This is a genomic window from Sphingomonas sp. URJC2 (genome assembly GCF_059803575.1).
In genome coordinates this window covers 1-54,806 of sequence record NZ_JAPFGX010000020.1, presented here as the reverse complement: position 1 = coordinate 54,806, position 54,806 = coordinate 1, and the positions used below count along the sequence as shown (strand labels likewise).

The 54,806-nt window shown below is 68.9% G+C and carries 54 protein-coding genes and 2 tRNA genes; 43 read left to right on the top strand and 13 right to left on the bottom strand.

Annotated features, from left to right (window positions below; translation table 11 throughout):
• The 9 genes from OPU66_RS09225 to OPU66_RS09185 all read left to right on the top strand — a co-directional run.
• Positions 1 to 2,110: intermembrane phospholipid transport protein YdbH family protein (locus tag OPU66_RS09225; RefSeq protein ID WP_498553329.1), on the top strand; the 2,110-nt coding region annotated here is incomplete at its 5' end.
• A 47-nt stretch (positions 2,111 to 2,157) separates the two neighbouring features.
• Complete coding sequence (locus OPU66_RS09220) at positions 2,158 to 2,337, top strand: YnbE family lipoprotein (protein ID WP_498553328.1); 180 nt, start codon at positions 2,158 to 2,160, stop codon at positions 2,335 to 2,337.
• Positions 2,334 to 2,702, top strand: coding sequence for a YdbL family probable chaperone protein (locus OPU66_RS09215; RefSeq protein WP_498553327.1), 369 nt, complete (start codon positions 2,334 to 2,336; stop codon positions 2,700 to 2,702). Before OPU66_RS09220 ends, OPU66_RS09215 begins: the two co-directional genes overlap by 4 nt.
• A gap of 202 nt (positions 2,703 to 2,904) precedes the next feature.
• On the top strand, positions 2,905 to 3,225 hold the full coding sequence (locus OPU66_RS09210; RefSeq protein ID WP_498553326.1) for an AtpZ/AtpI family protein: 321 nt from the start codon (positions 2,905 to 2,907) through the stop codon (positions 3,223 to 3,225).
• 20 nt (positions 3,226 to 3,245) lie between these two features.
• Entirely contained in the window at positions 3,246 to 4,049 is an 804-nt protein-coding gene (locus OPU66_RS09205) for a F0F1 ATP synthase subunit A (RefSeq protein ID WP_498553325.1), read from the top strand.
• Between the two features lie 43 nt (positions 4,050 to 4,092).
• Positions 4,093 to 4,320, top strand: coding sequence for a F0F1 ATP synthase subunit C (locus OPU66_RS09200; protein WP_498553324.1), 228 nt, complete (start codon positions 4,093 to 4,095; stop codon positions 4,318 to 4,320).
• Positions 4,321 to 4,378: 58 nt separating this feature from the next.
• Positions 4,379 to 4,870, top strand: coding sequence for a F0F1 ATP synthase subunit B family protein (locus OPU66_RS09195; protein WP_498553323.1), 492 nt, complete (start codon positions 4,379 to 4,381; stop codon positions 4,868 to 4,870).
• Positions 4,863 to 5,420, top strand: coding sequence for a F0F1 ATP synthase subunit B family protein (locus OPU66_RS09190; protein ID WP_498553322.1), 558 nt, complete (start codon positions 4,863 to 4,865; stop codon positions 5,418 to 5,420). Before OPU66_RS09195 ends, OPU66_RS09190 begins: the two co-directional genes overlap by 8 nt.
• Before the next feature lie 46 nt (positions 5,421 to 5,466).
• A complete protein-coding gene (locus OPU66_RS09185; RefSeq protein ID WP_498553321.1) occupies positions 5,467 to 5,781 on the top strand; it encodes a hypothetical protein in 315 nt (104 codons plus the stop codon).
• A gap of 263 nt (positions 5,782 to 6,044) precedes the next feature.
• On the opposite strand, the gene OPU66_RS09180 is transcribed toward OPU66_RS09185, so the two are convergent.
• Positions 6,045 to 6,764 (bottom strand): SDR family oxidoreductase, encoded by a 720-nt coding sequence (locus tag OPU66_RS09180; RefSeq protein ID WP_498553320.1) that lies wholly within the window; start codon positions 6,762 to 6,764, stop codon positions 6,045 to 6,047.
• 83 nt (positions 6,765 to 6,847) lie between these two features.
• Here OPU66_RS09180 and uvrC point away from each other — a divergent pair, with 83 nt between their 5' ends.
• From uvrC to OPU66_RS09145, 7 genes are all read left to right on the top strand, one after another.
• Positions 6,848 to 8,767, top strand: coding sequence for an excinuclease ABC subunit UvrC (gene uvrC / locus OPU66_RS09175; RefSeq protein ID WP_498553319.1), 1,920 nt, complete (start codon positions 6,848 to 6,850; stop codon positions 8,765 to 8,767).
• A 42-nt stretch (positions 8,768 to 8,809) separates the two neighbouring features.
• A complete protein-coding gene (gene recO, locus OPU66_RS09170) occupies positions 8,810 to 9,415 on the top strand; it encodes a DNA repair protein RecO (RefSeq protein WP_498553318.1) in 606 nt (201 codons plus the stop codon).
• Between the two features lie 110 nt (positions 9,416 to 9,525).
• Positions 9,526 to 10,575, top strand: coding sequence for a 3-isopropylmalate dehydrogenase (gene leuB, locus OPU66_RS09165; protein WP_498553333.1), 1,050 nt, complete (start codon positions 9,526 to 9,528; stop codon positions 10,573 to 10,575).
• Positions 10,576 to 10,696: 121 nt separating this feature from the next.
• Positions 10,697 to 11,902, top strand: coding sequence for an O-succinylhomoserine sulfhydrylase (gene metZ / locus OPU66_RS09160; RefSeq protein WP_498553317.1), 1,206 nt, complete (start codon positions 10,697 to 10,699; stop codon positions 11,900 to 11,902).
• Entirely contained in the window at positions 11,899 to 12,297 is a 399-nt protein-coding gene (gene apaG / locus OPU66_RS09155) for a Co2+/Mg2+ efflux facilitator ApaG/CorD (RefSeq protein ID WP_498553316.1), read from the top strand. The genes metZ and apaG overlap by 4 nt, the downstream gene beginning before the upstream one ends.
• Positions 12,294 to 13,082, top strand: a complete 789-nt coding sequence (locus OPU66_RS09150; RefSeq protein WP_498553315.1) for a LysR family transcriptional regulator — start codon at positions 12,294 to 12,296, stop codon at positions 13,080 to 13,082. Before apaG ends, OPU66_RS09150 begins: the two co-directional genes overlap by 4 nt.
• A gap of 304 nt (positions 13,083 to 13,386) precedes the next feature.
• On the top strand, positions 13,387 to 14,031 hold the full coding sequence (locus OPU66_RS09145; RefSeq protein WP_498553314.1) for a PEPxxWA-CTERM sorting domain-containing protein: 645 nt from the start codon (positions 13,387 to 13,389) through the stop codon (positions 14,029 to 14,031).
• Positions 14,032 to 14,235: 204 nt separating this feature from the next.
• Here the strand turns inward: OPU66_RS09145 and OPU66_RS09140 are convergent, their stop codons facing one another.
• The gene (locus tag OPU66_RS09140; protein WP_498553332.1) at positions 14,236 to 14,856 is read right to left on the bottom strand and encodes a prolyl hydroxylase family protein; all 621 of its coding nucleotides are present in this window, start codon (positions 14,854 to 14,856) and stop codon (positions 14,236 to 14,238) included.
• Positions 14,857 to 15,070: 214 nt separating this feature from the next.
• Between OPU66_RS09140 and OPU66_RS09135 the strand changes: the two genes are divergently transcribed.
• The 22 genes from OPU66_RS09135 (at position 15,071) to OPU66_RS09030 (ending at position 32,873) form a co-directional block, all read left to right on the top strand.
• The gene (locus tag OPU66_RS09135) at positions 15,071 to 15,634 is read left to right on the top strand and encodes a type II secretion system protein N (protein ID WP_498553313.1); all 564 of its coding nucleotides are present in this window, start codon (positions 15,071 to 15,073) and stop codon (positions 15,632 to 15,634) included.
• Positions 15,634 to 17,808, top strand: a complete 2,175-nt coding sequence (gene gspD / locus OPU66_RS09130) for a type II secretion system secretin GspD (RefSeq protein ID WP_498553312.1) — start codon at positions 15,634 to 15,636, stop codon at positions 17,806 to 17,808. Before OPU66_RS09135 ends, gspD begins: the two co-directional genes overlap by 1 nt.
• Entirely contained in the window at positions 17,805 to 19,331 is a 1,527-nt protein-coding gene (locus OPU66_RS09125) for a GspE/PulE family protein (protein WP_498553311.1), read from the top strand. Before gspD ends, OPU66_RS09125 begins: the two co-directional genes overlap by 4 nt.
• On the top strand, positions 19,324 to 20,544 hold the full coding sequence (gene gspF, locus OPU66_RS09120; RefSeq protein WP_498553310.1) for a type II secretion system inner membrane protein GspF: 1,221 nt from the start codon (positions 19,324 to 19,326) through the stop codon (positions 20,542 to 20,544). The genes OPU66_RS09125 and gspF overlap by 8 nt, the downstream gene beginning before the upstream one ends.
• Before the next feature lie 21 nt (positions 20,545 to 20,565).
• Positions 20,566 to 21,120 (top strand): type II secretion system major pseudopilin GspG, encoded by a 555-nt coding sequence (gene gspG, locus OPU66_RS09115; RefSeq protein WP_498553309.1) that lies wholly within the window; start codon positions 20,566 to 20,568, stop codon positions 21,118 to 21,120.
• Positions 21,121 to 21,148: 28 nt separating this feature from the next.
• Entirely contained in the window at positions 21,149 to 21,640 is a 492-nt protein-coding gene (locus OPU66_RS09110) for a GspH/FimT family pseudopilin (RefSeq protein ID WP_498553331.1), read from the top strand.
• 1 nt (position 21,641) lies between these two features.
• Complete coding sequence (gspI, locus tag OPU66_RS09105) at positions 21,642 to 21,998, top strand: type II secretion system minor pseudopilin GspI (protein WP_498553308.1); 357 nt, start codon at positions 21,642 to 21,644, stop codon at positions 21,996 to 21,998.
• Positions 21,995 to 22,594, top strand: a complete 600-nt coding sequence (gspJ, locus tag OPU66_RS09100; RefSeq protein WP_498553307.1) for a type II secretion system minor pseudopilin GspJ — start codon at positions 21,995 to 21,997, stop codon at positions 22,592 to 22,594. Before gspI ends, gspJ begins: the two co-directional genes overlap by 4 nt.
• A gap of 29 nt (positions 22,595 to 22,623) precedes the next feature.
• Positions 22,624 to 23,613 carry a type II secretion system minor pseudopilin GspK gene (gene gspK / locus OPU66_RS09095; RefSeq protein ID WP_498553306.1) on the top strand — a complete coding sequence of 330 codons (990 nt, stop codon included), beginning with the start codon at positions 22,624 to 22,626 and terminating at the stop codon, positions 23,611 to 23,613.
• Positions 23,610 to 24,698, top strand: coding sequence for a type II secretion system protein GspL (gspL, locus tag OPU66_RS09090; protein ID WP_498553305.1), 1,089 nt, complete (start codon positions 23,610 to 23,612; stop codon positions 24,696 to 24,698). The genes gspK and gspL overlap by 4 nt, the downstream gene beginning before the upstream one ends.
• Entirely contained in the window at positions 24,695 to 25,207 is a 513-nt protein-coding gene (locus OPU66_RS09085) for a type II secretion system protein M (protein ID WP_498553304.1), read from the top strand. The genes gspL and OPU66_RS09085 overlap by 4 nt, the downstream gene beginning before the upstream one ends.
• Positions 25,204 to 25,845 carry a type II secretion system protein N gene (gspN, locus tag OPU66_RS09080; RefSeq protein WP_498553303.1) on the top strand — a complete coding sequence of 214 codons (642 nt, stop codon included), beginning with the start codon at positions 25,204 to 25,206 and terminating at the stop codon, positions 25,843 to 25,845. The genes OPU66_RS09085 and gspN overlap by 4 nt, the downstream gene beginning before the upstream one ends.
• A 76-nt stretch (positions 25,846 to 25,921) precedes the next feature.
• Positions 25,922 to 25,998: transfer RNA gene (locus OPU66_RS09075), tRNA-His, on the top strand.
• A 26-nt stretch (positions 25,999 to 26,024) separates the two neighbouring features.
• The gene (locus OPU66_RS09070) at positions 26,025 to 27,071 is read left to right on the top strand and encodes a Glu/Leu/Phe/Val family dehydrogenase (protein ID WP_498553302.1); all 1,047 of its coding nucleotides are present in this window, start codon (positions 26,025 to 26,027) and stop codon (positions 27,069 to 27,071) included.
• 126 nt (positions 27,072 to 27,197) lie between these two features.
• The gene (gene ccmC / locus OPU66_RS09065; protein ID WP_498553301.1) at positions 27,198 to 27,914 is read left to right on the top strand and encodes a heme ABC transporter permease CcmC; all 717 of its coding nucleotides are present in this window, start codon (positions 27,198 to 27,200) and stop codon (positions 27,912 to 27,914) included.
• Complete coding sequence (gene ccmD, locus OPU66_RS09060; RefSeq protein ID WP_498553300.1) at positions 27,911 to 28,039, top strand: heme exporter protein CcmD; 129 nt, start codon at positions 27,911 to 27,913, stop codon at positions 28,037 to 28,039. The genes ccmC and ccmD overlap by 4 nt, the downstream gene beginning before the upstream one ends.
• A complete protein-coding gene (ccmE, locus tag OPU66_RS09055; protein ID WP_498553299.1) occupies positions 28,036 to 28,482 on the top strand; it encodes a cytochrome c maturation protein CcmE in 447 nt (148 codons plus the stop codon). The genes ccmD and ccmE overlap by 4 nt, the downstream gene beginning before the upstream one ends.
• Positions 28,479 to 30,413 carry a heme lyase CcmF/NrfE family subunit gene (locus OPU66_RS09050; protein WP_498553298.1) on the top strand — a complete coding sequence of 645 codons (1,935 nt, stop codon included), beginning with the start codon at positions 28,479 to 28,481 and terminating at the stop codon, positions 30,411 to 30,413. The genes ccmE and OPU66_RS09050 overlap by 4 nt, the downstream gene beginning before the upstream one ends.
• Complete coding sequence (locus OPU66_RS09045; RefSeq protein ID WP_498553297.1) at positions 30,410 to 30,943, top strand: DsbE family thiol:disulfide interchange protein; 534 nt, start codon at positions 30,410 to 30,412, stop codon at positions 30,941 to 30,943. Before OPU66_RS09050 ends, OPU66_RS09045 begins: the two co-directional genes overlap by 4 nt.
• Positions 30,940 to 31,374: a cytochrome c-type biogenesis protein gene (locus OPU66_RS09040; RefSeq protein WP_498553296.1), complete on the top strand. Its 435-nt coding sequence runs from the start codon at positions 30,940 to 30,942 to the stop codon at positions 31,372 to 31,374. The genes OPU66_RS09045 and OPU66_RS09040 overlap by 4 nt, the downstream gene beginning before the upstream one ends.
• Positions 31,371 to 31,982: a tetratricopeptide repeat protein gene (locus tag OPU66_RS09035; RefSeq protein ID WP_498553295.1), complete on the top strand. Its 612-nt coding sequence runs from the start codon at positions 31,371 to 31,373 to the stop codon at positions 31,980 to 31,982. The genes OPU66_RS09040 and OPU66_RS09035 overlap by 4 nt, the downstream gene beginning before the upstream one ends.
• Positions 31,983 to 32,096: 114 nt before the next feature.
• A complete protein-coding gene (locus tag OPU66_RS09030; protein ID WP_498553294.1) occupies positions 32,097 to 32,873 on the top strand; it encodes an APH(3') family aminoglycoside O-phosphotransferase in 777 nt (258 codons plus the stop codon).
• A 47-nt stretch (positions 32,874 to 32,920) separates the two neighbouring features.
• On the opposite strand, the gene ald is transcribed toward OPU66_RS09030, so the two are convergent.
• Complete coding sequence (gene ald, locus OPU66_RS09025) at positions 32,921 to 34,021, bottom strand: alanine dehydrogenase (protein WP_498553293.1); 1,101 nt, start codon at positions 34,019 to 34,021, stop codon at positions 32,921 to 32,923.
• Between the two features lie 141 nt (positions 34,022 to 34,162).
• On the opposite strand from ald, the gene OPU66_RS09020 reads away from it, so the two are divergent.
• Both OPU66_RS09020 and OPU66_RS09015 read left to right on the top strand, forming a co-directional pair.
• Complete coding sequence (locus OPU66_RS09020) at positions 34,163 to 34,669, top strand: Lrp/AsnC family transcriptional regulator (RefSeq protein WP_498553292.1); 507 nt, start codon at positions 34,163 to 34,165, stop codon at positions 34,667 to 34,669.
• A gap of 168 nt (positions 34,670 to 34,837) precedes the next feature.
• Positions 34,838 to 36,769, top strand: a complete 1,932-nt coding sequence (locus OPU66_RS09015) for a potassium transporter Kup (RefSeq protein WP_498553330.1) — start codon at positions 34,838 to 34,840, stop codon at positions 36,767 to 36,769.
• Between the two features lie 230 nt (positions 36,770 to 36,999).
• Here OPU66_RS09015 and OPU66_RS09010 read toward each other — a convergent pair whose 3' ends face one another.
• Positions 37,000 to 37,665 carry a glutathione S-transferase family protein gene (locus tag OPU66_RS09010; protein WP_498553291.1) on the bottom strand — a complete coding sequence of 222 codons (666 nt, stop codon included), beginning with the start codon at positions 37,663 to 37,665 and terminating at the stop codon, positions 37,000 to 37,002.
• A gap of 50 nt (positions 37,666 to 37,715) precedes the next feature.
• Between OPU66_RS09010 and OPU66_RS09005 the strand changes: the two genes are divergently transcribed.
• A complete protein-coding gene (locus tag OPU66_RS09005) occupies positions 37,716 to 38,243 on the top strand; it encodes a 2'-5' RNA ligase family protein (RefSeq protein WP_498553290.1) in 528 nt (175 codons plus the stop codon).
• A gap of 6 nt (positions 38,244 to 38,249) precedes the next feature.
• Here OPU66_RS09005 and OPU66_RS09000 read toward each other — a convergent pair whose 3' ends face one another.
• Positions 38,250 to 39,515: an NAD(P)/FAD-dependent oxidoreductase gene (locus OPU66_RS09000; RefSeq protein ID WP_498553289.1), complete on the bottom strand. Its 1,266-nt coding sequence runs from the start codon at positions 39,513 to 39,515 to the stop codon at positions 38,250 to 38,252.
• 162 nt (positions 39,516 to 39,677) lie between these two features.
• On the opposite strand from OPU66_RS09000, the gene OPU66_RS08995 reads away from it, so the two are divergent.
• Positions 39,678 to 39,754: transfer RNA gene (locus tag OPU66_RS08995), tRNA-Met, on the top strand.
• A gap of 137 nt (positions 39,755 to 39,891) precedes the next feature.
• Here the strand turns inward: OPU66_RS08995 and OPU66_RS08990 are convergent.
• Positions 39,892 to 40,545: a PEPxxWA-CTERM sorting domain-containing protein gene (locus tag OPU66_RS08990; RefSeq protein ID WP_498553288.1), complete on the bottom strand. Its 654-nt coding sequence runs from the start codon at positions 40,543 to 40,545 to the stop codon at positions 39,892 to 39,894.
• A gap of 672 nt (positions 40,546 to 41,217) precedes the next feature.
• On the opposite strand from OPU66_RS08990, the gene OPU66_RS08985 reads away from it, so the two are divergent.
• A complete protein-coding gene (locus tag OPU66_RS08985) occupies positions 41,218 to 41,691 on the top strand; it encodes a hypothetical protein (protein ID WP_498553287.1) in 474 nt (157 codons plus the stop codon).
• 571 nt (positions 41,692 to 42,262) lie between these two features.
• On the opposite strand, the gene OPU66_RS08980 is transcribed toward OPU66_RS08985, so the two are convergent.
• The 7 genes from OPU66_RS08980 to OPU66_RS08950 all read right to left on the bottom strand — a co-directional run bounded on the left by OPU66_RS08980 (position 42,263) and on the right by OPU66_RS08950 (position 54,738).
• Positions 42,263 to 43,192 (bottom strand): hypothetical protein, encoded by a 930-nt coding sequence (locus OPU66_RS08980; protein ID WP_498553286.1) that lies wholly within the window; start codon positions 43,190 to 43,192, stop codon positions 42,263 to 42,265.
• Positions 43,193 to 43,235: 43 nt separating this feature from the next.
• Complete coding sequence (locus tag OPU66_RS08975) at positions 43,236 to 45,281, bottom strand: hypothetical protein (protein WP_498553285.1); 2,046 nt, start codon at positions 45,279 to 45,281, stop codon at positions 43,236 to 43,238.
• 395 nt (positions 45,282 to 45,676) lie between these two features.
• Positions 45,677 to 47,131, bottom strand: coding sequence for an efflux transporter outer membrane subunit (locus tag OPU66_RS08970; RefSeq protein WP_498553284.1), 1,455 nt, complete (start codon positions 47,129 to 47,131; stop codon positions 45,677 to 45,679).
• Positions 47,128 to 50,307, bottom strand: coding sequence for an efflux RND transporter permease subunit (locus tag OPU66_RS08965; RefSeq protein WP_498553283.1), 3,180 nt, complete (start codon positions 50,305 to 50,307; stop codon positions 47,128 to 47,130). Before OPU66_RS08965 ends, OPU66_RS08970 begins: the two co-directional genes overlap by 4 nt.
• Before the next feature lie 12 nt (positions 50,308 to 50,319).
• Entirely contained in the window at positions 50,320 to 51,513 is a 1,194-nt protein-coding gene (locus tag OPU66_RS08960; protein WP_498553282.1) for an efflux RND transporter periplasmic adaptor subunit, read from the bottom strand.
• 236 nt (positions 51,514 to 51,749) lie between these two features.
• Entirely contained in the window at positions 51,750 to 52,805 is a 1,056-nt protein-coding gene (locus tag OPU66_RS08955) for a DUF2332 domain-containing protein (RefSeq protein ID WP_498553281.1), read from the bottom strand.
• A 73-nt stretch (positions 52,806 to 52,878) separates the two neighbouring features.
• Positions 52,879 to 54,738: a methyl-accepting chemotaxis protein gene (locus OPU66_RS08950; protein WP_498553280.1), complete on the bottom strand. Its 1,860-nt coding sequence runs from the start codon at positions 54,736 to 54,738 to the stop codon at positions 52,879 to 52,881.
• Between the last annotated feature and the right edge of the window lie 68 nt (positions 54,739 to 54,806).

The window sequence follows — 54,806 nt, the reverse complement described above, 5'->3', positions numbered from 1 at the left end:
CGGTCTGGCGGCGGCAGGCGCGGTGCCGCGCCTTCAGGCCCCCGGCACGCCGGTTGAGACGCTTATGGCCGGTGTCGACCGGCTGGTGCAGCAGGCGGCGCGCGGCACCGATGCGGCGGCGACGCTGGTGGCGGCAGGATCGGGCGGGCGCGGCGCGCTCACCATCGACACCGCCGAGGCACGGGCCGGGTCCGCGCGGCTGACCCTGGCCGGGGGCGAGGGGGTGCGGCTGGTGTGGCCGGGGCTCAAGGTGCAGACCGATGGCGCGATCGACCTGACCGCGCCCGGCCTGCCGCCGGTCAGCGTCCGGCTGGTGCAGCGCGCGCCGGGTACGGCGGTGTCGGGCTGGATCCGGATCGCACCCTATGCGACGCGCGATGCCAGCGTCGCCATCGCGCCGGTGCGGCTTGCCGGCGGCCGGTTCAGCACCCGCGTGACGATGACCGGGCCGATCCCCGGCGGGCGGATCGACGGGCTGGCATTCGATCTGGGCGGGCGGATCGCCGCCGCGCCGATGCTCAATCCCGGCTGCACGGAGATCGGCTTTGCGCGTGCGGCAATCGGCGATGTCAGGCTCGACCCCGCCCGCGCGCGGCTGTGCGCCACCGGGCGGTCGCTGCTCGACGGCGCGGCGGTGCGCGATCTGGCGCTGACCGGCCGTTCGGGCGATGCGCCGCTGCGGCTGGCCGCCACGCGGCTGACGGTCGATCGCGCCGGATTCGCCGCCGACGGCCTTTCGGCGCGGCTCGGCAGCGGCGATGCGGCGAGCCTGATCGATGTCGAGCGGCTGGCGGGCCGGTTCGCGGCCGCCGGTCCCGGCGGGCGGTTTGCCGGCCTGTCCGGGCGGATCGGCACGGTGCCGCTGGCGCTGTCCGGCGGGGCGGGGAGCTGGCGGCTGGCCGGGGGGACGCTGACCGTCAATGCCGGCGCGCGCGTTGCCGACCGGGCCGCCGCCGCCCGGTTCGAGCCGCTGGCCGTGCCCGATCTGGCGCTCACGCTGGCGGACGGCGTGGTCAGCGCCGGCGGGACGCTGCGTCATCCCGGCACCGGCACGGCGGTCGCCACGGTCGCCATCGACCATGATCTGGCGCGCGGGCGGGGGGCGGCGGATCTGCGTGTCGCCGGGCTGCGTTTCGGGCGCGATCTCCAGCCCGAGGCGCTGACCCCGCTCACCCTTGGCGTCGTCGCCTCGGTCGACGGCGTGATCGACGGCACGGCGCGCATCGGCTGGTCGGGCGGCACCGTCACGAGCAGCGGGGTGTTCGATTATGATGCCGCGTCGCTTGCCGCCGCGTTCGGCCCGGTCACCGGCCTCAAAGGTCGCATCCGCTTCACCGATCTGCTGGGTCTGGTCAGCGCGCCCGATCAGCGCGCGACCATCGCCAGCGTCAATCCGGGCGTGCTCGTTGAAAATGGCGATGTCGTCTACAGCCTGTTGCCCGGCCGGCAGGTCGCGCTCGGCAGCGCGACATGGCCGCTGGCCGGCGGGCGCATTTCGATCCGGCCGACCGTATGGAATTTCGCGGCCGAGCAGGCGCGCGAGATGAACGTCGATTTCGACGGCATCGATGCCGCGCAGTTCATCGGCCGTCTGGAGGTGCGCAACCTCGATGCGACCGGCATTTTCGACGGCGTGGTGCCGATGGTGTTCGACCGCGATGGCGGGCGCATCGTCGGCGGGATGCTGCGCGCGCGGCCGCCGGGCGGGCGCATCGCCTATGTCGGCGATGTGTCCAAGGCCGATCTCGGCATCTGGGGCGACATCGCCTTCGATGCGCTGCAATCGATCAGCTATCGCGATCTGACCATCGCGCTCGACGGCGCGGTGGACGGCGAGATGATCAGCCAGATCCGCTTCGAAGGCGTCAGCCGCGGCACCATCGCGCCGGTCGCGACCGGGCTGATCGCGCGGCTGGGCGGCCAGCTTGCGGCGCAGGTGCAGCGGCTGCCGTTCCGCTTCAACATCCGCATCAGCGCGCCGTTTCGCGGCCTGATGTCGAGCGCGCGCAGCTTTTACGACCCCGGCCTGCTGCTCCGCGATCAGCTGCCGGCAGGCGTGTCGCCGGTCGACGCGCCCGTTCAGGCCAGGGTCAGGCCCGAGCGGCGATGATGCAGGGAATGTTGACCGTGGGGCGAGGGGATGCGACGCAAGCGCTGATGCGTGTTCCCGTCCTTTTTCTCGTGCTGATCGGAACGGCCGGATGTGTGCAGGTCAATGCACCCGACCGGCCGATCGAGATCAACCTCAACGTCAACATCAAGCAGGAGGTGCTCGTCCGGCTGCAGCGCGATGCGCAGGAGCTGATCGAGCAGAATTCGGAGCTGTTTCCGCAATGACAAGGCTTGCCCTGATCCCGTTCGCGCTGCTGATCGCAGCCCCGGCCGCCGCCCAGACGGCAGGGGTGACGGCGGCGCTCGACTCCGGCGCGGTCGGGGAGCGGGCCGATGGTTATCTGGGCGTGCGCAGCGCGGTCGATGCCAGCGTCCGCCAGCAGATCGACCAGATCAACATCAAGCGGCGCGCCCTCTATACGCAAAAGGCCGCCGAACGCGGCGTGTCGGTTGAGGAGATTGCGGCGGCGACCGGGTGCCAGACGCTCAAGCGGGTCGCGCCCGGCCATGCCTATTCGCTCGACGGCACCAACTGGCGCGTGCGCGCGGCCGGTGAGCCGCCGCCGCGCGGCCTGAACTGTCCTGAGTGAACTGGCCCGACTGAACTGGCCGGACTGAACCGCGCCCGGCGATGACGACCGCGCCCGGCGGGCGCGGCCCGTCACATGCCAGACATGTTGACACCCCTCGACTCCCTTCCTAAACGGGCCGCGCCTTGGCGGGGTCGCTCGCCGTCGCGCATTTTGGCTCGCCAGATATGGTCGCAAGGCCGTGGCACGGGGAGACTTTGGCATGGCGGAGAACGAACCCGGCCTGGAGCCTTTGCCCGAGGACCGGCGGCTGGATGCGCTTGATGCGCGCCTGCGCCGCGCCCGCGGGGAAGAGGTGGACAGGACCGGCACGGCCGAGCGCGGTGAGGGGGACGGCTATCGTCTCGGCAACCGCGTGCTCGCCGAGCTGGTCGGGGGTATGGTCGGGGGTTCGCTGATCGGGTGGGTGCTTGATCGCCTATTCGGCACGACACCCTGGCTCCTGCTCGGCTTGCTGTTCCTCGGGACGGTGAGTGCGTTCAGGAACATCATCCGGATTTCGAAGAAGCGCTCGGGGCAGTGACCTTCGGGCGCTTTGGTTAAATGGGAATGGCTGTGGCGACCGAAAAGGCAGGCACGATCGATCCGATGCACCAGTTTGAGGTGCAGACGATTGCCGACATGTTCACGCTGGGCGGCCAGAAAATCGCCTTCACCAACAGCGCGGCGTTCATGGTCGCCGCGCTGATCGGGCTGTGGGCGTTCATGCTGCTGGGCATGAAGCGCGAGCTGGTGCCGGGGCGCGGGCAGATGATGGTCGAGGCGTTTGTCGGGTTCATCGACAAGCTGCTGGCGCAGAATATCGGCAAGGCCGGGCGCAAATATGTGCCCTATGTCTTCACCTTGTTCATGTTCATCCTGTTCGCCAATCTGCTCGGCCTGTTGCCGCTTGGCCTGTTCGGGCTGCACCCCTTCACCTTCACCAGCCATTTCACGGTGACGGGCGTTCTCGCGATCATGTCCTTCTCGATCGTGCTGATCGTCGGCTTTGCCCGTCACGGCCTGCATTTCTTCAGCCTGTTCGCGCCCAAGGGCACGCCCGCGCCGGTGCTGCTGGTCATCGCGCCGATCGAGTTCGTGTCGTTCATGGTGCGCCCGTTCAGCCTCGCGCTGCGATTGTTCGTGGCGATGACCGCTGGTCATATCCTGCTGAAGCTCCTGGCCTATTTCATCATTCAGGGCGCAGGCGCAGGTGTCGGCATCGGTTTGGTGGTGGGCATCCCCAGCTTTGCGCTGATGCTTGCTGTCTCGGCGCTCGAGGTGCTGGTCGCGGCCATTCAGGCCTATGTTTTCGCGCTGCTGACCTCGCTCTACATCAACGATGCCGAGCATCTTCACGCGCACTGATTTTCGCCCGTTTTCGTCAAACGCATTTCCCAAGGAGTGAACAATGGAAGCTGATTCGATCAAGCTGCTCGGTGCCGGTATCGCGGCGATCGGTGCGGGGCTCGCCGCGCTGGGCGTGGGCAATGTCTTCGCCGCCTTCCTGCAGGGCGCGCTGCGCAACCCGTCGGCGGCGTCCAGCCAGCAGAGCAACATGTTCATCGGCATGGCCGCCGCCGAACTGCTCGGCCTGCTCGCCTTCGTCGTCGCGGCGCTGCTGATGTTCGGCGTCTGAACCAGGCACGATCGGGGGCCGGCCACCCGCCGGCCCCGCGCAATGCAGGACAGCCAGAATGCCCCAGATCGATCAAGTCGCCGCAACCTATGCATCGCAGCTATTCTGGCTGCTGATCACGTTCGGCCTTGCCTTTTTCATCGTTGGCCGGGGAATGGTTCCCAAGATCCAGTCAACCATGGACGCCCGTGACGCGCAGGTCGCGGCGGATCTGGCGGCAGCCGAGGCGGCACGTGGTGCCGCCGACACGGCCGAGCAGGATTGGCGGGCGCGCGAAAACGCCGCCCGCGAATCCGCCCGCGCCAAGCTGACCGCTGCCCAGGCCGAAGCGGCGATCCGCGCCGAAAAGCTGCTGGCCGAAGCCGATGCCGCCCAGGCAACGCGGATTGCCGATGCCGAAGCGCGTATCGCTGCTGCCGCTGCCCAGGCAGCGGCTGAAATCGAGGCCGTGGCCGCCGATGCGGCGCGCGCCATCGTCGCCCGGGTGTCGGGTGCCGAGATCTCGGACGTCGAGGCGCAGGGCGCCGTCAAGGCGGTGTTGAATGGTTGAGCTGTATCTCCTTTCCGCTGACGCCGCCGCGCATGGCGAGGCGGCGGTCCATGCCGATCCGACCGCGCTTGCGCTCGATCCGACCGGCTGGGTGTCGCTGGCGATGGCGGTGTTCATCGCCATCCTGATCTGGCAGGGCGTGCCGCGCCTCATCGGGCGTCTGCTCGATGGCCAGATCGCCGCCATTCGCGGCCGGCTGGACGAGGCACGGACCCTCCGCGCCGAAGCCGAGGCGCTGCGCGACGAATATGCGCGCAAGCTTGCCGCCATCGAGGCCGATGCCCGCCAGATGGTCGCCCATGCCGAGGCCGAAGCAGAGGCGCTGCGTGCCCGTGCCGAGGCTGATGCGGCGGCTCTGGTCGAGCGCCGTGCGCGCATGGCCGAAGACAAGATCGCGGCGGCCGAGCGCGCGGCGATCGACGAACTGCGCGCCCGCACCGTCGATGCGGCGACCGAGGCGGCAACGCGGCTGATCGCGTCGCGCCACGATGCCAAGGCCGACAAGGCGCTGGTCGATTCGACGATTGCGGGCCTCGGCTCGGTTCACTGATCGTCGCGGCCGGCCTGACCGGCGGCGAGTGAGGGAGAGGATGTCCATGAATAAGTTCGTTGCCGCTGCGCTGATCGGCCTTGTCGCTGCCCCGGTGGCGGCCCAGAATCATGCCGGCCATGATGCTGCCGCTGCTACGACGGCGGCACCCCGGTTCACGCTCGACACCCCGATCGAACTGATCGTTGCCGATCCGGCGGGCAAGGCGGCGCTCGATACCGCGCTGCCCGGCATTTCGAGCCATCCGGCGTTTGACATGTTCAAATCGATGAGCCTCAATCAGGTGAAGCCCTTCTCCGAAGGGCAGCTGACCGACGAGACGCTGGCCAAGGCCGCAGCTGCGCTCGCCGCCGTCAAGTAAAGCGGGCGGGAACGCGCCGGACCCTTCAGCCCGGCGCGAAAATGCGTCGTCTTCTGGTTTGACGCATTTTCCGAGCCGCCGGACCGTCCGGCCCGGCGTGAAAATGCTTTTGCGATCCGACCGGCCCGGCCCTGCGCCGGTCGTGAACGGAACGGCGTCCTCCGGGTTTCGGAGGGCGCCGTTCTTGTTTGTGGCGGGTTTGCGACGGTTGATCCCGCCCATGTTCGGGGTCGCCAGGCGGTTTGCTCCGGCGCGAAAGTGCCTCAATAGCCGATCATGATCCGCCGCGCCGCTGCCGGAGCGATGTTGGCGACGATGCGCAGCAGCCGTGCCGCGCCCACCGGCACTTCCAGCCGGTCGGCGCGGATCGCGGCGACGATGTCGCGCGCACAGGCATCGGCCGGCATCTTGCGGTGGCGGTTGGCCGCCGTCATCCGCGTGTCGACGACCGGCGGCAACACCTCGATCACCCGCACCCGGCTGTGGCGCAACTGGTGGCGCAGCGTCTGGGTAAAGCTGCGCAGCCCGGCCTTGGTCGCGCAATAGACGGGCGCGCCGGCGCGCGGCGCATAGGCAAGCCCCGATGTCACATTGACGATGGCGGCATCGGGCCGGTCGCGCAGCGCGGGCAGCAACCCGGCGATCAGATGGATGGGCGCGTTGAGGTTGAGGAAGATCGCGCGGTCGGCCATGTCGCGGTCCATCACCCCGTCGACGTCGAAGTCGCTGTTCATGCCGGCATTGTTGATGAGGATGTCGACGGGCCGGCCGGCAAGCGCGTCGATCAGCGCATCGCATCCGGCGCGGTGCGACAGGTCGGCGGCTATCGCCTCCATCCCCGCCGCCCGCGCGGCCGCCAGCCGGTCGGCATCGCGGCCGACAACGATCACCGCCGCACCCTGATCGTGCAGCTGTGCCGCCAGATGGCGGCCAATGCCGTCGGTGCCGCCCGTCACCACCACCGCCCGTCCGCGCACGTCCATCGCTGTCTCCCGCACCGCCCTTTGGGGCATCCGTCCCGGCGGCCGGTTGCCGCCCGCGGCGATCATGCCTAACTGGGGCGGCGATGTCGCGTCCCAACACCCCCGACCGGTTTAACGAGGAAAGCGCCGCCTATTCGGTGCGCGGGGCCGATGCGCCCGATCTGGATCAGGGCATTGCCGCGATCCGCAACGTGCTGCGCACGCTCCCCGCCCGCCCCGGCGTCTACCGGATGCAGGATGCGCGCGGCGACGTGCTCTATGTCGGCAAGGCGCGGGCGCTCCGCAACCGGGTGACCAATTATACCCAGGTCGCGCGGCTGCCCCGGCGGTTGCAGCGCATGGTCGCGCAGACCCGGGCGATGACGATCGTCACCACGAACAGCGAGGCCGAGGCGCTGCTGCTCGAGGCGCAGCTGATCAAGCGCTATCGCCCGCCCTACAATGTCCTGCTGCGCGACGACAAAAGCTTCCCCTATATCCTGCTGGGCGCGGACCATGACTATCCGCGCATCCAGAAGCATCGCGGCGCGCAGCGGGCAAAGGGCAATTATTACGGCCCGTTCGCCAGCGCCGGATCGGTGACGCGCACGCTCAATGCGCTGCAAAAGCTGTTCCTGCTGCGCTCGTGCAGCGACAGCTTCTTCGCCAACCGGTCGCGGCCTTGCCTGCTCTATCAGATCAAGCGCTGTTCGGCCCCCTGTGTCGGCCGGATCGCGCCCGATGCCTATGCTGAGCTGGTCGCCGACGCCAAGGCGTTTCTCGGCGGCAAATCGACGCAGGTGCAGGCCAAGCTGGGCGCGGCGATGCAGGACGCGGCCGAGCGGATGGATTTCGAGCTGGCCGCCATCTACCGCGACCGGCTGCGCGCGCTCACCTTCATTCAGGGCAGCCAGGCGATCAATGCCGATGGGCTGGGCGATGCCGACATCTTCGCGCTGGCGAGCAAGGGCGGCACCGTCGGCATCCAGGGGTTTTTCATTCGCGGCGGGCAGAATTGGGGCCATCGCAGCTTCTTTCCGACCCATGTCGAGGATCTGGCCGACGAGGCGGTGCTGACCAGCTTCCTGATGCAATTTTACGAGGAGGTGCCGCCGCCGCGCACCATCCTGCTCGACCGGCCGCTCGCCGAGGCCGAATTGGTGGCCGAGGCGCTGGCCCCGGCGGCGGGCGGCAAGGTCGCGATCCTCGCTCCGCAGCGCGGCGACCGGCGGCGGCTGATCGATCAGGCGCGCCGCAATGCCGAGGAAGCGCTCGACCGGCGGCTGGCCGAAAGCACCACCCAGGCGCGGCTGCTGCGCGAACTGGCCGAATTGTTCGAGCTGGACGGTCCGCCGCAGCGCATTGAGGTGTATGACAACAGCCACATCATGGGCACCAATGCGCTGGGCGCGATGATCGTCGCCGGGCCGGACGGGTTCCTCAAGAACTGCTATCGCAAGTTCAACATCCGCCGCCCCGAAACCGCGCCGGGCGACGATTTCGCGATGATGCGCGAGGTGTTCGAGCGCCGCTTCGCCCGCGTGCAGACCGACGATCCCGACCGCGAGGGCGGCGACTGGCCCGATCTGGTGCTGATCGATGGCGGGCGCGGCCAGCTCAATGCCGCGCTGCGCACGCTTGCCGATATGGGGATCGAGGATGTGCCGCTGGTCGGCGTGTCCAAGGGGCCGGACCGCAATGCCGGGCGCGAGACCTTTCACCTGCCCGGCGGGCGCGAACTGACGCTGCCGCCCAATGCGCCGGTGCTGTTCTATCTGCAAAGGCTGCGCGACGAGGCACATCGGTTCGCCATCGGCGCGCACCGGCAGAAACGCGCCAAGGCGATTGGCGCGTCACCGCTGGACGAGGTGCCGGGCATCGGCCCGGCGCGCAAGCGGGCGCTGCTGATGCATTTCGGCACCGCGCGGGCGGTGCGCGCGGCCAGCCTTGAGGATCTGCAAAAGGCCCCCGGCGTGTCGCGCAGCGTCGCACAGCTTGTCCATGACCATTTCCATCAGCGCTGAGCGCCGGGTTGCGCCGCCGCCCCGCGCGGAGGCCGGCCGGCGATGATCATCGAGGCCGAGGCGCTGATCGTGGCGGTGCGCGCGCATGGCGAACATGGCGCGGTGATCCGTGCGCTCACCCCGGCACATGGGCTTCAGCCCGGCTATGTCCGGGGTGGCCGGTCACGCGCGCTGCGGCCGGTGCTGTCGCCGGGCAATGTCGTCGCGCTCAGCCTGCGCGCGCGCACCGAGACGCAGCTTGCCGCCGCCACCGCCGAACTGGTGCACAGCCGCGCGCCGCTGCTGGCCGAGCCGCTGCCGGCGGCGGCGATCGACTGGCTGTGCGCGCTCACTGCCGCGACCCTGCCCGAAGGCCATCCCTATCCGGCCGTGCATGATGCGCTGGCGGCCATGCTCGACGCCGTCGAACATGCGCCGAGCGCGCGCGGCTGGGCCCCGGCGATCTGGCGGTTCGAGGCGCTGCTGCTCGCCGAGCTTGGTTATGGGCTGGCGGGTGGCGGGCTGGCGAATGGGGGGCTGGCGCCCGATGACCGGGATCCGGCCGGCGATGCCATTGCCCGTCACCTGCTGCCCGGCCGGCGCGGCGTGATCCTGGCGGCGCGCGATCGGCTGCGCACCCGGCTGGCGCGCGCGGGTGCCGGGGGCTGAGATAGCCATGACCAACCCCGTCGGCCTCGTCGGCCCTTTCCGCGGGGGTTGACCAACCGGGCGGTTGCGGCTTTGCACCGGCAGGCTGCGGGTTTGCGGGGGAGGTGCTGGTGCTGGTCGCGATATTGGCGGGGGACGGGATCGGGCCGGAAGTTGTCGCTCAGGCGGTGCGGGTGCTCGACGCGCTCAATCTCGGGCTGGAGTTTGCCGAGGCTCCGGTCGGCGGCCAGGCCTATCGCGTTGCCGGCCATCCGCTGCCGCCCGCGACGCTGGCGCTTGCCGCGCGCGCCGATGCGATCCTGTTCGGGGCGGTTGGTGATCCGGCCTGTGACGGGCTGGAACGGCATTTGCGGCCCGAACAGGCGATCCTCGGCCTGCGCCGCGAACTCGGGCTGTTCGCCAATCTGCGCCCGGCGCGGCTGTTTCCGGGGCTGGCCGATGCCTCTGCGCTGCGCCCCGAAGTCGCCGGGGCGATCGACCTGATGATCGTCCGCGAACTGACCGGCGATGTCTATTTTGGCACCCCGCGCGGCCGCCGCACCACCGATGCCGGGCTGCGCGAGGGCTTTGACACCATGCGCTATGACGAGGCGGAGGTCGCCCGCATCGCCCGGCTGGGGTTCGAGACCGCGCGCGGGCGGCGGGGGCGGCTGTGTTCGGTCGACAAGGCCAATGTGCTCGAAACCTCGCAGCTGTGGCGCGACGTGGTGACCGAAATCGCCGCCGATTATCCCGATGTCGCGCTGACCCATATGTATGTCGACAATGCCGCGATGCAGCTGGTGCGCGCGCCGGGGCAGTTCGACACCATCGTCACCGGCAATCTGTTCGGCGACATCCTGTCCGATCAGGCATCGATGTGCGTCGGCTCGATCGGGCTGCTGCCCTCGGCCTCGCTCGATGCGGCAGGCAAGGGGCTGTATGAGCCGATCCACGGCTCCGCCCCCGACATTGCCGGGCAGGACCGCGCCAATCCGCTGGCGACGATCCTGTCGGCGGCGATGATGCTGCGCCATTCGCTGGGGCGGGCCGATGCGGCGGCGCGGATCGAGGCGGCGGTCGCGGCCGTGCTCGCATCGGGCGCGCGCACCGGCGATCTGGGCGGCACGCTGGGCACGGCGGCGATGGGCGACCGGGTGATCGCCGCGCTCGCCGCCTGAACCGGCACCTCCGGCACCTCGGGCCTCGGCCCCGGCTTGGCCGGCTGAAAGAAAAACTGGCAGGCGGCGCGGGCCTTGCCCGAGTTGACCTGGGGCGGGCAAAACCGGCAAAGCGCCTGCCATGAAGCGACTGACCGGCCAGGATCCTGCCATCACCTCCAAATGGCGCCCCGCGACCCAGGCGGTGCGCGGCGGCACCGCGCGCTCCGAATGGGGCGAGACGTCGGAGGCGATCTTCCTCACCTCGGGCTATGCCTATGACTGTGCGGGCGACGCGGCGGCGCGCTTTGCCGGCGAACAGAAGGGCATGACCTATAGCCGGCTGCAGAACCCGACGGTCGAGATGCTCGAACAGCGCATCGCGATGCTCGACGGGGCGGAGGCCGCGCGCGCGATGGCGAGCGGCATGGCGGCGATGACATCGGCCCTGCTGTGCCAGCTGTCGGCCGGGGACCATCTGGTCGCGGCGCGGACGATGTTCGGATCGTGCCGCTGGCTGACCGATTCGCTGCTGCCGCGCTTCGGGATCGAGGTGACGATCGTCGATGCGGTCGACACCGCCGCCTGGGAAGCGGCGATCCGCCCCAACACCCGGCTGTTCTTCTTCGAGACCCCGGCCAATCCGACGCTGGAGATCGCCGATCTGGCCGGCATCTGCGCGATTGCGCGCGCGCACGGCATTCGCACGCTCGTCGACAATGCCTTTGCCACTTCGGCGTTGCAGCGGCCGCTCGATTTCGGGGCCGATATTGTCGCCTATTCGGCGACCAAGCTGATGGACGGGCAGGGGCGCGTGCTCGCCGGGGCGGTGTGCGGCAGCCGCGCGTTCATCGACGATGTGCTGCTGCCCTTTGTCCGCAACACCGGGCCGACCCTGTCGGCGTTCAACGCCTGGGTGGTGCTCAAAGGGCTGGAAACGCTCGACCTGCGCGTCCGCCGGCAGAGCGACAATGCCCTTGCCGTGGCACGCTTCCTCGAGGATCGCGGGCTGCGCGTGCTCTATCCGGGGCTGGACAGCCATCCGCAGCGCGCGCTCGCCGCGCGGCAGATGGCGGCCGGGGGCACGATCATGGCGCTGTTCGTCGCCGACCGGGCGCAGGCGCACGGCCTGCTCGACGCGCTCGAACTGATCGACATTTCCAACAATATCGGCGATTCCCGGTCGCTGATGACTCACCCGGCCACCACCACCCACAGCAGCCTGGCGGCCGAAGTGCGCGCCGAAATGGGCATCACCGACGGGATGCTGCGCCTGAATGTCGGGCTGGAGGATGTGGCCGACCTGATCGAAGATCTTGACCGGGCGCTCGGCGCGGTCGGGCTGTGAAGGCGCTTTTCCCCCATGCCCAGACCACAAGGGGCGTGACCGTCAGGGTCTCCGTCGCCTTCATGCCCGACCAGTCGGACCCCGATCATGGCCGCTGGTTCTGGGCCTATCACATCCGGCTGGAGAATGAGGGGCGGATGGCCGTCCAGCTGATCAGCCGCCACTGGATCATCACCGACGGCCATGGCGCGCGCCATGAGGTGCAGGGCGAGGGGGTGGTGGGCGAACAGCCGCTGCTGCCGCCGGGGGCGTCGTTCGACTATGTCTCGGGCTGCCCGCTGTCGACCCCCACCGGGCAGATGCGCGGCAGTTACCGGATGGTGGCCGAGGACGGCTCGACCTTCGACGTCGCGATCCCGCGCTTTCCGCTCGTCGCGCCGGCGGTGCAGGCATGAAGCGCACGCATCTGCCGCTGAACGGCCTGCGCGTGCTCGATGCCGCCGCGCGGCACCTGTCCTTCACTCGCGCCGCCGACGAACTGGCGGTCACCCCGGCGGCGGTCGGCCAGCAGGTGCGTGCGCTTGAAGAAACTCTGGGCGTCGTGCTGTTCCGCCGCACCGCCAAGGGGCTGGAACTGACGCCCGAGGCAGAGGCCGGGCTGGCCGCGCTGCGCCAGGGTTTTCTGTGCTTTGAAGATGCGGTGCGGGCGATCCAGGCCGGTCAGTCGTCCAAGGTGCTGACCATCGCCGCGCCGCGCGACCTGACCGCGCGCTGGCTGGCGCCGCGCCTCGCCCGGCTGGCGGCCGGCGATACCGAGCTGCGCTTTCACATCGTGTCGGGCGACGAGGCGGTGGATTTCACCGAGGCCAATCTCGATCTCGCCATCCGCCTGATGGTCGACCGGGGCGCGCATGAAGGCGTGCTGATCGGCACCGCCCGCTTCGTCCGCATCGCCGCGCCGGGCACCGGGCCGGATGCGCCCTGGATCGGCTGGCCGGGCCATGCCCCCGACGGGGCACCGCTGCGCGTCGCCGATGCCGGGCTGGCGATCGATGCGGCGATGCAGGGGCTGGGCCGCGCGCTCGTCCCCGAAATGCTGGTCGAGGCCGATCTTGCCGCCGGGCGCGTCGTGGCGCTCGGCGAGCCGGTCGACCATGGCATGGGCTATTGGGCGCATGCGCCGATGCCGCAATGGCGGCAGAAAAAGGTCCGCGCGCTGGTCGAGGCGCTGACCGGCTGAGCGCGCGGGCGGGGCGGCAGCGCCGCGCTGCTGTCTCCGGCCGCTGGCTGGCATCATCCCCCAACAAGGCGACCCGTCACCGCCGCGTTGCAGGCACGGCCCGCCCGGCGGCACATGTGCCACGGCGGGACGTGCATAAATGAACATTTGCCTTGGACAGGATGGTTAATTTTCCGTAAAACGATACCCGAAGCCGAAGCGGGCTCAGGTGGCGACGGGCGATTCGTGTCCGGAGCGCATGGGTTCGACACATCGGCGTTGTTTGGGTGGGTTGCTGTTCCTTACGAACCAAGGGGTGTTGTTTATGAAGAAGTTTGTTCTCGGTCTCGCGATGGCCGGTGCCGCCATCGCCGCCGCGCCGGCTCAGTCGGCTGTCGTCCTGTCGAGCACGCCGGGTGCCGCCGTCTATGCGGGCAGCGGTTTTGACGACCCGATCATGTTCGATTTCGAAACCTCCACGCCGCGCTGGAACCGGTCGATCTTCACGACGACCGTCGAAACCCGCGCCCGTCCGCTCGGCAGCACCGGCGGCTTCGTCTCGGTCGGCCCGGCCGATGGCACGCCCGGCGTGTTCGATCTGACCGGTCTCGGCCCGATCAACGCCGTCAGCCTGCTCTGGGGCTCGATCGACGTCTACAACACGCTCGAAGTGCTGGGTGCCGATGGCGTCGTTCTCGCCACCATCGAAGGCAGCAACGTCTGGGATCCGGCCAACGGCAACCAGACCGAAGCCGACACCAACCGCATCGTGCGTCTCGACTTCACCAACGGCTTCCAGTCGCAGGTGACCGCGCTGCGCTTCAGCGCCTATGGCAACGCCTTTGAAGTCGACAACATCGCCATCGCGGCGGTGCCTGAGCCGGCGACCTGGGCGATGATGATCGGTGGCTTCGGCATGATCGGTGCCGCTGCCCGTCGCGTCCGCAAGGTTCGCGCGGTCTACGCCTGAGCCATATCGGCCCGAAACGGGCCGGTCGCAAAGCAAGGAAGGGGACGGCCATTTGGTCGTCCCTTTTCTTTTTTATGGCTTTTTTCGTGAAATGGCGGTGCCGGCGCGGCGTTGTCGCGGCATCCGGACCGGCCGATCCCTCACCCTTGCCGGCAGCGAACCGGCACCGGCACGATGACCCGGTTTTTTGTCAGGCCCGGCGCTTCAGGCCCAGCCCCAGGGCCGCTCCCGGAACCATTTGGTGATGATGTATTTGGCGCCCGCCCGCACCTTCATCCCGTGATGCAGGGTCGACGGGTTGGGGCTGCCGTCGGGGCGGCGGTTGTTCCACGCCAGCAGCTTGCCGGTTTCGGGCTGGATGGTCTTGTCGATCGCCTTGAACCGCGTCGCGCCGCCCGCTTCGGGTTCGTTCAGATAGATCATCACCGTCCAGGTCCGCTGACCGGCGACCTGGGTATGGGTGTGATAATCGGCGCCCTGCGGCTCGAAATAATCGGTATGGGCCTTGAACTCCTGCCCCACCGCATAACGCTGGCCCTGCATCGGTTCGCCATATTTGAGGTCGAGGCGTGAAAAGGCGAAGATCCGCTGGTCGATGTCGACGATCAACGGATCGTTGACGTCGAAATAACAGGTCTCGCTGGTCCGGAACGCGGCATCGCCATTGTAATCGGTGACGGTCGAGGGCTGGCGGTTGCGGTCGATGCGTTCCATCACCTGCGCGCATTCCTCCGGCGTCAGGAAATCGCGCCGGATGAACAGGCTGAGCTTGGGCGTCGGCACCCGCTGCACGCCGGGTTCAGCCATCATGCTGTCGATGACCATCTGGTCATAGGGATTGTCGGTCACATCATCCTCCCGGCCGGCCATCCTCCCGGCCAGCTATCCACGGCGGGCGAACCGTCGCGCGGGCGGGCGGCCAGCGTCAAGGCCCGTGCCGCCGGTTGCTGGCCGGGGCCGGCTGCCATATGACTGTCATAAATCGTTCCGCGAACTGTCACCAAGGGGGCCTAGCGCGGCCGCACGCTGGGGAGAATGGATGCGCCTGCCGATTGATCCGCGCCGCTGGCGCACGCTGTGGCGCGACGCCCGGTTCGATCCGCTGCTGCTGGCCGAGCTTCTGGTCGTCGCGCTGATCGCGGTGCAGGCGGCGCGGCTGGCCTGGGCGGTCGTGACCCCGACCGGGCCGGTCGGGGCATGGACGGCCGCCCCCGGCCCCGATGCCGCCGCCGGGCGCGCCGCGCTGGCCGCCGGCACCGATCCGTTCTTCCGCGCCGGATCGGGCGATGCGTCCGCCACCGTCACCGCCTTGCCGTTCAGCCTGTTCGGCACCCGTGTCGACGAGGCGACGGGGCGGGGATCGGCGATCCTTGCCGCCAGCGACAATGTGCAGCGCAGCGTGGCGGTGGGCGAGGAGATCGAGCCGGGCGTGACGCTCAAATCGGTGGCGTTCGATCATGTCGTGATCAGCCGCGCCGGGCGCGACGAATCGCTGTTCCTCGTCCAGTCGGACAGCGCCCCGCCAGCCCCGGTCATGGGTGCGCCGGTGCCGCCGGTCGTGCCCGCGCCGGCCAGCGCGCCGGCAACGGAGGGCCAACGCTGATGCGCCGTCTGTCCGCAATGCTGGCGCTTGGCACCGCCGCCGCGCTGGTGCTCGCCGCCCCGGCGGCGGCGCAATATGCGCTCAACGTCCGCGATGCCGATATCCGCGCTTTTATCCAGGATGCGGCAAAGGTCACGGGGCGCAGCTTCATCGTCGACCAGCGGGTGCAGGGCAAGGTGTCGGTCGTCACCGACCGCAGCCTGTCGCGCAGCGAATATCTGGAAGTGTTCCTGTCGACGCTCAGGGCCAATGGGCTGGTCGCGGTGCCGGCGGGCGGGGGCGCGTTCCGCGTCCAGCCGCTCGACGGCGCGGCCAGCCAGCCAAGCCGGGTCGGCCGGGCCGGGGCGGCCAATGCGCTGGTGACCGAAATCGTCCGCCTGCGCTCCATCGACGCGCCCTCGGCAGCGGAAACGGTGCGCCCGCTCGTCAGCCGCGAAGGCTCGGTGACCGCCAATCGCGCCGGCAATTCGCTCGTCATCGTCGATTTCGGCGACAATGTCCGCCGCGTGCGCGAGGTGCTGGCGCGGATCGACCGCGACAGCGCGGCAACGCGGGTCATCACCCTCAAAAATGCCGGCGCGCGCGAGATTGCCGGCTCGCTCGCCCAGCTGATCGGGCCGGGCGGGGCCGGGGCAGCGGGCCAGGCCGGCGGACCGGCGGCGGGCGCAAGCGTGGTCGCGGTCGACAGTTCCAACGCGGTCGTGCTGCGCGGCGATCCGGCGACGGTCGCACGCCTCGCACAGGTCGCGACCGAGCTTGACCAGCGCGCGGCCAATGGCACCGAAGTGCGCGTCCACTGGCTCGAACATGCCGATGCCCAGCTGCTGCTGCCGGTGCTCCAGCAGCTGACCGGGCAGAGCGTGACCCAGCCGGCGATGACCGCCGGGCTCAGCCAGTCGCGCGGACTGGGCGGCGCAGGGAGTGCGGGCGGCGGGCTTAGCGCGCCGCAGGCTGCGCCCCAGCCGGCGGCGCTGCCGGCCCAGCCGGTGCCGCCGGGGGAGAGCATCATCGGCCGGCAGAGCGCGATCGTCACCCGGTTCGAAGGCGCGAATGCGATCATCATCGCCGCCGCGCCCGACACGCAGCGCATTCTGGGCGAGGTGGTGCGCCAGCTCGACACGCGCCGCGATCAGGTGCTGGTCGAGGCGATCATCGTCGAGATTTCGGACCAGCTGGCCAAGCGGCTGGGCGTGCAGTTCCTGCTCGGCGGCGAGCCGGGCAGCGACGTGCCGCTGCTGGCGACCAATTATTCGAACGCCCAGCCCAATATCCTGACCATCGCCGGCGCGGTCGCCGCGCGCGAGCTGGACCGGACGACGACCACCGTCAACGGGCAGGTGGTGACGACGACCACCAACAGCCCGGTGTCCGACCAGCTGGCACAGGCCGCGGCCAATGCCGTGCTGGGCGCGACCGGCGGGCTGGGCGGATTTGCCACCAATGTCGGGCGCAACGGCATTTTCGGCGTGATCCTGAACGCCGTCCGCTCCGACACCGCGTCCAACCTGCTGTCGACGCCGTCGATCATGACGCTCGACAATCAGGAAGCGCGCATCCTGGTCGGCCAGGAAATCCCGATCACCACCGGACAGGCGCTGTCGAACAATTTCGACAATGCGTTCCGCACGATCCAGCGCCAGAATGTCGGCATCCAGCTGCAGGTCCGCCCGCAGATCAACGAAGGCGGCGCGATCAAGCTGATCCTGCGTCAGGAGGTCAGCTCGATCGCCGGGCCGGTGTCGAACAGCAATCAGGAACTGATCCTCAACAAGCGCGAGATCGAGACGACGGTGACCGTCGATGACGGCCAGATCATCGCGCTGGGCGGGCTGCTGGACGACAATGAACGGCGCACGATCGAGAAGATCCCGCTGCTCGGCGACATCCCGGGGCTGGGCGAGCTGTTCCGGTCGCGCTCGCGTTCGCGCGCCAAGACCAATCTGATGGTGTTCATCCGCCCGACCATCCTGCGCACGCCGGAGGATGCGCGCGCGGTGGCGATGCGCCGCTATGGCTATATCCGCGCCCAGCAGGTCGACCAGCAGCCCGATGCCGAGCCGACCATCGACGAGCTGGTGCGCGATTATATGGGCGCAGCCGCTATGCTGCCGCCGCCGGCACCGGCACCGGCGCCTTCCGGCACGGCTGCCGGGCCGCCGGAGCCAGGCCGGTGACGATCGGCCGCGCCGGCGATGCGGTGGCGGCCGCCGCCCCGGCAGCGCTGCCGATCACCATCCCCTATGGCTTTGCCCGGCGTCACGGCGTCATCCTGATGGCGGGCGCGGGGGACCGGCTGTCGGTCGCGCTGCGCGAAGGGGCGGACCCGGCGATGCTGCTTGAGGTCAGGCGGCATCTGGCGCAGGGCTTTGATGTCGCCTTGGTCGCGGCGGATGCGTTCGACCGGCTGCTGTCGGATCATTATGCGCTGGGCGGCGAGGCGGCGGCGATGGCGGCAGGGTCGCTTGGGCTGGGCGACGATCTGGCGCTGATCGCGGGCGATCTGCCGACCGCCGACGATCTGCTCGACACCGCCGACGATGCCCCCGCCATCCGCCTGATCAACGGCGTGATCGCCGATGCGGTGCGGCAGGGCGTGTCGGACATTCATGTCGAGCCTTATGAAACCGGGCTGGTGGTGCGGATGCGCATCGACGGCGTGCTGCGCGAGACGCTCCGCATGCCCGCCCATGTCGCGCCGGTGCTGGTCAGCCGCATCAAGGTGATGGCGCGGCTCGACATCGCCGAACGGCGCGTGCCGCAGGACGGGCGCATCTCGCTGACCCTGGGCGGCAAGCTGCTCGACGTGCGCGTGTCGACCCTGCCCAGCCGCGCGGGCGAGCGGGTGGTGCTGCGCATCCTCGACAAGGCCAATGCCGGGATGGATCTGGCGCTGCTCGGCCTTGCGCCCGGAGCGGAGGCGGTGCTGCGCGATGCGCTGGCCGAGCCGAATGGCATCATCCTCGTCACCGGCCCGACCGGATCGGGCAAGACGACGACCCTCTATGCGAGCCTGAGGCTGCTCAATGACGGCACGCGCAACATCCTGACCGTCGAGGATCCGGTCGAATATGCGGTCGAGGGCGTCGGCCAGACCCAGGTCAATGCCAAGGTCGGGCTGACCTTTGCCGCCGGGCTGCGCGCGATCCTGCGTCAGGATCCCGATGTGGTGATGGTCGGCGAAATCCGCGACCGCGAGACTGCCGACATCGCCGTTCAGGCGTCGCTGACCGGGCATCTGGTGCTGTCGACCGTCCATACCAACGATGCCATCGGCGCGATCACGCGGATGCGCGACATGAAGGTGGAGCCGTTCCTGCTCGCCTCGACGCTGCGCGCGGTGATCGCGCAGCGGCTGGTGCGGCGGCTGTGCCCCGATTGCCGCCGCCCGGTCGCGGCCAGCGGCTCGGTTGCGGCCCTGCTCGGCTTCGATCCGGGTGAGACCGTTTATGAACCCGTTGGCTGCGACGCCTGCGGGCAGACCGGCTTTCGCGGCCGCATCGGTGTGTTCGAGGCGGTGCGCGTCGATGAGACGATCCGGCGGCTGATCAATGATGGCGGCGACGAGGCGATCATCGCCCGCCACGCCTTCCTCAACGCTCCCAATCTGGGCGCGGCGGCGCGGGCGCTGGTGCGCGCGGGCGAAACCACGGCGGAAGAGGCGGTGCGCATTTCGCGCCGCGAGCCGGTCGATGCCTGATTATGACTATCTGGCGGTCGACGCGCGCGGCGGGGAACGGCGCGGGCGCATCGCCGCGGCCTCGGCCGAGGCGGCGCGCCAGCGGCTCGACCAGCGCCGGCTGTTCGTCGTGCGGCTGGAACCCGGCACCGCCGATCCGGCAGGGACCGGGCGCGCACGGCCATTTGCGCGCCGCCGCCGCCTGTCGGCCAAGGAGCTGACGCTGTTCACCCGCCAGCTGGCGACGCTGACCCAGGTCAGCCCGCTTGAGGAATCGCTGCGGACGATGGCGGTCCAGTTCGAACAGCCGCATGTCCGCCAGATTGTCGGTCAGGTGCATCAGGGCGTGGTCGAGGGCCGCCGCCTGTCGGATGCGATGGCGCGCGCGCCGGCAAGCTTCCCGCCGCTCTACCGCGCGATGGTGAGCGCGGGTGAAGGCTCGGGCGCGCTGCCGGTGATCCTTGAGCGGCTGTCGGTGCTGCTCGAACGTCAGGCGCAGATGCGGTCGAAGATCGTCACCGCGACCGCCTATCCGGCGGTGCTGGCGCTGGTCGCGCTGTTCGTCGTCGCCGCGCTGATGGCGTTCGTCGTGCCCAAGGTGGTCGAGCAATTCGATACCGTCGGCCAGCGGCTGCCGCTGCTCACCCGCATGGTCATCGGCCTGTCGGACTTTCTGGTCGGCTGGTGGTGGGCGCTGCTCGCCGGGCTGGTGGCAGCGGCGCTGGTGGCGGCGCGCGCGCTGGCGGAGCCGGGGATCAGGCTGGCGTTCGACCGCGCGCTGCTCGGCGTGCCGCTGATCGGGCGGCTGATCCGCGATCTGCACGCCGCGCGCATGGCACGGACGCTGGCGACCATGGTCGCCTCGCGCCTGCCGCTGCTCGACGGGCTGGCGCTCACCGCCGGCACCGTCCACAACCGCGCGCTGCGCGCCGCGACCGGCGAGATTGTCGAGGCGATCCGCGGCGGAGGCAGCCTGTCGGCGGCGCTGCGCCGTGCCGGGGTGTTTCCGCCGCTGCTCGTCTATCTGGTCGCGGGCGGCGAGGCGTCGGGGCGGCTCGACCAGATGCTCGAACGCGCCGCCGATTATCTGGAGCGCGAGTTTGACGGCTTTACCGCGACCGCGCTGGCGCTGCTCGAACCGGCGATCATCGTCGTGATGGGCGCGCTCGTCGCCGCGATCGTGCTGGCGATCCTGCTGCCGATCTTGCAGCTTGAGACGCTGGCTGGACTGTAACTGGGCCGGATGAAGAGGAACATGATGACCCTTGCCCGATTCCGCCGCCGTGCGGCGCTTCGTTCCCGCAGCAATGCCGCCTCCGCGCGGCGTTCCGCCGAACCCGGCTTCACGTCTTCGCGGCGTTCCGCCGAACACGGCTTCACGCCCCTGAAGCGTTCCGCCGAACACGGCTTCACGCTGGTCGAACTGATGGTGGTGATCGTCATCATCGGGTTGCTGGCGACGATCGTGGCGGTGAATGTGCTGCCGGCGGGCGACAAGGCGGCGATGGAAAAGGCGCGGGCCGACATCGCGACGCTCGAACAGGCGCTGGAGATGTACCGGCTCGACAACCTCACCTATCCGCAGACGACCGACGGGCTGAAGGCGCTGGTCGCGCCGCCGCCGGGCCTCGCCCAGCCGCAGCGTTACCGGCCCGGCGGCTATGTGAAGCGCCTGCCCGACGACCCCTGGGGGCGGCCCTATCTTTATGCCGCGCCGGGCACGCACGGCCCGGTCGATGTCTGGACGCTGGGCGCGGACGGCAAGGAGGGGGGCGAGGCCGAGAATGCCGATATCGGCAATTGGGACTGAGGCGCGCCGGCGGCGCGCCGGGTGCGGTCTGGCCCCGAACCGGCGTTCCGCCGAACACGGCTCCGGGTCTTTATGGCGTTCCGCCGAACACGGCTTCACGCTGGTCGAACTGATGGTCGTGATTGCGATCATCGGGTTGATGGCGGGGGCGGTGGTGCTGACCCTGCCCGATCCGCGCGGCGATCTGCTGGGTGAGGCGGAACGCTTTGCCGCGCGCACGGCGGCGGCGCGCGACATGGCGGTGATCGAGGGGCGGCCGGTTGCGGTGCGCGTCAGCGCCGGCGGCTATGCGTTCGACCGGCGGCGCGACGGCCAGTGGCAGCCGCTGACCGAGCGTGCCTTTGCCGCCCGGCTGTGGGGCGCGGGCGTGCGGGCGGAGCTGGGCGGGCCGCCGGCGGCGCGTGCCGCCTTTGATGCCACCGGCCGGCCGAGCGGGCCGTTTTCGGTCGTGCTGACGCGCGACGGGATGCGGATCGGGGTGCGCATCGCCGCCGATGGCGCGGTGTCGGTCGGCGGTTGAGATGAGCGCGCGCGGGGCCGGTTTCACGCTTGTCGAACTGCTGGTCGCGCTGCTGCTGTTCGGCCTCGCCGCGCTCGCGCTGATGCGGCTGGAAACCGCCTCGGTTCGCCAGACCGCCGATCTGGCCGAGCGGCAACAGGCCGAGCTGGTCGCGCGCAACATCGCCGTCGATCTGCTGACCGATGCGCTGCCGCCGCCCGCCGGGGTCCGCGCGGGCGCTCTCGTCAATGGCGGGCGGCGCTGGCGCTGGACGGTGCGGGCCGAGGCGGTGGCCGGCCAGCCCTTGCTGCGCATCGACATCATGGTCGCGGGCGGCGGCGCACCGGCGCTGCTGACCGTGCTGAGGCCGCTCGCATGACCGGGCGGCCGGGCAGGGCGCGCGCCGTCACCCAGGGCTTCACCCTGGTCGAGATGCTGGTCGCGCTGCTGGTGTTCGCGCTGCTCGCCGCCGCCGGCATCGCGGTGCTGCGGATCAGCGTCCAGTCGCAGGGCGCGGTGCGCGTGCGGCTGGACGAGCTGGCGGCGGCGCGCCGGGTCGATGCGCTGCTGCGCGCCGATCTGGCGCAGGCGGTGCCGCGCCCGACACGCAATACCGCCGGGGCGATGGAGCCGGCCTTTGCCGGCGGTCCCGACGGTTTCACGCTGGTGCGCGGCGGCTGGGACAATCTGGACGATGCGCCGCGTGCCGAGCTGCAACGGGTCGAATATCGGCTGGCGGGAACGCGGCTCGAACGGCGGGTGTGGCCGATGCTCGACGGGGCCGCGCCGCTGGCCGCCGAACCGGTGATCGCCGATGCCCGCGCGATCCGGCTGCGCTATCGCAGCCGCGATGGCTGGCGCGACCGCTGGGATCCGCTCGCCCGCGATGCGCTGCCGCTCGCGGTCGATCTGGTCATGACCGGGCCGGGCGGGGCCGAGACGCGTCAAGCCTATCTTGTCGGGGCCGGGCTTTGACGGGCGAGGCTGTGACGGGCGGGCCTGCGATGCGGCCCCCGCCGGGCGAGCGCGGCGCGGCGCTGCTGGCCGTGCTGATGCTGGTTGCGATCATGGCCGGGCTGGCGGCGATGGCGCTCGACCGGCTGCGGCTGGCAACGCGGATTGCGGCCAATGGCGCGGGCATCGAACAGGCGCGGTTTCTCGCCCTTGCGGCCGAGCAGGTGGCGGTGGCGCGCATCGCCGCGCTGCGCCGCGCGGCCGGCGACCGTGCCGATCCGGGCGGCTGGCAGGGGCGGCGCGTCGGCCTGCCTTTGCCCGCCGGGCTGGCGGCGGCGCGGCTGACCGATGGCGGCAATTGCTTCAATCTCAACAGCGTCGTCTCGGGCGCGACGACGGGGCCGGACATCCGCTTCGTCACCCGGCCGACCGGCCTTGCCCAGTTCACCGCGCTGATGGAGGGGCTGGGCATCGGCGCGGCCGAGGCGCGCCGCGCCGCCGATGCCTTGGCCGACTGGATCGACACCGATGATTATCCGCGCGCGCTGGGGGCGGAGGATGCCGCCTATCTGGCGCTGCCGGTGCCGCACCGCACCGCCGGCACGATCCTGGCCGATCCCAGCGAACTGGCCGCCATTGCCGGGATCGGCCCGGCCCTTTATCAGCGGCTCAAGCCCTGGGTTTGCACCTTGCCGGTGACCGACCTGTCGCCGATCAACGTCAACACGCTCACCCCCGAACAGGTGCCGCTGCTCACCATGTTGTCGCCCGAACAGATGCCGCCGGCTCGCGCCCGGGCGCTGATCGCCCGCCGCCCCGCCGGGGGGTGGGAAAGCGTGGCGGCGTTCTGGAACGATGCCGGGCGGCTGGGCGCGGAGGCTCCGGCCGATGTGCAGGCCCAGCCGCGCGTGCAGACGCGCTGGTTCGCGCTCGACGTGGCGGTGACGGTGGGCGGGGCCGATTTTGCCGAACGCGCGCTGATCGATGCCGCGGGCAATCCGGCGCGGATCGTCGCCCGGCGCTGGGGCGACGGCCAATGACGCGGCCCGCGCTTGGGGCCGCCAGCCTGCTCGTCGTCCGCATCGGCGTGGATGACCGGCCTGCCGGCTGGCACCGCATCGCGCGCAGCGGCGACGGGCGTGCGCGCGAACTGGCCTCGGGCGGCCTGCCGCTGCCGATGGCGGGGCCGGACGAGCTGCTGGTCGCGGTTGCGCCTGCCGATGCGGTGCGGCTGGTGCGGCTCGATCTGGGGGCGATGCCCGCCGCGCAGGCGGCCGGGGCGGCACGGGCGCTGCTTGCCGATCAGCTGCTCGATCCGGCGGGCGACGCCCATATCGCGGTCGGCCCCGCCGAAGGGCCGACCCGGCCGGTCGCGCTGGTCGCGGCGGCGCGGATGGCGGCATGGCTGGACGCGCTGGCCGCAGCCGGGGCCGATCCGGCCGAAATCTGGCCGGCGGTGCTGCTGCCCCCGGCCCCTGCGACCGGCTTTTCCCGGCTGGTCTGGGGCGATGGTGCGGTGCTGCGCGCTGCCGAGTGCGCCTTTGCCGATGATCCGGCGCTGACGCCTTTGCTGGTCGCCGACACGCCGGTTGTAGCGGTGGCGCTGGACGCGGCGTTTGCGGCCGCGTTCGCCCATCCGCCGCTTGATCTGCGGCAGGGGCGGTTTGCCCGCCGCCGCCGGCTGGCGGTCGCGCCTGCGCGCCTCAGGCGGCTTGGCGCATTGGCGGCGGCGCTGGCGGCGGTCAGCATCGCCGTGCCGTTGGCGCAGACGATCCGGCTTAATCTTGCGGCTGCACGGCTTGAGGCCGCGGCCGAGGCTGCCGCCGCCCCGGCGGGCGGCATCGCCGCGCTCGACGCGCGGCTGGCGCAGCGTCAGGGCGGCGGCGCCGGCTTTGCCGCGACCAGCGGGGCATTGCTGGCCGGGCTGGCGGCGATGCCGACCATCGATCTGAAAGAAATGGTCTTTTCCGTGGATGGGCAGCTGCGCGCGAGCATTTCCGCCCCCGGTGCGGCCGAGGTCGAGGCGCTGGTGGCGCGGCTGCGCGCGGCGGGGCTGGCGGTCGAGACGCCGCCCTTCGTCACCGACAATGGCCGCATTCGCGGCGAACTGAGGATCGGCGGATGAGCGCGGCCACGCCTGTGTCGGGCTGGTTCATGGCGCGCAGCGCGCGCGAACGCGTGCTGATTGCCGTCATGCTGGCGCTGCTTGCGGTCGTGATCGGCTGGCTGGGCATTGCCCGCCCGCTCGCCGGGGCGTTGACCCGGGCCGAGGCGCGCCATGCCGAAGCGGTCAGGCTGGCCGGGCAGGTCGAGGCGCGGGCGGTGTTGCTCGCGCGGCTCGACCGCGCGGCGCGGCCGGCCGCATCTGGCACGGCAGCGCCCGCCGATCTCGCCACCCGGATCGGGGCGGCGGCGGAGGCGGCGGGCTTTGCCGGTGCAACCGTCACGCCGCAGGGCACGACGCGCGCTGCGCTGATCATTCCCGCCGCCCGGCCCGCCGCGATCTTCGCGTGGATCGCGGCGCTGGATGGCGAGGGCGTTGTTGTCGAGCGGCTGGCGATGCGCGCCAATCCCGACCGGACCGTGCAGGTGGACGCCGGGCTGATCGCCGCACCGGGGCCGGCCGGGCGATGAGCCGCCGTGCCTGGCTGATCGCGGGGGTGGTTTTTGCCATCGCGCTGGTCGCGCTGATGCCGCTCAGGGTCGCGCTGGCGCTGATGCCGCCGATGCTCACCGCCCGCGCGGCGAGCGGCAGCCTGTGGTCGGGCCAGCTGGTCGAGGCGCGGATCGGGCCGTTGCTGCTTGGCGATGTTGCGGCCGCGCTTGATCCGCTGGCGCTGCTCACCGGGCGGCTGCGCTTCGATCTGGCCGGGCGGGTGCCGGCGTTTGAGGCGCGGATCGCCGCCGGGCCGGGGGGCTTGGCGCTCGATTCGGCGACCGGGCGGATCGTGCTTGCCGGCGGCACTGGCCTGCCCCCGGTCGAGGCGGTCGAGCTCGACGGGATCGGGCTGGATATTGTCGGCGGGCGCTGCACGGCCGCGCGCGGCCGGGTGACGGCCGAGCTGCCGGCGGCGGTGGCCGGGCTGGCGGCGGGCGCTGCGCTTCGCCTGTCGGGGCCGGTGTCCTGCGCCGGGGGCGAGCTGCGGCTGGAGCTGGCGAGCGCGGGCGGCACCGAGCGGCTGACGGCCCGGCTTGGCCCGGCGCGCTGGACCGCGCGGCTGCGCGTCAGCGGCGGAAACCGGCCGGTTCTCGACCTGTCGGGCGATTATTGAGCGATGGCGGTGCGCCATGTGCTTGACGCGGGGGCATATGCGCTCCTATGTGCCCGCCGCGGTTCCAGCCGTTACGGCGATCGTAGCTCAATCGGTTAGAGCACTGGTTTGTGGTACCAGGGGTTGCGGGTTCAAGTCCCGTCGATCGCCCCATCATCTTGATTTGATAAGGGTTTGCCGTGAACGTCTGGGATTTGCCGGATTTTGACGACCATGAGGGCGTGCACCTGTTCCGCGACCGCGACAGCGGTCTGACGGCGGTGGTTGCCGTGCATTCGACCGCGCTCGGCCCGGCGGCGGGCGGCGCGCGTTTCTGGCATTATCCGCGCCGCGACGATGCGGTGACCGACGCGCTGCGCCTGTCGCGCGGCATGAGCTATAAAAATGCGATGGCCGGGCTGCCGCTGGGCGGCGGCAAGGGCGTGATCCTGGCCGATGCCGACGGCACCAAGACCGAGGCGATGCTCGCCGCATTCGGCCGCGCGGTCGATTCGCTCGGCGGCCGCTATGTCACCGCCGAAGATGTCGGCATTTCGACCGCCGACATGGTCGCGGTCGCGCGCCAGACCCGGTTCGTGTCGGGCCTGCCGGTCGAACAGGGCAGTGCGGGCGGCGATCCCGGGCCGTTCACCGCCTATGGCGTGTTTCTGGGCATCAAGGCGGCGGTGCGCCGCGCGCTTGGCCGGGATGACATGGCGGGCGTGCATGTCGCCATCCAGGGCGTCGGCAGCGTCGGCGGCGGCGTCGCCCGGCTGCTGGCGGCCGAAGGCGCGCGGCTGACGCTTGCCGATGTCAATGCGGCGCGCGCCGCAGCGCTTGCCGCCGAACTGGGCGGGACGACCGCCGGCACCGACGAGATTCTGGCCATCGAGGCCGATGTCATCAGCCCCAATGCGCTGGGCGCGGTGCTGACCGAGGCGAGCATCGCCGCGCTGCGCGCGCCCATCGTGGCGGGCGGGGCGAATAACCAGCTGGCCACCCATGCCGATGGCGACCGCATCCATGCCCGCGGCATCCTTTATGCGCCCGATTATGTGATCAATGCCGGCGGCATCATCAATGTCGGGCTGGAATATCTGGGGCAGGGCGACGAGGCCGAGGTGCGCGCGCGCATCCGCCAGATCCCCGAGCGGCTGGAACAGGTCTGGGCCGAAAGCGCCGCGACCGGCGATCCCGCCGCCCATGTCGCCGACCGGATCGCGCAGCAGCTGATCGGCAGGGCCTGATCGTCTCTGGGCCTGAGCGCCTCTGGCTGACCGCCCGTGCGTGAGCCGCGGGCCGCAAACCGGTCCGCCAGCCGCCAATCGGCGCTTTCGCTTGGCCGCCCGGTCGGTTAAGATCGCCGTTACATCATGCACGGCTTTGCGAATCCCACCCGTTTTCTTGGGCTTGCCCGGCCGCTCACCCCTTGGCTGTTCGGTCTTGGCACGGCGTTGTGCCTGTATGGCTTTTATGCCGGTCTGATGCTCGCCCCGCCCGATTATCTGCAGGGCGAAAGCGTGCGCATCATGTATGTGCATGTGCCGGCCGCATGGCTGGGCATGGGCGGCTGGACCGGCATTGCGATTGCCAGCCTGACCCAGCTGGTCTGGCGGCATCCGCTGGCCGGGGTCGCGGCGCGCGCGATTGCGCTGCCGGGGGCGTATTTCACCGCCATCTGCCTGATTTCCGGGTCGATCTGGGGCAGCCGCACCTGGGGCACCTGGTGGCAATGGGACGGGCGGATGACGTCGATGCTCGTGCTGCTGTTCCTCTATATCGGCTATATCGCGCTTGCCGGGGCGAGCGAGGAAAAGACCAGCGTGTCGCGCGCGACGGCGATTTTCGGGCTGGTCGGCGCGGTCAATGTGCCGATCATCAACCGTTCGGTCGTGTGGTGGAACTCGCTGCATCAGGGGCCGAGCATCACCGTGCGCGGATCGGCAATCGCGCCTGAGATCCTGTGGCCGCTCGCCTTCACCACCCTCGGTTTTTCGCTGCTGTTCGGCGCCATCGTGCTGATGCGGATGCGCGCGACGCTGGCGAGTGCCAAGGTCGAGGCGCGGCTGCGCCGGCTGGCGGCGGCATGACCCATTGGCCCTATATCATCGCGGCTTACGCGATCACCGTGCTGGGTGCGGCGGGGCTGTCGCTCCACGCCTGGGCGGCGATGCGCCGGGCGGAGCGCGAGGCGGAGGCGATCCGGCGCAAATGAAGGCAAAGCATCAAAGACTGACGCTCGGCGTGGTCGCGCTGGCGTCACTGGTCGGGGCTGGCCTGCTCGCGGCATCGGCACTGCGCGATCAGGCGGCCTATTTCTATTCGCCCGCCGATCTGGCGCGCAGCCCGGTCGATCCGGGGCAGCGCATCCGGCTGGGCGGCATGGTTGCCGACAAATCGATCCGCCGCGCGGCGGACGGCGTGACCATCGATTTCGTCGTCGCCGACGGGCCGGCAACGGCGCAGGTGCGGTTTCGCGGCATCCCGCCCGATCTGTTCAAGGAAAATAGCGGCGTCGTTGCCGAAGGCGCGTTCGGCCCCGACGGGGTGTTCGTCGCCGACAACATCCTGGCCAAGCATGACGAGCGTTACATGCCCCCCGAACTGGAACGGGGCGGGGACGGGCAGCGCCACAAGACCGGGACGCTGAAGCCATGATCGCCGAAGCAGGCCTTGCCGCCCTGTGGCTGGCGGCGGCGCTGGCGCTGTTGCAGCTGGTGATGGGGGCAACCGCCTTTGCCGGGCGCAGCGATGCGGTGCGGCTGGTCGGCGGGGCGGTGGTCGGCCCCGCGGCGGTCGCGCAGGGGCTGCTGACGCTGCTCGCCTTCATGCTGCTGGTCTGGCTGTTCACCGAATCCGACATGTCGGTGCGGCTGGTGGCCGCCAACAGCCATTCGGCCAAGCCGATGCTCTACAAGATCGCCGGCACCTGGGGAAATCACGAAGGCTCGATGCTGCTGTGGGTGACGATCCTGGGCGTGGCCGGCGCGGCGGTTGCGCTGTTCGAACGCCGGGTAAGCGCGCGGATGCGCCATGCGACGCTCGCCGCGCAGGCGGCGATCGGGCTGGGGTTTTTCGCCTTTCTGCTGTTCTCGTCCAACCCGTTCACGCGGCTGTCGCCGGCCGCGCCCGAGGGGCAGGGGCTCAATCCGCTGCTGCAGGATCCGGGCCTCGCCTTCCACCCGCCGACGCTTTACCTTGGCTATGTCGGGCTGTCGGTCGCCTTTTCCTTTGCGGTCGGGGCGCTGTTGACACGCGAGGTCGATGCCGGTTTCGCCCGCGCGATGCGGCCCTGGGTGCTGGCGGCGTGGATCATGCTGACGCTGGGCATCACCGCCGGCAGCTATTGGGCCTATTACGAGCTGGGCTGGGGCGGCTGGTGGTTCTGGGACCCGGTTGAAAACGCCTCGCTGATGCCTTGGCTGGCGGCGACTGCGCTGCTGCATTCGGTGACCGTGCTGGCGACGCGCGACGCGCTGCGCGCCTGGACGGTGATGCTGGCGGTCATCGCCTTTTCAATGTCGATGGTCGGCACCTTCCTCGTCCGTTCGGGCATTTTGACCAGCGTTCACGCCTTTGCCGTCGATCCGGAACGCGGGTCGTTCATCCTTGCGCTGCTGGCGCTGTATATCGGCGGCGCGCTGGCGCTGTTCGGGCTGCGGATCGCGACCGTCAAGGAAGGCGCGCAGTTCGAACCGGTGAGCCGCGAGGGCGCGCTGGTGGGCAATAATCTGCTGCTGACCGCGATTCTGGGCGTGGTGTTTGTCGGCACGCTCTATCCGCTCGCCGCCGAAGCGCTGTCGGGCGAGAAACTGTCGGTCGGTCCGCCCTATTTCGACGCCACAGCCGGGCCGCTTGCGCTGTTGATGTTCGTGCTGATGGCCGTGGGGCCGCTGCTGCGCTGGCGGCGCGACCGGGCACAGGCGCTGATCCGGCGGCTGGCGGTGCCGGTGCTGGCGGGGGTCGGCGCGCTGGGCGCGGTGCTGGTGTTCGCCCCCGGCATCCGCATTCTGCCGCTGCTCGGGCTGGTGACGGCGATCGGGGTTGGCGCGGCCAGTGTCGCGCCGCTTTTTGGCCGCAACCTTCGGCGCACGCCGCTGTTCATCTGGGGCATGGTGATCGCGCATCTGGGCGTCGCCGTGTCGCTCGCTGGCATGGCGTGCGACAGCGCGTTCACGCGCGAAACCCTGGTCGCGCTCAATCCCGGCGAGGCGCGCAGCGTCGGCCCCTATACGGTCAGGCTGGCGGCGATCGATCCGGTCGCCGGGCCGAATTGGACGGCGCTTGAAGCCACGTTGGTCGCGCAGCGCGGTTCGCGCGCGCCGATCACCCTCAAGCCGCAGGCACGCAGCTGGCCCAATCCGGTCACCCAGACCAGCGAATCGGCCATCGCCACCGCATGGGACGGGCAGCTCTATACGGTGCTGGGCGCGCAGGATGAGCGCGGACGCTGGCAGCTGCGGTTGTGGTGGAAGCCGTTTGTCACGCTGATCTGGCTGGGCGGCGGGCTGATCGCGCTGGGCGGTGCGCTGGCGCTTATCGGCCGGGTGCGCCGCGCAGCGCGCCAGCCGGTGGCGGCGTTCGCATGAGGCGCGCGCTCATTCTCTGGCTGCCGCTGGCGGGGTTCATCGCCTTTCTGGGCTTTGTCGCATACGGCCTGTACAGCCCGGCGGACCGCAGCATCGCCTCGCGCATGGTCGGCAAGCCGGTGCCGGCGTTCGACCTGCCCGAAGGCGCGCCGGGCCGGGGGCGGTTCGACAGCCGCGCGCTGGCGACCGGCAAGCCCCGCCTGCTCAACATATTCGCCAGCTGGTGCGTGCCCTGTGTCGCCGAAGCCCCGGTGCTGATGGAGCTGAAGCGGCGCGGGGTCGAGATCGACGCGATCGCGATCCGCGACCGGCCGCAGGATGTCGCCGGCTTCCTCGCGCGCAACGGCGATCCCTATCGCCATATCGGGTCGGACACGGTGTCGCGCGTGCAGCTGGCCATGGGCTCGTCCGGGGTGCCGGAAACCTTTGTCGTCGACGGGCGCGGGATCATCCGCCACCAGCATATCGGCGACATCCGTGCCGAGAATATTCCTGACATCCTCGCCCGGCTTGAAGAGGCGGCGCGATGAGCGCGGCGCATCGCATCGCGCTGCGCGGGTGTGCGCTGGGGGCGGCGCTGGCGCTGGCCGGGCCGGTGCTGGCCGATTCCGCGCTGCCGCCGGCGCGCTATGCGCATGAACAGCTGGCCGATCCGGCCAAGGAGCGGGTGGCGCACGATCTGATGCTGACGCTGCGCTGCATCGTCTGCCAGGGCCAGTCGATTGCCGACAGCGATGCCGAACTGGCCGGCGACATGCGCGCGCTGGTGCGCAGCCGCATCGCCGCCGGCGAGAGCCCTGACTCGATCCGCGACTGGCTGATCGAACGCTATGGGCGCTGGGTGACGTACGAGCCGCCGGTCGATGCAGTCACCGCGCCCTTGTGGGTCGCGCCGCTGATCCTGCTCGTGCTGGGCGGATGGCTGGCGCGCGGGCGGTTCCGGCGGGGGGAACGGCGATGACGGGATGGCTGCCGGTGATCGGCCTGGTGCTGCTGGTCGGTTTCGCCATGTGGCGCTTTGCAGGGCTGCCGCGCGCGGCCGGGGAGGCGGTGGCCGCCGCGCTGCTGCTCGGCCTTGCCGGCTATGCGGTGCAGGGGCGGCCCGATCTGCCCGGCGCGCCGCGCACCCCGCGTGCCGATGCGGCGCGGGTGGCCGAGACGGAAATCGCGCTCAGGGCAAAGTTCGGCGACCGCATGGGCGGGGCGCAGCAATATCTGATCGCCGCCGACGGGGCGATGCGCGCTGGCGTTCCGGCGGCTGCCATCGGCTTCATCCGCCGGGGATTGAAGGATTATCCGCGCGACGCCGATCTGTGGCTTGGGCTCGGCAACGCATTTGTCGTCTATAATGAGGGGCAGGTGTCTCCGGCCGCGATGTTCGCGTTCCGGCGCGCCGCGGAGATCGCGCCGCTTCATCCCGGCCCGCCCTTCTTCATGGGGCTGGCGCTTGCCCAGTCGGGCCGCTTCAACGAAGCGCGGGATTTGTGGCAGCAGCTGCTCGCCCGCAGCCCGGCCGATGCGCCGTGGCGGGACGAGCTGGAGGCTCGGATCGCCGAATTGCCCGCCTAGGGCGGTGCCTGATCCGGACGCATCGGATCGGCCGCTCCGGGCGATTGATGCGTCGCATTTTCCGAGCCGCCGGGCAAAGCCGCCCGGCCCGGACAATGCTCTGAGGAGGTTGCCATGCCCGATTGCCCGCTGCCGACGCCGTTTCCGGCCTTGATCGACGGCGATTGGGTGCCGGTCACCGGGGGCGAATCCGGTGGGCTGGTGTTCGCGCGGCAGGGCGATCAGCCCGCCTATCTGAAATATGGCACCGGCCATGTCGCCGATGAACTGACCAATGAAATGGCGCGGCTGCGCTGGCTCGAGGGCCGCTGGCCCGCGCCGCGGATGCTTGCTTTTGCCAGCGAAGGCGGGGCCGCCTGGCTGGTGACCGAGGCGCTGTCGGGCATGACGGTCGATGCGGTGCTCGCGGCCGAGCCGCACCGCGCGGTCGAGATCGCCGCGCTGCTGGGGCGCTATCTGCGCGATTTCCATGCGCTGCCCGCCGGCCAGTGCCCGTTTGAAATGGGGGCCGATCTGCGCATGGCGGCGGCGAGCCGCAACATCGAACTCGGGCTGGTCGACGAGACGGATTTCGACGCCGAACGGCAGGGCTGGACCGCCGCTCAGGTGTGGGACGCACTGGTCGCGGCGCGGCCCGAGGTGCTGCACCGGGTGGTCACGCATGGCGATTTTTCGACCGGCAATCTGCTGATCGCCGACGGGGCCGTGGCCGGGATGATCGATGTCGGCCGGCTGGGCCTTGCCGATCCGTGGCAGGATCTGGCGATCCTGTGGAGCAATCTTGCCGCGCATGGCGCGGACGCGCAGGCGGCGATGCTCGCGGCCTATGGCATCGCCGAGCCGGACGAGGCCCGGCTCCGCTTCCACCTGTTGCTCGACGAGCTGTTCTGAGTTCGGGGGCCGGATTTATCCGGCCCCCGACGTCATTGTCGTCCGGCTCAGGCCGGGTCGAACGGCAGGTCGAGCGCTTCGGCCACCGCCTTGTGGCGGATCTTGCCGCCCGAGACGTTGAGACCATTGGCCAGATGCGCATCGGCGGCCATCGCCGCGTCCGCGCCCAGATTGGCAAGGCGCAGCACGAACGGCAGCGTCGCATTGTTGAGCGCAAAGGCAGAGGTACGGGCAACCGCGCCCGGCATGTTGGCGACGCAGTAATGCGTCACGCCGTCGACTTCGAACACCGGATTGTCGTGCGTGGTCGCGCGCGACGTTTCGAAGCAGCCACCCTGATCGATCGCGATGTCGACCAGCACCGAGCCGCGCTTCATCGTCTTCAGCATGTCGCGGGTGACGAGCTTGGGCGCGGCCGCGCCCGGCACCAGCACCGCGCCGATCACCAGATGGGCGTTGCGCACCGCCGCCGCGATCGCCGCCTTCGATGCATAGGCGGTCTTGATCTGGCTGGAAAAGAACATGTCCAGCTCGGCCAGCCGCGCCATGTTGATGTCGTAGATGGTGACATCGGCGCGCATGCCGACCGCCATCTGCGCGGCATTCACCCCGGCGACACCGCCGCCCAGAATCGCCACCCGCGCCGGCGCGACGCCGGGCACGCCGCCCAGCAGGACGCCGCGGCCGCCCTGTTCCTTCTCCAGATAATGCGCGCCGACCTGGATCGACATCCGCCCCGCGACTTCCGACATCGGCTTGAGGAGCGGCAGCGAGCCGTCACGCGCGGTCACGGTTTCATAGGCGATGCAGGTCGCGCCCGACTTCATCAGCCCTTCGGCCTGCGGCTTGTCGGCGGCCAGGTGCAGATAGGTGAACAGCAGGTGGCGGCTCTCGAGCAGCGCGATCTCGCTCGGCTGCGGCTCCTTCACCTTCACGATCATGTCGGCATTGGCGAACACTTCGGCCGCGCTGCCCATGATCCGCGCGCCGGCCGCGACATAATCCTGATCGTCGAAATCGATGCCGCTGCCGGCGCGGGTTTCGACCACCACTTCATGGCCGGCCGCGACCAGTTCGGCCACCGACGGCGGGGTCAGGCCGACCCGATATTCGTGATTCTTGATTTCCTTGGGCACACCGACACGCATGTCTGTCTCTCCAGTCTTCGGGTTGTCGCCGGTTCGATAGCGCAAAGCGGGCATGCGAATCCCTGCAACTTCGCTGCGCCGGGTGTCGATTGCACGCATGGATTGCGCGCGCTATGCCGCAAAAACGGAGAATGTCTGCGCATGGACCGGATCGACCGCAATATCCTGAAGACGCTTGCCGCCGATGCCCGGCTGCCGGTCGCGCAGATTGCCGAACGGGTCGGCCTGTCCCAGTCGGCGTGCACGCGGCGCATCCAGGCGCTGGAGGCGGGCGGGCTGATCCAGGGCTATGGCGCGCGGCTTGGCCATCGCCGGCTCGGCTTTCATGTCACCGCGCTGGTCGACATCACGCTCAGCACCCAGGTCGAGGAGGATCTGGCGCGATTCGAACGCGCGGTGGCGGCGATCGACGGCGTGGTCGAATGCGCGCTGATTTCGGGCGCGCATGATTACCGGCTGAAGATCGTCGCCCGCGACCTTGACGATTATGAGCGGCTGCACCGCGAGCATCTCGGCCGGCTGCCCGGCGTGACGACGATCAGCAGCAGCTTCGTGCTGCGCGCCATCCCCACCCGCAGCGAGGCCGATGCGCTGTTCGGCACTGCCGGAGCAGATGGCCGGGAGCGGTCGCCCGGATCGTCCCGGTGACCCGATAGGCCTATTCCCCGACAGGCCCATTCCCCCGATAGCCGTTGCAGCCCCACCGGGCGCATGATAGGGGCCGCGCGCCTGTACAAGGGGCGTTCTGCTTGTGATGCGCTTGATATCGCGATTGATCGAAATGGCCTGCCGATGATGTCTGGCACGGCCGACCCGATGGGGCAGGGCACTGCCGGGTGCGATGACGCCCCGGCGATGCAGGATCCGCATGGCCATGCAGGGCAGGGTCTGACGCGGCTGGCGATCGCCGCCATCGGCATCGTGTTCGGCGATATCGGCACCAGCCCGATCTATGCGTTCCGCGAGACGTTCGCCGGCCATCACCCGCTGACGCCCGACCGGCTGCACATCTATGGTGTGCTCAGCCTCGTCTTCTGGTCGATGATGCTGGTCGTCACGGTCAAATATGTGTCGATCATCATGCGCGCCGACAACAAGGGCGAGGGCGGCAGCCTGGCCTTGCTGGCGCTCATCAACCGCTCGACCAATGGCGCGCGCTGGACCGCGCCCATCGTGCTGCTGGGCGTGTTTGCCACCGCGCTGTTTTACGGCGACTCGATGATCACCCCGGCGATGTCGGTGCTCTCGGCGGTCGAAGGGCTGACGGTGGTCGAGGCGCGCTTTGCCCCGCTGGTCGTGCCGATCGCGGTCGGCATCCTGATCTTCCTGTTCATGATCCAGTCGCGCGGGACGGCGGCGGTCGGGCGGCTGTTCGGGCCGATCATGCTCGCCTATTTCGTCGTCATCGCGGCGCTGGGCATCGTCCAGATCGTGAAGGCGCCGGACGTCCTGACTGCGCTCAATCCCTGGTATGCGGTGCAGTTCTTCGTGGTCGACCAGTGGCTGGCGTTTCTCGCGCTCGGCTCGGTTGTGCTCGCGGTGACGGGGGCGGAGGCGCTTTATGCCGATATGGGGCATTTCGGCCGCAACCCGATCCGCGTGTCATGGCTGTTTTTCGTGCTGCCGGCGCTGATGCTCAATTATCTGGGGCAGGGTGCGATGGTCGTCGGCCTGCCGCCGGAGGCGGCGGTCGAGACGATCAAGAACCCGTTCTTCCTGCTCGCGCCCGAGGCGATGCGCCTGCCGCTGGTCATTCTGGCGACGCTCGCCACGATCATCGCCAGCCAGGCGGTGATTTCCGGCGCGTTTTCGGTGACGCAGCAGGCGATCCAGCTGGGGTTCATCCCGCGCCTGCGCATCACCCATACCAGCGCGTCGACCGCCGGGCAGATCTATATCCCGGTCATCAACTGGACGCTGATGACGGTCGTGATCCTGCTGGTGCTCAGCTTCCAGTCCTCGTCCAACCTTGCCGCCGCCTATGGCATTGCGGTGACGGGCGCGATGTCGATCGATGCCTGTCTGCTTGCGGTGGTGCTGTTTTCGATGTGGCGCTGGAACAAGCTGCTGGCGACATTGCTGCTCGCTGTGTTCTTCATCGTCGACCTTGCCTATCTGGCCTCCAACCTCACCAAGGTGCCCGATGGCGGCTGGTTCCCGCTGCTGGTCGGGCTGATCGCTTTCACGCTGCTCACCACCTGGGCCAAGGGGCGCAAGCTGATGATCGAGCGGCTGCGCGAATCGGCGATGCCGATTTCGATCTTCATCGAATCGGCTACCAACTCGGCGACCCGCGTCGCCGGGACGGCGGTGTTCATGACCTCGACCCCCGAAGGTGTGCCGCATGCGCTGCTGCACAATCTCAAGCACAACAAGGTGCTGCACGAGCGGGTGATCCTGCTGACGGTCAGGATCCTCGACGTGCCCTATGTCGAGCAGGTGAAGCGCTGCCAGCTTGAGGATCTGGGCCGGGGCTTCCACCGGCTGGTGATCAAATATGGCTTCATGCAGGAACCCGATGTTCCCGCCGCGCTCAAGAACCTCACCGGCTGCGGGCCGGAGTTCAAGATGATGGACACCAGCTTCTTCCTCGCGCGCCAGACGCTGCTCGCCTCGTCGCGGCCGGGCATGGCGCTGTGGCGGGAAAAGCTGTTCGCATGGATGCTGCGCAACGCGGAAAGCGCGATGGAGTTTTTCCGCCTGCCCACCAATCGCGTGGTCGAACTGGGCAGCCAGGTCGAAATCTGACCGGCGCTGCCGGGTGTTGTGGCTGGGAAGAACGGCACCGGGTGTTTTTGTTAGGGAAGAACGGCGCCGGCCCGCACCCCCACCCGGCCTCCCATAGTACACTGCCGTTGGGAGGCCGGGTGGGGGTGCGGGCCGGTGCCGCCCGTGCGGCGTGAGCCGCACCACAAACAACGCCGCCCCCGCGCCGTGAGGCGCGCAACAGACAAACACCCGCGGCGCAAACTCCCCCCTTACGCCAGGATCGTGCGCGCCCGCTCGACAAAGCGCTGCGCGCCGTCGCCGCTCATGTCGGGGCGCGGCGGCACCTGCATGCCGCGCACCACCGCCGGCCGTTCGCCGATCCGCGCCAGCCAGTCGGCAAGGCGCGGATGATTGGCCAGCGTCAGGCCCGGCCATTCATGCGCGCGCACCCAGGGCCAGCAGGCGATGTCGGCGATGCTGTATTCGTCGCCCGCGAGATACGGGCTGTCAGCCAGCCGCGTTTCCATCACCCCGAACAGCCGGTAGCTTTCGCGCTCATAGCGCTCGATCGCGGCGGGGATATGTTCGGGGAAATAGCGTTTGAAGACGTTGAGCTGCCCCATCATCGGGCCAAGCCCGCCCATCTGCCACATCAGCCACTGGACCGCGCGGCTGCGCCCTTCGGCGTCGGCGGGCAGGAAACGCCCGGTCTTTTCGGCGAGATAGAGCAGGATCGCGCCCGATTCGAACACGGCAAAGCCATTGTCGACAATCGCCGGGATCCGGCCATTGGGGTTGATCGCCAGAAACTCCGGCTGTTTCTGCGCCTGGGAGGACAGGTCGATCACATGCAGACGATATTCAAGCCCGCATTCCTCGAGCATGATCGAGACCTTATGGCCATTGGGGGTGGCGGCGGTGTGAAAATCGATCATTCCTGTCTCCCTGATCCGGTGGCGGCGCGCGGGCGGGGCAGCGCCGGCTTGTGGCGGCCAGTTTGACGCCCGCGCCGATCATTGTCACCGCGCTTCTTGGCCCGGCCGATCAGGCCTTTGCCGATGCGCTGCGGCGGGCGCATTATCCGGCGGCGCGCAACCATGTGCCGGCGCATCTGACGCTGTTTCACCAGCTGCCCCCGGCAAGCGGGCCGGAACTGGCCACGCGGCTGCGCGCGGCGGTGGCGGGGCGGGCACCGCCGCGCGCGCGGATCGCCGGGGTGATGCGGCTGGAGGCGGGGGTGGCGCTGAGCGTCCACAGCGCCGATCTGGCCGCGATCCGCGACGAACTCGCCGACGGGCTGGCGGGCCTGCTCGGCGCGCAGGACCGGGCGGGGTGGCAGCCGCATATCACGATCCAGAACGGCGTCACGGCGCGCGCGGCAAAGGCGCTGTTCACCGCCCTGTCGGCCGATGTGACTGCCCGGCCGCTGCACATAGCCGGGCTGGCGAGCTGGGCGTGGCGCGGCGGGCCGTGGGAGGCGATTGGCAGCTACCGCTTCACCGGGCGCGGCTGACCGGGCTCACCCGGCCTGCGCCAGTTCCTTCAGCGGCCGCGACGCATCGGCAAGATCGCCCGGATCGATCCGCGCTCCGGCGAGCACGAGCGCGCGGCCCTGCACATAATCCTTGGTCGCGTTGACGCAGTCGAGCGCGATCACCCGGCCCGCCTTCAGATAGACGACCGAAAAGCTCGCCGACGCCGGATCGCCGCGCAGCACCGCCGCGTCATGGCCGAGCGACAGGCCGACCGTTTGCAGCTTCAGATCATATTGGTTCGACCAGAACCAGGGCACGGCATCGTACACGGCATCCTCGCCGCAGATGGTGCGCGCGGCGACATTGGCCTGATCATTGGCGTTCTGGACCGATTCGACGCGGATGCGCGCGCCGCCGGCAAAGCGGTTGGCGGCGACCGCGCAGTCGCCAATCGCAAAAATGTCGGCCAGGCTGGTGCGGCAGCGTTCGTCGACGATCACGCCCCCGGCATCGCCGTCAGCGCCGGCCGCAAGCAGCGGTGCGACCTCGGGCACGATGCCGATGCCGACAATCGCCATGTCGGCGTGGATCAGCGCGCCCGGCGCGCCATCCGCGCCTGTCAGGCGCACGCCGGTCATCCGTCCACTCGCCGGATCGGTCTCGATCGCCGCCACGCCGGCACCCAGATGCAGGTCGACGCCATGGGCGCGGTGCTGATCGGCGTAAAAGTCCGACAGCGCCGGGCCGGCGACGCGGGCGAGCAGCCGGTCCTGCGCCTCGAACAGGCTGACCCGCTTGCCGAGCTTGACCAGCACTGCGGCCGCCTCCAGCCCGATATAGCCGCCGCCGATCACGGCGATCCGCTCCGCCTCGCCCAGCCGCGCGACCAGCCGGTCGACATCGGCGCGGGTGCGGATGCAGTGCACATCGGCGCTGTCGCCGCCGGGGCAGGGCAGGGCGCGCGGCCGCCCGCCTGCCGCCCAGATCAGCCGTTCATAGCCGATCACCATGCCCGTATCGGTCGTCACGCAGTGCGCTTCGGCGTCGATGGCGATCACCCGTTCGCCCGGCCGCAGCGTGACGTTGCGTTCCTGCCAGAAGCGTTCGGGGCGGATCAGCAGCCGCTCGAACGGCTTGTCGCCGGCCAGATAATCCTTGGACAGCGGCGGCCGCTCATAGGGCAGCTCCGGCTCGTCGCCGATCACCGTCACCTCGCCGGCAAAGCCCGCCTGACGAAGCATGATCGCCGCCTGCGCGCCGCCATGGCCCGCACCCACGATCACCACCCGGCCCACACCTGCATCGGTCACCTGTCGCCGCTCCCCCTCGCGCCGCCCGGCCTGTCCGGGACACGGTGCCAGAAAGAAGATCGCGGCCCTGCGGTCAAGCAGGCCATGGCGACTGCCAGTTGGCGCGATCTGGCGGTTGACCGGGCGCGCCAGCCCGCCTATAGCGCCGCCTCGCCGAGACGGGGCGGAGTAGCTCAGCTGGTTAGAGCAGCGGAATCATAATCCGCGTGTCGGGGGTTCGAGTCCCTCCTCCGCTACCACGGCGTTTCCACGGATTTTCATGATATTGGCGTGTGGCCCGCCCGGTGCCCGGACCGGCGCACGGGCCGGCCGCACGCAAAAAAAGGCCGCGCCATGATCTGGCGCGGCCCCTTTTGCCGGTTGCGGATGTCCTGGTTCAGGCGAAGGCAATGTTCACCCGGCGACGGCGCATCGCCATGCCGGCAAGGCCGAAGCCGCTGATCATCATCGCCCAGCTGGCCGGTTCCGGGATCGCGTCGGTGAGCGCGGTGCCGAGCTGCAGATCGTCGACCGACGGCCAGAGCGGGTTCGATCCGGTCGGGTTGAACGCGGTCACGACCAGCGAGACGAAGCTGCCCGTGGTGGTGAAGCCGCGAAAGCTGGTCGTGGTCGGGTTCAGGATCACTTCGACGACGCTGCCGGTCGTGTCCGTCGCGGTCAGCGTGATCTGCGACGACGGCGTGAACGCGCCCGAAATGTTCGAGCTGAAGAAGCGCCCGCCAATCGCCGACACCGACGTCGAGAAGTTGCCGAAGGTCATCGGGTTCGTCGCGGTGTTGGTCGACAGGAACCGATTGCCCGACACGCTGCCCGGGAACACCCCGTTCTGGGCACTCACCTGATAGCTGATCGAGCCGGCGGTGCGGTTGAGCGGCGACTGATAGAGGGTTTCGGCCAGATCGTTGAACGTATCGGTCTGGATGCCCGTCGCAGCCGCGGCAAAGCTGGCCGAGGTGGTGTGGATGGTGATCGCCGCGTCGGCACCGGTCGCGAGCGCGACTGACGTTGCCGCAAGCAGGCCTGCTTTCATAAGGTTTTTCATCGTGATAGCCCCTTTCCCCCCAGGGGCGATCCGATCACCCCGGGGCCGCAGAATCATCCTTAATGGATGGTTATGCAAGTCATATGGTGCCGTTATCTGTCCCGTTATGGCACGAATTGGTGGGGGCGTCGCAAATCCCTCGAAACAAGAGTTGGTTAGCTCAGTTGGCGGGGCAAGTTTCGGCTGGGGCTTTTTTCGGCTCTTCAACCATGATCCCAAATATCACTTATGACGCTGCATCCATTTCGACCGGATGACCGGCGACCGCGCGGGCGGGAGCGCGGCTGGCGTCGATAGCTCCTCCTCCCGGCGGTCCAGATTGGCTGTGATGGGGATTCCGGGGACGCGATACTATTGCATGGAGCAGAAGTGAGAGGCGCGAGAGAGCAGGGCGAGGGAGTTCTTGCAGCGATCCAATCGCGCCTGCGTACTGGCAGGCCGCTCGCCGATGCGGAGTGGATCACAGAAGCAGAGCGTGCCATTAACCGCAAGATGGCCCCCGCAAGGCGCGGCCCCAAGCTGAAGGGGGCGTGATGGCCGATGGTGGAGTTAAGTATCGTGTCCCCGAAACTGCTGATTTTATCTTTCTGCAAATGAAAAATCTATAACTGAATTCAATAATGTAGATTAAACAGAATAATAGATTCGGAATAAATCAATATGCAAATAAAAAAGCTTTCAATCGCTTTATCATTATGCGTATTTCCAGTCTTGGCGGCATGTGGAGATGGAATAGACGAGTTCAGGGATTCATGTAAGCGTGACTCGTATATAAAAATAATCGATCAAGCTGGCTGGAGTGAATATTTGTCAGATATGAAGGAGGGGTTCGATAGAAATGCAGGGCCGAAAGAAATAATAAAGATAGTGCCGACGGAAAAATTCTCTCTAAGAAACGACTCCATAAAAGCACAGCGATTATCAGAAAAAACAAGTAGAATATATAAAAACAACTTCTTTATAAGGCGCAGGTCGGATGAATCGCTGGTCGCGGAAGTAGGAAATAACTCGATTACTTTGTTTACAATATTGCGTTATATGTACAAAGACTGTATTTTTGATTTCCCAGAAAACTATATCGTATATTTAGGCGGCGAACATGAAAAAGGTTCTGAGAGTGATCAGCGAAAATAACGGTTCGAGATATTTCTGACAAGCGCAAGAATATTTTGAGTCTCTTATCAATCTAGTTTATTTCGAATTGGCGAAACGATTCAAATAATCGCAGAATGTACTGATTTTAACTTAGAAAAGTTTAACGCTTTTAACCGCGGGGGGCAGCGCAGTAAATTGACATTTCGGCCCTGCGATGCGCCGGTGCGGCAATGGCTCGGCTCGCTCGCTTTGGAGTGGCTGGCATTCCGCATCATGTGACGCAGCGGGGCAATATGTTGCCGGGCCGTTGCGCGCCGGAGAGGGCGAGGCCATGTTCGGACGACTGCTCCGTTCGGAATATACAGGGCGTCCGCTGGGTGACAGCGCATTTCTCGATCAGGTGGAGGCATTGCTTGGCCGCGACCCAAAGCCGGACAGGCCAATGCCGGTCGACCGGGATCGGGTGGAAGGTCAAGGGCATGGACGCCATCGCCCGCAGGCGACGGCGCGGAACGCCGATCGGGCGGCACAGCCGATGTGCCGCCCGATCGCCGGGGGGCGGGGTGTCGTCCCCCGGGTGCGGTGCCGGAACCGGCGCGGTCCCCCCGGATCAGGCCGCGCTGACCGGGCTGGTCGCCACCCGCTGGGTCGCATTGCCGAAGGTGAGTTTCACCATCTGCGCTGCCCATTGGCCGAGCGCCGTGCGCCCCTCGGCTTGCCACTGATCGGCGGGCAGGGTGGTGGTGGCGGCAACGCTGTTCCACGCGGTTGACAGGGTATTGAGCGCAGTCAGCGTCGCTGCCGCCTGATCGGTCACGGCCTTCAGCTGCTTGCAGCAATGGGTGATCTGGGCAAGGTCGGTGCTCGCCTGATCGAGTGCGGCCCACGCATCTTCAAGCTGGCCGAGCGTTTCGACGATCCCACCGGTCAGCGCCAGCTCGTCGATCGCCGTCGTGCCGAGCTTGATGACGCCTTCGATCAGCTGGGTCGTGTCCTCGCCCTCGGAGCCGACCGCGATGGCGACATCCACGGCGGTCGACACGATTTCGGTCGCGCTGTCGAGCGCGTCCTGGGTCAGCTTGTCCTCCTGCGCGTTGAACTGGTCCTGCAACTGCGCGACCAGCGCCGCATAGGCATCGACCTTGGCCTGATCGGCCCCCTGGATCGCGGCGGCGATATCCTCAAGCTGCTGGAGGATCGGCTGGGCGTTGGCGATCAGATTGGCGATGTCGTTGCACTGGGCGACGGCGATCGGGATGTCATCGTCGTAAAGCAGGCCGTTGATCACCTCCTCATCGGCCAGATTGCTGTGATAAAGAGTGTTCACCTCCTCGGCGGCGGCGACCACCCCGGTGTTGACCAGCCCTAACCAGAACTGGGTCCACAGCTCTTCCTGCCAGTCGACAAAGCTGGTGACGAGCGGACCATATTGCCCCTGGCTGGTGATCACCGGCGGCAGGCTGGCATTGGTGGCGGCGCGCAGATAGGTCTGGGCGGTCATGACCGATTGCAGGATCGGGATCACGGGCAGCGGGGCCATGGCGGTTCCTTTCACGGTTTGCGGGGGGTGGCAGCCGGCCGGTTCAGGACGGCAGCGCCGGCAGCAGCTGCCAGCTGTTGGTGGCAAGCGCGGTCAGCACCCAGATGTTGCCGGTGTTGTCGGTCGCATAGACAATGCCCCCGTCGCTGACGGCGACGCCGACCACAGAGGAGCGCAGCTTGGTGCAGACCGGGCTCTGCCCGGCGACATAGGCGACATGCCACAGGTTGAGGCTGGCATCGGTGACATACTGGTCGCCGGTCGGGGCCTGGGCGAGCAGGCTCACCCCGGTCATCATCGCCTGGGGGGCAGGGCTGGTCGCGGTCGTGTCGACCACCCAGCCATTGCCGCCGGTGTCGACAAGGCCGAGCCAGCCGCCATTGGCGTCCATCGCCGCATAGGTGGCGGTGCCGATCTGCACCCAGCTGCCGCTGCCCGCCGACCACAGGCCGCGGCCATTATTGGCGATGGCGAACAGCGTGCCGTTGGAGCCGGCAATATCGCCGGGCGCGTCGCTGTTGGGCATTTTGCCGACCGCGCTCCACGACGTGCCGTTGAGCTTATAGGCCTGCCGGTCGGACATCGTCTGGTTGATCGCCCACAGATTGCCCTGGCTGTCGGTCGCGATCTGCGCGGCGGTGAAGGTCGACAGGTTGGTCCAGGCCCCGTTCGCATAGGATTTGACCTGAAAGCTCTGGCCATAGGGGGTGGGCTGGATCTGCGAGCCGTCGGCGGGCGCGCCGTCGATGCCGAACACCCCACCGCTGCCGGAGACGACCGACAGGCTTGCCCCGGGCAGCTCAGTCCAGCTGTTGCCGCCGGTCTGATATTGGTAGACGGCGCCCGAGTTGCTGACGAGATAGGCGCTGTTGCCGGTCGCCGACAGGTTGGTCGGGTTGGCAAGCTGGATCGATCCCGGCCAGATATAGGCGGTGATCCCGCTCAGGAATGCGGCGGCGGCGACCACTTCATTCCATTCGGTCAGCGCATCAGCGATATCGTCCTGGTTGAGATCGTTCAGCGCGGCCTGCATCTCGTCGCCCAGTGTCGAGCACAGCTGGATCAGCGTGTTCAGTTCCTGCTGGGCGGCGCTGTTCATGTTGGCCGCGGCCTGCGCGCTCTGGGCGAAGGCGGCGACCGTCTGGGCGGCCGTGCGGTCGGTATCGATGGTCGCGGTGTCGTTCTTGATCTTCTGGGTCAGGATCGCGATCTCGCCCTTCAGCGCCTCGATCTCGGCAATCGCGAAATAGGCCCCGGCCGCACCGCCCGCGATCATGATCCAGCCGAACGGATTCCAGAAGTTGAACAGCCCGATAATGCCGACGACGATCGCCGCGCCGGCAGCAAAGCCCAGCCCGACGATCTTGGAGTTATCGCTGCTGATCGTCGCGTTGGCGTTGGCAATGTCCTGATTGAGCGCGTTGATCTCGTTCTGATAGGCGGTCTGCAATTGCTGGAGCACGCCCGTCGATGCGGCAGTGGTCAGCGTCGACGCGGCATTGCCCAGATTGGTCGACAGCGTGCCGATCTGCGTCTTGAGGCTGGCGAGCGGCGCGATCTCCACACCGACCAGATTTTTGGCCTCGGCCAGCGCGGACTGCCATTGCTGCGATCCGGCCGGCAGCGTCTGCAGCAGGGTGAACTGGCCCTGCACGGTGGTGTTGATGCCGCCGATCGTGCCGGCCACCGACACCAGATTGGAAAAGATGCTGGCCCCGCTGCCCGGCGAGGTCGCGATCCAGGCCATTGCCTGACCCTGCAGCGCGGCCAGCTGTTCAACAAAGCTCTGCCAGGCGGATTGCAGCTGCTGGACGGTGATCCCATGGGTGCCGGGCGGCGGCGCGGCAAAGGTGATCGCCGGCGCGGCGAGCGCGGTGAGCGCGTTCACATAGGTGCTGGTGGCGATGATCTGGATCGTTGCGATCGACGACTGCACCGACAGGTCGAGCGCGAGCGCCCCCAGCCGGGTGCGGGGCACGATCTTGGCCAGCGGGTGATCGGTGCCGGCGAGATTGATCCGGCGGCCGGGCGCGATGAGGACCGAACGGTTCAGATGCGGCGCATTCGTATTGCTGTATTGCAAGGCCATGACCACCCCCTCCGCAAGGGTGTCGTTGCACGCCTTGCAGTCAAAATTGCTTTGAGTCTGTTTTCAGACAAGGTCTAATATCCGAAATGATATTGTTCAGGTCGATAGCTGAATCGAAACGGATACCGTAAACATGATCCATAACGAATATTTCATCGTCCAAACCCGATCCGAGCGCTTTTTCCTGCCCGACCGGGCGGGCGATTGGCGTGGACGGGACGCGGGGTGCAAAACCGCCCCGGACGGACGGGAGAGGCTGGCCGCGTAGCCATGAAGGCGCGCCCCGCGCCGGCATCCGCCAGGCCGAGAGCAGTGTCGCGCGGGGGGTGAGCCACCCGGCGGCCCGGCACATGTGCCGGTTGCGGTCTGGAGGGGACTTCCCGGCCCCCTGCGCTTTACGGTTTGGCCGGGGCTTCCCAGCCCCCACCCAAAGCCTTGAACAAGGCGATCTGCGCCTCGGCACGGTCGGCTTCGGCCTGAGCCAGCGCCGCGCGCGCGGTGGCGCGCTGGCGTTCGGCATCGAGCAATTGCAGGAAGCTGTCGGCCCCGGCCCGGTAGCGCAGCTCTGACAGGCGCGCCGCCTCGGCCGTCGCGGCGTTGGCGCGGGCGAGCGCCGCCTCGCGGTCGAGCGCGCCGCCCAGCCGTGCGAGCGCCTGTTCGGCCTCCTGCAACGCCTTGAGCACCGTGCCGTCGAACGCGGCAAGGCTCGCCTCCGCCCCGGCCCGCGCCTGACGCACCCGCGCCCGGCCGGCACCGTTCAGGGGAAAGGACCAGCTGATCAGCGGGCCGAGCGAATAGCCAAAGCTGGCCGAGCGGCCGAGATCGCCGATCTGCGGTGAGCCGAGCAGCGCCTGCCCGCCCAGCGAGATTGACGGATAAAGCGCGGCGGTCGCCACGCCGATCCGCGCCGTGTCGCCGGCCAGCGTGCGTTCGGCGGCGCGCACATCGGGCCGCCGCGCGATCAGCGCCTGACCGTCGCCGACCGGGATCGGCCGGGCGATGCGGGGCAGGGTGCGGCACTGCGCCGCGGCCATGTCCGCCGCCTCGGGCGCGTCGCCGGTCAGATAGGCGAGCGCATAGAGCGCGGCGCGCCGCTCCGCCTCCAGCCGGGGCAATTCGGCCTCGGTCTGCGCCTTGAGCGCTTCGGCCTGCGCCAGATCGCGCCGCGTGCTGCGCCCGCCCTCGACCAGCCGGCGGGTCAGGTCGAAGCTCTGGTCCTGCAGCCGCACCGTCTCGCGCGCGACATCGGCCTGCACCGCATAGGCGCAGGCAAGCACATAGGCGCGCGCCGTCTCCGCCGCCACGGTGACGCGCGCGGCATCGACCTGCGCCTGCGCGGCACCGGCATCGGCGCGCGCGGCCTCGACCGCCCGGCTGACGCCGCCGAACAGGTCGATCTCATAGCTCGAATCGAACGTCGTCGAATAGAAATCGGTGGTCAGCACCGGAAAGCCGCCAACGGCGTTGAACACCTGCCCGCCAAAGCGCTGGCGCACATATTGGGCATTGACCCCGGTGGTCGGCAGCTGGCCGGCGCGCGCCTCGCTCAGCAGGGCGCGGGCGCGTTGCAGATTGGCGCTCGCCTGGCGCAGGTCGGTGTTGCGTTCAAGCGCGCGCGCGACCAGCCGGTTGAGCTCGGCATCGTCGAACAGCTGCCACCACTGCGCCGGCAGCGGGCTGGGCGTGACCGCGGCCAGATCGGCCTCGCGCAGCCGGGGGGCGGGCCCGCCGGGCAGGGACGGGGCCGTGTAATCCGGCCCGGCCGCGCAGCCGGCGAGCAACGCTGCCGGCAGCAGGCTGGCCAGCCAGCGGCGGCGAACGGGCTTGGTGGTGATGCGCGGTCCGGTCATGCCCCGGTCTCCCCGGTGGCCGCAGGTGCAGCGGGCGCGCCGCGCCGCAGCCTTGTCGCCGCCCAGTCGCCGAAGCGGCGGCTGATGACATAGAAAGCCGGGGTGAAGATCAGCCCGAACAGCGTCACCCCCAGCATCCCGAAGAACACCGCGACGCCCAGCGCCTGACGCATTTCCGCGCCCGGCCCGGTGCCGATGACGAGCGGCAGCACGCCGAGGATGAAAGCGATCGAGGTCATCAGGATCGGCCGCAGGCGCAGCGCCGCCGCCGCCTTTGCCGCGTCGCGCAGCTCCATGCCATGATCCTCATTCTGCTTGGCGAATTCGACGATCAGGATGGCGTTCTTGGCGGCAAGGCCGATCAGCACCACCAGCCCGATCTGGGTCAGGATGTTGTTGTCCATCCCCATCGCGTTGACGCCCAGCATCGCCGCCAGCAGGCACATCGGCACGATCAGGATGACGGCGAGCGGCAGGATCAGGCTTTCATATTGCGCGGCGAGCAGCAGGAACACGAACACCACGGCAAGGCCAAAGGCGATCAGCCCGGTATTGCCCGCCTGTTTCTGTTCGAACGCCAGCTCGGTCCAGTCATAGGCAAAGCCCTGAGGCAGGTTGGCCGCCGCCAGCGCCTCCATCGTCTCCAGCGACTGGCCGCTCGAGAAACCGGGCAGGGTGTTTCCCTGCAGCTCGGCCGCCGGATAGAGGTTGTAGCGCACGACGCGGTAAGGCCCGCTGTCATTGGCCAGCGACATGACCGAGCCGAGCGGCACCATCTGGCCGGTGTCGGAGCGGGTGCGCAGCTGCAAAATGTCGGCCACGCTGTCGCGATAGGGGGCATCGGCCTGCGCCGTCACGCGGAAGGTGCGGCCGAGAAAGTTGAAATCGTTGATATAGGTCGAGCCGAGATAGGTGCCGAGCGTTGCGAACACGCTTTCGACCGGCACTCCCAGCTGTTCGGCGCGTTCGCGGTCGACATCGGCGAACAGGCGCGGCGTGCGGGTGTTGAAGGTGGTGAAGGCACCGACAATGCCCGGGGCCTGATTGGCCGCCATCATCATCTGGAAGGTCACGCCCTCAAGCGCGCGCAGCCCGGCGCCGCCGCGATCCTCGATCATCATCTTGAAGCCGCCGCCGGTGCCGATGCCCGACACAGGGGGCGGCGGGATGACGAAGATGCTGCCGGCGGTGATCGCGCTCAGCGCGCCGTTCAACTCGCCCAGCACCTGATCGGCCCCGGCGCGCTGGTCATGTGGCTTCATCGACACGAACATGGCGGCGGCATTGGGCGCGCTCGAAAATGTCGCCCCGTCGAACCCGGCAAAGGCCACGGTGCGCGCGGTGGCGGGATTGCGCAGCGCGATCCGCTGCGCTTCTTCCAGCACCTCGGTCGTACGTTCCAGCGACGCGCCCGGCGGCATTTGGATGACTGCGATCAGATAGCCCTGATCCTGTGACGGGATGAAGCCGGTGGGCGTCGCGGCAAAGCGCCAGCCGGCAAGCCCGATCAGACAGGCATAGGCGATGCCGACAATCGCCAGCGCGCGCACCGCCCGCGCGGTGAAGCGGCCATAACGGTCCGACAGCCGGTCGAACCCGCGGTTGAACCCGCGCGCGAACCGCCCCGGTGCGCCGCGCCAGCCGGGGACCGGCTCCGCGTCATGGCGCGGGCGCAGCACCAGCGCCGCCATTGCCGGCGACAGGGTGAGCGAGACAAAGGCGGAAATCGCCGTCGCGCTCATGATCGTCAGCGCGAACTGCTTGTAGAACTGGCCCGAAATGCCGGGGATGAAGCTGGTCGGCAGGAACACCCCGATCAGCACCAGCGCGATCGCGATCAGCGCGCCCGACACCTCGTCCATCGTCTTGTGCGCGGCCGCGCGCGGCGACAGCCCCTCCTGCTCCATCAGCCGCTCAACATTTTCGACGACGACGATGGCGTCGTCGACGACGATGCCGATCGCCAGCACCATGCCGAACAGCGACAGGTTGTTGAGGCTGAAGCCAAAGGCGGCGAGCACGGCCAGCGACCCGATCAGCGACACCGGAATGGCGATGATCGGGATGATCGCCGCGCGCCAGCTTTGCAGGAACAGCAGCACCACCAGCGCGACCAGCACCACCGCCTCGAACAGCGTGTCCGTGACCGCCGCGATCGACGCATCGATATATTCGGTCGGGTTATAGGGGATGGTGTAGCTCATCCCCGGCGGAAAGCCCTTGGCCGCCGAATCCAGCTCCGCCTTGACGGCGGCGGCGGTGGCGAGCGCGTTCGACCCCGGCAGCTGCGAGATCGCGATGGCGACCGTGGGGCTGCCCGACAGATAGGCGTTGATGCTGTAATCCTGCGCGCCCAGCTCGATCCGCGCGACGTCGCGCAGCCGGATCAGCCGCCCGTCATCGAACCGGCGGACGATCACCTGGCCGAACTCTTCGGGGCTGGACAGCCGGCCGCGCGCCTGCAGGTTGAGCTGGAACGCCGTGCCGCCCTTGTTGAACGGCGGCTGGCCGACGCCGCCGGCGGCGACCTGCGCATTCTGCGCGCGGATCGCGGCGACGATTTCGCCGACCGTCAGGTCATGGGTCGCCGCCCGGTCGGGGTCGATCCACACCCGCATATTGTAATCGCGCCCGCCGAACAGCCGCACGCTGCCGACGCCGGTGACGCGGCTCAGCCGGTCGATCAGCTGAAGCGTCGCATAATTCGACAGATATTGCTGGTCGAGCGAGCGGTCGGGCGAGATGAGCGTCGCGACCAGCAGCAGGTCGGGCGCGTTCTTGCGCACGGTGACGCCGATCTGGCGCACCTCCTCGGGCAGGCGCGGCTCGGCCGTCGCCACCCGGTTCTGCACCAGCACCTGCGCCTGATCGACATCGGTGCCCTGCGCGAAGGTGACGGTGATCGCGACATTGCCGTCCCCGGTCGAGGAGGACGACATGTAGATCATGTTTTCAACGCCGTTGATCTGCTCCTCAAGCGGGGCAGCCACGGTTTCGGCGAGGGTTTCGGCCGATGCGCCCGGAAAGCTGGCCGACACGACGACGGTCGGCGGCGCGATGTCGGGATATTGGGCGACCGGCAGGGTCGGATAGGCGACCATGCCGACAATGACGATCAGGATCGACAGCACCGCCGCGAAGATCGGCCGGTCGATGAAGAAATGGGGAAAGCGCATCGCCGGCCCCCGTCAGCGTGCCGTGGCTTCGGCGGGCGGCGGCGTCGTGATCGGCGTGGCGACCGGCGCGTCATCGGCCGCGCGCGGCTTGATCGCCGTCAGCTTGGGCTTGACCGCCGTGCCCGGCTGAAGCCGCGCCAGCCCGTCCAGCACCACCCGGTCGGTCGGGGCGAGCCCCGTGCGGATCACGCGCAGCCCTTCGACCATCGGCCCGGTCTCGACCAGCCGGGGGGCGACCTTGCCGTCGCGGCCGACGACATAGACCAGCCGCCGCGTCTGATCGGTCACCACCGCTTCGTCGGGGACGAGCATCGCCTTGTAGGTGCCCGACCCGAGCAGCCGGGCGCGGCCGAACATGCCGGGCACCAGAAAACCGTCGGGATTGGCGACTTCGGCATGGGCGCGGATCGTGCCCGAACGCGGATCGATGGCATTGTCGACGAACACCATCCGCCCGCGCCAGCGATAGCCGCTTTCATCGGCCAGCTGGATCTCGACCGGATTGGGCGCATAGCGCGACGAGCGCCGCTCGCCATTTTTGTCCTGCCGGACATATTTGAGGTAAAAGCTTTCCGCCCCGTCGAACGTGAACCAGATCGGGTTGGTCGATACGATGCGGGTCAGCAGCGTCTGCCCGGCGACCACATAATCGCCGATCGCCACCCGCTTGTCCGACACGCGGCCGCCAATGGGCGCGCGCACGGTGGTGAATTCCATGTCCAGCCGCCGCGCCTGCACCTGCGCGCGCGCCGCCGCCAGCCCGGCATCGCCGGCACGCGCGGCGGCGAGCTTCTGGTCATATTCCTCGCGGCTGATCGCCTGCTGGTCGAGCAGCTGGCGCGCGCGCGCCAGTTCGGCGGCGGCATTGGCGCGCGTCGCCTCGGCCCGTGCGGCCTCGGCCTCGGCCTGGGCGAGCGCGGCGCGATAGGGGCGGGGGTCGATTTCAAACAGCATCGCGCCCTGGCCGATTTCGACGCCTTCGCGAAAGCCGATGCGCGTCACCTGGCCCGACACGCGCGGCACCACGTTCACATCCTGAATGGCCTCGAACCGGCCGACATAATCGTCCCAGTCGATGACCTCGCGGGTCAGCGGCGCGGCGACCGCGACGGTCATCGGCGGCGGCGGCGGGGGCGCGCCGCCCGAACAGGCGGCGGCAAGCGCGGCCAGCCCGAGGGCAAGGGAGCGGGGAAGGGGGCTGTGCATGTGCCGTTTACCTCATCACCGACTGCGGCCGTTCAACCTGCATTCGCCGGAAAGCCACCGGCCCGGTCGAAACGGCGCAGCCACGGCGCGTGAGACTCACGCGCCGATCAAAGTTTCAAAGAGAAACTGATCGAGATCATTCCATTTGTCAATGACAAGGTGATGACGCGAATTGCAATCCTTTGCAACCCGCGCAAGGCCGGGGGCTGACGACAGATCCGGCCGGGCCAGGCGTATCAGGCCCGGCCCTGCTCCTCATTCCATTCGACCCAGTCGCCATAAGGGTGGCATTTGGCCAGCACCCGCTTTTCGCCATCGGGCCAGCTGGTGAGCGTCAGCAGCACCTCGGTGCGCGGCGGCGTCCATTCAAAGCTGATCCAGCAGAGCGGGCGCGACGCGGTCGCCCGCGCCCCGGCTTCGGCGATCATCGCCGTCACCTGCGCGCGCTCCTCGGCGGTCAGATATTGCAGCACCATCGAATGGATGACCGCGCGGCACACGCCCTCGGCCTGGGGGCGGGCGAGGCGGTCGGCCAGCCAGGGCACGGCATGGCCCTGATGGACGACCGGCGGGTGGCAGCAGGCCAGCGCCAGCGCCTGTTGCAGCCGGTGCGAGCGTTTGCGCTGATCGGCCCAGATAAAGGCCAGCAGCCGCTCGCGCGTCGCCTCGTCGCCGGGATCGAGCGGATTGAGGTCGACACCCTCGGCGCGCACGACCTGAAGCGGGGCGACACTTGGCGCAGGGCCGTGCCAGACCGGCGCGATCTGCACGCGCGAATCCGCCACTCCGGCGGGCGCGCCACCCAGATTATAGCCATAGCGGGCAAGGTTGAGGTTGAGGCCGCAGCTGGACCCCAGTTCGAGCAGCTCGAACGGCATGCCGGTGCGGCCGCTGACCTGCATCAGCGCGGCGGCGACGGCGGCAGCGCGGCCGACCTCGTTGGTCTGGGGCACGTTCATCATCCATTTCTGGATGAACTCGTCCGCCAGGGTCAGCGCGGCGGCGATCGCCCGGTCATAATCCTCATGCTCGCCGCGATACAGCGCTGTCAGAACAGGAATGGTATCGCGCCGGGCAAGGGCGTGGAGCGCGGCGTTGAGCCGCATCGCCATGGCCGCGGCCGACGGGTCGCCCGGCCAGGTGCGGACCATTTCGGCGGTCCGCGGGGCGCGGTGAAGCTGCCGTTCGGCGGCTTCCAGAACTTCGGCGACGAAGAAAGATCCGAGCTGCCGGGCAATACGCGCCTGGCGCCACAGCTCTCCGGCTTCGACGGCCGGGACCATGATTGTCATAAAATCCTCTCAGCCGGAACAGGCCGGCCGGTTTCCGGCGCTGCGGCAAAAACATCGCCGCAGCGCCGGGACATCAGAAGTTGGTCCAGTCGTCGTCGGCGGTCGCCGCCGCCGGGCGGGACAGCGCCCGCACGGCCGCCGCAGGCAGCGGCCGGGTCGGTGCCGTCGTGTTCAGCACCGGGCTGCGCATCCGCGCGGCAGCACCCAGCTGGTCGCTGATCTTGAACCGCAGCGCCTGTTCGGACAGGGCGTCGACCTCGCTCGCCAGGTTGCGCGCGGCCGCCGAGGTTTCCTCGACCATCGCCGCATTCTGCTGGGTCGACTGGTCCATCGAGCCGATGGCGGTGCTGATCTCGCTGATCGCGGCGGCCTGGGCCTGGTTGTCATTGGCCATGCCGGCGAGCAGCTGGTGCACTTCGCCCACATCGGTCGAGATGTCAGCGAGCGCCGTGTCCACGCGGTGGATCGCCTCGACGGCCGCGCCGATATCGGTCTGGGTCGAGGTGAGCTGGTCGCGGGCGCGGGCGGCTTCTTCTTCCGAGCGCATGGCGAGGGCGGAGACGAGGTCGGCGACGACCGCGAAGCCGCGGCCCGCCTCGCCGGCGCGGCCGGCCTCGACCGCCGCGTTCATCGCGAGAACGCGGGTCTGGAAGGCGATCTTGTCCAGGCCTTCGATGACGCTGTCGATGCCCTTGGCGCTGTCGGCAACGCGGGTCATCGCCTGCACCGCCTGGTCGGCGGTCGAGCGGCCGCCGCTGACCGTGGCGATGGCACCGTCGGCGCGTTCGACCGTGCGGCGCGCGGCCTCGGCGGTCGCCTTCAGGCGCTGGTCCATTTCGGCCACGGCAGCCGAGGTTTCCTCAAGGCTTGCGGCATTGGCTTCGGTGCGGCGCGCCAGATCTTCCGACGCCTGGGCGATTTCGCCCGAGCCGGTGCGGATCGACGCGGTGGTCTGGCTGACCGACGCGATCAGGTCGCGCAGTGCCGAGACGGCGGCGTTGAAGTTGGTCTTGACCGCGGCATAGCTGCCCGGGAAATCGGCGTCGATCTGCACGGTCAGGTCGCCACCGGCAAGGGCGGAGAGCTGGCCCGAAACGGTGTCGACGACCAGCTTCTGCACGGCCTCCGCCTCGGCGGCGGCGGCATCGGCCTTCTGCTTGGCAACCGCGGCGTCGCGGAACACCAGCACGGCGCGCGCCATGTTGCCCAGCTCGTCGCCACGGTCGGTGTCGGGCACGCTGATGTCGTTGCGGCCGGCGGCCAGATCGCCCATCACGCGGGTCAGGTCGGTGATCGGCTTGGCGATCGCGCGGCTCAGCATGACGGCAAGCGCGATGGCGATGCCGATCAGCGCAAGGCCGCCGAGCACGAGCGCGGTGGTGGCGGAGCTGATCGCGCCTTCCTGCAGTTCGCCATTCTTCTTGCTCAGCTCGACCTGCGCCTCGCGGATGTCGCGCAGCGGCAGCACGGCGTTGGTGACGAGCACCGCCTTGCCGGCCGCACGGGTTTCTTCCTGCGCGCGGTCGCGCTGGCCGGACTTGACCATGCGGATCAGCCGGTCGCCCCATTTTTCGCGCCAGGCGAGGGTTTCTTCGCGCGACTTGAGCAGCGCCGTGCGGTGCGCGGCTTCGGTCAGCGTCTTTTCGAGTTCGGCCGAAGTCCGGTCATATTCCTCCCGGCCTTCGTCATAGGATTTCAGATAGCTCTCGTCCCCGGTGACCAGAAAGCCGCGCAGCTGGCTGTTCTGGCGCAGCAAAGCCGTCTCCAGCGCCAGCGCCTGGGCATGGATCGACTGGCTTTGGTTGTTCTGGTCGGTCGTCGACCGGATCATGGAGATGTTCGCGAAGAACACCGCCATCATGATGGCTGCGGACACGCAGATCAGCATGAACGACAGGCCCAGTTTTCTGGGAAGGCTCAGGGACTTCAGCATCTTGGCGCTCTCATCGGTGTTTCATGGGGGCGGCCGTTCCGGCCGGGGCGGGGTGCCCCGGCCGGAAC

Coding starts and splice junctions, on each gene's coding strand:
- OPU66_RS09220 (WP_498553328.1), top strand. CDS start 2,158: ATGCGTGTTCCCGTCCTTTTTCTCGTGCTGATCGGAACGGCCGGATGT.
- OPU66_RS09215 (WP_498553327.1), top strand. CDS start 2,334: ATGACAAGGCTTGCCCTGATCCCGTTCGCGCTGCTGATCGCAGCCCCG.
- OPU66_RS09210 (WP_498553326.1), top strand. CDS start 2,905: ATGGCGGAGAACGAACCCGGCCTGGAGCCTTTGCCCGAGGACCGGCGG.
- OPU66_RS09205 (WP_498553325.1), top strand. CDS start 3,246: ATGGGAATGGCTGTGGCGACCGAAAAGGCAGGCACGATCGATCCGATG.
- OPU66_RS09200 (WP_498553324.1), top strand. CDS start 4,093: ATGGAAGCTGATTCGATCAAGCTGCTCGGTGCCGGTATCGCGGCGATC.
- OPU66_RS09195 (WP_498553323.1), top strand. CDS start 4,379: ATGCCCCAGATCGATCAAGTCGCCGCAACCTATGCATCGCAGCTATTC.
- OPU66_RS09190 (WP_498553322.1), top strand. CDS start 4,863: ATGGTTGAGCTGTATCTCCTTTCCGCTGACGCCGCCGCGCATGGCGAG.
- OPU66_RS09185 (WP_498553321.1), top strand. CDS start 5,467: ATGAATAAGTTCGTTGCCGCTGCGCTGATCGGCCTTGTCGCTGCCCCG.
- OPU66_RS09180 (WP_498553320.1), bottom strand. CDS start 6,764: ATGGACGTGCGCGGACGGGCGGTGGTGGTGACGGGCGGCACCGACGGC.
- uvrC (WP_498553319.1), top strand. CDS start 6,848: ATGTCGCGTCCCAACACCCCCGACCGGTTTAACGAGGAAAGCGCCGCC.
- recO (WP_498553318.1), top strand. CDS start 8,810: ATGATCATCGAGGCCGAGGCGCTGATCGTGGCGGTGCGCGCGCATGGC.
- metZ (WP_498553317.1), top strand. CDS start 10,697: ATGAAGCGACTGACCGGCCAGGATCCTGCCATCACCTCCAAATGGCGC.
- OPU66_RS09150 (WP_498553315.1), top strand. CDS start 12,294: ATGAAGCGCACGCATCTGCCGCTGAACGGCCTGCGCGTGCTCGATGCC.
- OPU66_RS09145 (WP_498553314.1), top strand. CDS start 13,387: ATGAAGAAGTTTGTTCTCGGTCTCGCGATGGCCGGTGCCGCCATCGCC.
- OPU66_RS09140 (WP_498553332.1), bottom strand. CDS start 14,856: ATGGTCATCGACAGCATGATGGCTGAACCCGGCGTGCAGCGGGTGCCG.
- OPU66_RS09135 (WP_498553313.1), top strand. CDS start 15,071: ATGCGCCTGCCGATTGATCCGCGCCGCTGGCGCACGCTGTGGCGCGAC.
- gspD (WP_498553312.1), top strand. CDS start 15,634: ATGCGCCGTCTGTCCGCAATGCTGGCGCTTGGCACCGCCGCCGCGCTG.
- gspF (WP_498553310.1), top strand. CDS start 19,324: ATGCCTGATTATGACTATCTGGCGGTCGACGCGCGCGGCGGGGAACGG.
- gspG (WP_498553309.1), top strand. CDS start 20,566: ATGATGACCCTTGCCCGATTCCGCCGCCGTGCGGCGCTTCGTTCCCGC.
- gspI (WP_498553308.1), top strand. CDS start 21,642: ATGAGCGCGCGCGGGGCCGGTTTCACGCTTGTCGAACTGCTGGTCGCG.
- gspJ (WP_498553307.1), top strand. CDS start 21,995: ATGACCGGGCGGCCGGGCAGGGCGCGCGCCGTCACCCAGGGCTTCACC.
- gspK (WP_498553306.1), top strand. CDS start 22,624: ATGCGGCCCCCGCCGGGCGAGCGCGGCGCGGCGCTGCTGGCCGTGCTG.
- gspL (WP_498553305.1), top strand. CDS start 23,610: ATGACGCGGCCCGCGCTTGGGGCCGCCAGCCTGCTCGTCGTCCGCATC.
- OPU66_RS09085 (WP_498553304.1), top strand. CDS start 24,695: ATGAGCGCGGCCACGCCTGTGTCGGGCTGGTTCATGGCGCGCAGCGCG.
- gspN (WP_498553303.1), top strand. CDS start 25,204: ATGAGCCGCCGTGCCTGGCTGATCGCGGGGGTGGTTTTTGCCATCGCG.
- ccmC (WP_498553301.1), top strand. CDS start 27,198: ATGCACGGCTTTGCGAATCCCACCCGTTTTCTTGGGCTTGCCCGGCCG.
- ccmD (WP_498553300.1), top strand. CDS start 27,911: ATGACCCATTGGCCCTATATCATCGCGGCTTACGCGATCACCGTGCTG.
- ccmE (WP_498553299.1), top strand. CDS start 28,036: ATGAAGGCAAAGCATCAAAGACTGACGCTCGGCGTGGTCGCGCTGGCG.
- OPU66_RS09050 (WP_498553298.1), top strand. CDS start 28,479: ATGATCGCCGAAGCAGGCCTTGCCGCCCTGTGGCTGGCGGCGGCGCTG.
- OPU66_RS09045 (WP_498553297.1), top strand. CDS start 30,410: ATGAGGCGCGCGCTCATTCTCTGGCTGCCGCTGGCGGGGTTCATCGCC.
- OPU66_RS09040 (WP_498553296.1), top strand. CDS start 30,940: ATGAGCGCGGCGCATCGCATCGCGCTGCGCGGGTGTGCGCTGGGGGCG.
- OPU66_RS09035 (WP_498553295.1), top strand. CDS start 31,371: ATGACGGGATGGCTGCCGGTGATCGGCCTGGTGCTGCTGGTCGGTTTC.
- OPU66_RS09030 (WP_498553294.1), top strand. CDS start 32,097: ATGCCCGATTGCCCGCTGCCGACGCCGTTTCCGGCCTTGATCGACGGC.
- ald (WP_498553293.1), bottom strand. CDS start 34,021: ATGCGTGTCGGTGTGCCCAAGGAAATCAAGAATCACGAATATCGGGTC.
- OPU66_RS09020 (WP_498553292.1), top strand. CDS start 34,163: ATGGACCGGATCGACCGCAATATCCTGAAGACGCTTGCCGCCGATGCC.
- OPU66_RS09015 (WP_498553330.1), top strand. CDS start 34,838: ATGGGGCAGGGCACTGCCGGGTGCGATGACGCCCCGGCGATGCAGGAT.
- OPU66_RS09010 (WP_498553291.1), bottom strand. CDS start 37,665: ATGATCGATTTTCACACCGCCGCCACCCCCAATGGCCATAAGGTCTCG.
- OPU66_RS08990 (WP_498553288.1), bottom strand. CDS start 40,545: ATGAAAGCAGGCCTGCTTGCGGCAACGTCAGTCGCGCTCGCGACCGGT.
- OPU66_RS08985 (WP_498553287.1), top strand. CDS start 41,218: ATGCAAATAAAAAAGCTTTCAATCGCTTTATCATTATGCGTATTTCCA.
- OPU66_RS08980 (WP_498553286.1), bottom strand. CDS start 43,192: ATGGCCCCGCTGCCCGTGATCCCGATCCTGCAATCGGTCATGACCGCC.
- OPU66_RS08975 (WP_498553285.1), bottom strand. CDS start 45,281: ATGGCCTTGCAATACAGCAATACGAATGCGCCGCATCTGAACCGTTCG.
- OPU66_RS08970 (WP_498553284.1), bottom strand. CDS start 47,131: ATGACCGGACCGCGCATCACCACCAAGCCCGTTCGCCGCCGCTGGCTG.
- OPU66_RS08965 (WP_498553283.1), bottom strand. CDS start 50,307: ATGCGCTTTCCCCATTTCTTCATCGACCGGCCGATCTTCGCGGCGGTG.
- OPU66_RS08960 (WP_498553282.1), bottom strand. CDS start 51,513: ATGCACAGCCCCCTTCCCCGCTCCCTTGCCCTCGGGCTGGCCGCGCTT.
- OPU66_RS08955 (WP_498553281.1), bottom strand. CDS start 52,805: ATGACAATCATGGTCCCGGCCGTCGAAGCCGGAGAGCTGTGGCGCCAG.
- OPU66_RS08950 (WP_498553280.1), bottom strand. CDS start 54,738: ATGCTGAAGTCCCTGAGCCTTCCCAGAAAACTGGGCCTGTCGTTCATG.